Below are 56,285 nucleotides of genomic sequence, written 5' to 3'. Positions count from 1 at the left end.
CTGAAACCGTAGTCGTCCAGCGGGACCGCGGCACCGGTGGTGGTGCCGAAGCTGTCCGGGCTGTAGTAGGTGTCGTCGTAGGACGGCACCGCGTACGCCGCGGCACGAGCCTCTTCGGTCGGCTGCACCTGGATGTTGCGGTAGCGGTTGATGCCGGTACCGGCCGGGATCAGCTTGCCGATGATCACGTTCTCCTTGAGGCCGATGAGCTTGTCGGAGCGGCAGTTGATCGCCGCGTCCGTCAGGACTCGGGTGGTCTCCTGGAAGGACGCCGCCGACAGCCACGAGTCGGTGGCCAGCGACGCCTTGGTGATACCCATCAGCACCGGGCGACCCGAGGCGGGCTCGCCGCCCTCGGAGACCACGCGACGGTTGGAGGACTCGAACTCGGAACGCTCGGTGAGCGAACCGGGCAGGAACTCCGTGGCGCCGGAATCGATGATCGTCACGCGACGCAGCATCTGGCGCACGATGACCTCGATGTGCTTGTCGTGGATCGACACACCCTGCGAGCGGTAGACCTCCTGGACCTCGTGGACCAGGTGGATCTGCACCTGACGGGGGCCCATCACGCGCAGCACCTCGTGCGGATCCGCCGCGCCTTCCAGCAGCTGCTGGCCGACCTCGACGTGGTCACCGTCGGAGAGCAGACGCTCGGTGCCGTCGTCGTGCTTGAACACGCGCAGACGCTGACGCTTCGAGAGCTTGTCGTAGACAACCTCTTCACCACCGTCGTCCGGGATGATGGTGATCTTGTAGAAGCGGTCGTCGTCCTCGAGCCGCACGCGACCCGAGACCTCGGCGATCGGCGCCTTGCCCTTCGGCACGCGAGCCTCGAAGAGCTCCTGAACACGCGGCAGACCACCGGTGATGTCGTCGCCGGCGACACCACCCTGGTGGAACGTACGCATGGTCAGCTGGGTACCGGGCTCACCGATGGACTGCGCGGCGACGATGCCGACGGCCTCGCCGATGTCGACCAGCTTGCCGGTCGCCATCGAGCGGCCGTAGCAGGTCGCGCAGACGCCGGTGCCGGTGGTGCAGGTCAGCACGGAGCGGACCTTCACCTCGGTGATACCCGCGTCGAGCAGCGCCTCGATGGCCGGGTCGCCCAGGTCGGCGCCCTTGTTCACCACGACGTTGCCGGACGCGTCCAGCGCGTCGGCGGCGAGCGTGCGAGCGTACGCGGAGGTCTCCACGTGCGCGTCGCGGATGATGGTGCCGTCGAGCTGCTTCTCGGCGATCGGCACGACGATGCCGCGCTCGGTGCCACAGTCGTGCTCGCGCACGATGACGTCCTGCGAGACGTCCACCAGACGACGGGTCAGGTAACCCGAGTCAGCGGTACGAAGCGCGGTGTCGGCCAGACCCTTACGAGCGCCGTGGGTGTTGATGAAGTACTCCAGAACCGTCAGACCCTCACGGAAGGAGGACTTGATCGGCCGCGGGATGAACTCACCCTTCGGGTTCGTCACCAGGCCCTTCATACCGGCGAGGGTACGGGTCTGGGTGAAGTTACCCGTCGCGCCCGAGTCGACGATCGTGATGATCGGGTTGTCGGCCGGGTAGTGCGCGCGCAGCGCCTTACCGACCTCTTCGGTCGCCTCCTGCCAGATCTTGACCAGGGCGTTGTTGCGCTCCTGGTGATCGAGCGCACCACGCTGGTACTTCTTCTCGATCTGATCCGACTGCGCCTCGTAGCGCTCCATGATCTCGGCCTTCTCCGGCGGAACGAGAACGTCCGACATGGAGACGGTGACACCGGAACGCGTGGCCCAGTAGAAGCCCGCGTCCTTGAGCTTGTCGACGGTCTGCGCGACCACGATCATCGGGTAGCGCTCGGCGAGATCGTTGATGATCGTCGCCTGCCGCTTCTTCGGCATCTGCTCGTTGATGAACGGGTAGTCCGCGGGCAGCAGCTCGTTGAACAGCACCCGGCCCAGCGTGGTCTCGGTGGTCCACGCGTCGCCGCGCTGCCAGCCCTCCGGGAACAGCTCCGCCTCGACGTCCTTCGGCGGACGCTGGGTGGTGAGCCGCACCTTGATCAGGGAGCGCACGGTCAGCTCGCCGCGGTCGACCGCCATCTGCGCCTCGGCGGGCGAGGAGTACACGCCGAACTCCGGCGCGCCGTTCGACGCGGGCTTGTACTCGCCCTTGGCGCCGTCGACCTGACGGGTCAGGTAGTACAGGCCGGTCACCATGTCGAGACGCGGCATGGCGAGCGGACGACCCGACGCGGGCGACAGGATGTTGTTCGAGGACAGCATCAGGATGCGGGCCTCGGCCTGCGCCTCCGCCGACAGCGGCAGGTGCACGGCCATCTGGTCACCGTCGAAGTCGGCGTTGAACGCCTCACAGACCAGCGGGTGCAGCTGGATGGCCTTGCCTTCCACCAGCTGCGGCTCGAAGGCCTGGATGCCGAGGCGGTGCAGGGTGGGCGCACGGTTCAGCAGCACGGGGTGTTCGGCGATGACCTCTTCGAGGACGTCCCACACCTGCGGCCGCTGCCGCTCAACCATCCGCTTGGCGGACTTGATGTTCTGCGCGTGGTTCAAATCGACAAGGCGCTTCATCACGAACGGCTTGAACAGCTCCAGCGCCATCAGCTTCGGCAGACCGCACTGGTGCAGCTTCAGCTGCGGACCGACGACGATGACCGAACGGCCCGAGTAGTCGACGCGCTTACCGAGCAGGTTCTGCCGGAAGCGGCCCTGCTTGCCCTTGAGCAGATCGGACAGCGACTTGAGCGGACGGTTGCCCGGTCCGGTGACCGGACGGCCGCGGCGGCCGTTGTCGAACAGGGCGTCGACGGACTCCTGCAGCATCCGCTTCTCGTTGTTGACGATGATCTCGGGCGCGCCGAGGTCGATCAGTCGCTTGAGGCGGTTGTTGCGGTTGATCACGCGGCGGTACAGGTCGTTCAGGTCGGAGGTGGCGAAGCGGCCACCGTCGAGCTGAACCATCGGGCGCAGCTCCGGCGGGATCACCGGAACGGCGTCGAGCACCATGCCCATCGGCGAGTTGCCGTTGGCCTGGAAGGCCGCGACGACCTTGAGCCGCTTGAGCGCGCGCAGCTTCTTCTGGCCCTTGCCGGTGCGAATGGTCTCGCGCAGGTTCTCGGCCTCGGCCTCGATGTCGAAGTTCTCCATCAGCTTCTGGATGGACTCCGCACCCATGGCGCCGGTGAAGTACTCGCCGTAGCGGTCGGTCAGCTCGCGGTAGAGCACCTCGTCCACGATCAGCTGCTTGGGGGCCAGCTTGGTGAAGGTGTTCCAGATCTCCTCGAGCCGGTCCAGCTCGCGCTGGGCACGGTCGCGGAGCTGGCGCATCTCGCGCTCGCCGCCGTCCTTGACCTTGCGGCGCACGTCGGACTTGGCGCCCTCCGCCTCCAACTCGGCCAGGTCGGCTTCCAGCTTCTGCGCGCGGGCCTCGAGGTCGGCGTCGCGCTGATCGGCGACGGCCTTCTTCTCGACCTCCATCTCGGCTTCGAGCGTGGAGAGCTCGTTGTGACGCAGCTCCTCGTCGACGCCGACGATGACGTACGCGGCGAAGTAGATGATCTTTTCCAGATCCTTCGGCGCCAGGTCCAGCAGGTAGCCGAGGCGCGACGGCACGCCCTTGAAGTACCAGATGTGGGTGACCGGCGCGGCCAGCTCGATGTGGCCCATCCGCTCACGGCGCACCTTGGCGCGGGTGACCTCGACGCCACAGCGCTCACAGATGATGCCCTTGAAGCGGACACGCTTGTACTTACCGCAGTAGCACTCCCAGTCCCTGGTGGGACCGAAGATCTTCTCGCAGAAGAGGCCGTCCTTCTCCGGCTTCAGCGTGCGGTAGTTGATGGTCTCCGGCTTCTTCACCTCGCCGTAGGACCACTGGCGGATGTCTTCGGCGGTGGCAAGGCCGATCCGGAGTTCATCGAAGAAGTTGACGTCTAGCACGTAACTTCCTTTCCCCTGTGCGGGTCGAATTCGAGCAAAAGTTCACTAGTTGGTTGTTCGCGATGGGCGCGGACGTCGTCGGTGACCGAATACATCCGCGCCCGATCGCCTAGTTCGCCAAATCGTCGACGGTGGCCGCTTCGTTCCTGGACAGGTTGATGCCCAGGTTCGCCGCGGCGCGCTCCAGGTCCTCGTCCTCGCCTTCGCGCAGCTCGATCGCGGCGCCGTCCGAAGACAGCACCTCGACGTTGAGGCACAGCGACTGGAGTTCCTTGAGGAGCACCTTGAACGACTCCGGAATGCCCGGCTCCGGAATGTTCTCGCCCTTCACGATCGCCTCGTAGACCTTCACGCGGCCCACGACGTCGTCGGACTTGATGGTGAGCAGTTCCTGCAGCGTGTAAGCCGCACCGTAGGCCTGCATGGCCCAGCACTCCATCTCACCGAAGCGCTGACCACCGAACTGCGCCTTACCACCGAGCGGCTGCTGGGTGATCATCGAGTACGGGCCGGTCGAACGCGCGTGGATCTTGTCGTCGACCAGGTGGTGCAGCTTCAGGATGTACATGTATCCGACAGCCACCGGGTACGGGAACGGCTCGCCGGAACGGCCGTCGAACAGGGTGGCCTTGCCGTTGTCGTCGACCATGCGCTCGCCGTCGCGGTTCGGCAGGGTCGAGGACAGCAGACCGGTCAGCTCCTCCTCGCGGGCGCCGTCGAACACCGGGGTGGCGATGTTCGAGTCGGCGGGCGCGCCGAGCATCTCCTCCGGCAGGCTCTTTGCCCAGTCGGGGTTGCCCTCGACCTGCCAGCCTGCCTTGCCGATCCAGCCAAGATGCGTTTCCAGGATCTGGCCGATGTTCATACGACGCGGCACACCGTGGGTGTTGAGGATGATGTCGACCGGGGTGCCGTCCGGAAGGAACGGCATGTCCTCGGTCGGCAGGATCTTGCCGATGACACCCTTGTTGCCGTGGCGGCCTGCGAGCTTGTCGCCGTCCTGGATCTTGCGCTTCTGCGCCACGTAGACCCGGACCAGCTCGTTGACGCCGGGAGGCAGGTCGTCCTCGTCGTCGCGGGAGAACACCCGGATGCCGATGACCTTGCCGGACTCACCGTGCGGCACCTTCAGCGAGGTGTCGCGGACCTCGCGCGCCTTCTCACCGAAGATCGCGCGGAGCAGCCGCTCCTCGGGGGTCAGCTCGGTCTCGCCCTTCGGGGTGACCTTGCCGACCAGGATGTCGCCGTCACGGACCTCGGCGCCGATGCGCACGATGCCGCGCTCGTCCAGGTCGGCGAGCACCTCGTCGGAGACGTTCGGGATGTCCCTGGTGATCTCCTCGGCGCCCAGCTTGGTGTCACGGGCGTCGATCTCGTGCTCCTCGATGTGGATCGAGGTGAGAACGTCCTCTTCCACGAGGCGCTGCGACAGGATGATCGCGTCTTCGTAGTTGTGGCCTTCCCACGGCATGATCGCCACGAGCAGGTTCTTGCCGAGGGCCATCTCACCGTTCTCGGTGCACGGACCGTCGGCCAGGACCTGGCCCTTCTCCACCCGCTGGCCCTCGTCCACGATGGGCCGCTGGTTGGAGCAGGTGCCCTGGTTGGAGCGGTTGAACTTCCGCATGCGGTAGCTCTTGCGGGTGCCGTCGTCGGCCATGACCGTGACGTAGTCGGCGGAGACTTCCTCGACCACGCCGGACTTCTCGTTCACCACGACGTCACCGGCGTCGACGGCGGCGCGCAGCTCCATGCCGGTGCCGACGATCGGGGCCTCGGAACGGATCAGCGGCACGGCCTGACGCTGCATGTTCGCGCCCATGAGGGCACGGTTGGCGTCGTCGTGCTCGAGGAACGGGATCATGGCGGTCGCGACCGACACCATCTGGCGCGGCGAGACGTCCATGTAGGTCACCTCGGTCGGGGCGACGAACTCCATCTCCTCGTTGCCGCGGCGCGCGAGCACCCGCTCCTCGAGGAAGTTGCCGTCGGCGTCGACCGGCGAGTTCGCCTGGGCGCGGACCTCGCGGTCCTCCTCGTCGGCGGTGAGGTACTTGACCTCGTCGGTGACCTTGCCGTCGACGACCTTGCGGTACGGCGTCTCGATGAAGCCGAACGGGTTGACCCGCGCGTACACCGACAGCGAGCCGATCAGGCCGATGTTCGGGCCTTCCGGGGTCTCGATCGGGCACATGCGGCCGTAGTGCGACGGGTGGACGTCTCGGACTTCCAGGCCGGCGCGCTCACGGGACAGACCACCCGGGCCGAGCGCCGAGAGACGACGCTTGTGGGTCAGACCCGACAGCGGGTTGTTCTGGTCCATGAACTGCGACAGCTGGGAGGTTCCGAAGAACTCTTTGATCGCGGCGACGACCGGACGGATGTTGATCAGGGTCTGCGGCGTGATGGCCTCGACGTCCTGGGTGGTCATCCGCTCGCGGACGACGCGCTCCATGCGGGAGAGGCCGACCCGGATCTGGTTCTGGATCAGCTCGCCGACGGTGCGCAGGCGACGGTTGCCGAAGTGGTCGATGTCGTCCACCTCGACCGGCACCTCTTCGCCGCCGGGGGCGGTCATGACCTTGTCGCCCGCGTGCAGGCGCACCAGGTACTCGATGGTGGTGACGATGTCTTCCTTCGTCAGCACCGAACCGATGACCGGCTCGTTGAGGTGGATGCCCAGCTTCTTGTTGATCTTGTAGCGACCGACGCGCGCCAGGTCGTAGCGCTTCTCCTTGAAGAACAGGTTCTCCAGCAGGGTCTGCGCGGACTCCTTGGTCGGCGGCTCGCCCGGACGCAGCTTGCGGTAGATGTCCAGCAGCGCCTCGTCCTGACCGGCGGTGTTGTCCTTCTCGAGGGTGGACATCATGATCTCGGAGAAGCCGAAGCGCTCGACGATCTCCTCTGTGGTCCAGCCAAGCGCCTTGAGCAGCACGGTGACCGGCTGACGACGCTTGCGGTCGATGCGCACGCCGACGGTGTCGCGCTTGTCGACGTCGAACTCCAGCCACGCGCCGCGCGACGGGATGACGCGCACGCTGTGCAGGTCCTTCTCGGTGCCCTTGTCGATCGAGTGATCGAAGTAGACGCCCGGGGAGCGGACCAGCTGCGAGACGACGACACGCTCGGTGCCGTTGATGATGAACGTGCCCTTGTCGGTCATCATTGGGAAATCACCCATGAAGACCGTCTGGCTCTTGATCTCGCCGGTGTTGTTGTTGATGAACTCCGCGGTGACGAACAACGGCGCCGCGTAGGTCATGTCCTTTTCTTTGCACTCGTCGATCGAGGCCTTGACCTCTTCGAAGCGCGGATCCGAGAAGGACAGGGACATGGAGCCGGAGAAGTCCTCGATCGGCGACAGCTCCTCGAGCACCTCCTCGAGTCCACCGACAAGGCCGACGTCGCCGCGAGCTGCCGCGCGCTCACGCCATTCCGACGAACCGACCAACCAGGAGAACGATTCCGTTTGTAGATCGAGAAGACCCGGCACTTCCAAGGGTTCACGGATCTTCGCGAAGGAGACCCGCTTGGGGGCTCCAGGGATACCGGCAACTGCCTTGGTCTGGGTGGAGACTGCCAAGATGCGTCCTTCCAGCACCTCACGCGCGTCGCGTGGTGGTCCGCGACCGTCGCTTGCTTCTGCTACGAATTCCGCTGGTCACAACCCGAACGAAACCCGAACAGGCAACAACGGAAGTAACACCGGAAGGCGAAACTTACGTGTGCGAATCGAGGTATGGACAGGAGGCAGCCAGCGCAAAGTCCAAACCTACACTCATATACACGGAGGTGTCAAAGTACCACCCGTGTGATCCTCTACGCCGCTGGCGCGCCGTGGCCTTGGCCACCCCTGGGCCATGGGCCGGACGCGCGCTGCGTCGTAGGCAAGCGGCCGGTCGGCCGACCCCGCGCGGGCGATGCCCGGCACCCGGATCGCTGGCTGCGTCGAGGGCCACGGGGCGGCTGAAACCACTTGTGACAGCTGCCGCTGTTGTGAATAGCGTGACGGGTCGGGCGAAACTCGTCAAGTGCCCGGCCCGACCTGCCCCCGCCGGAATACGGTCGCTCGGACCAAGATCACTGGTCGACGATGCCGTCGGCCAGCCAGCGACCGTCCACCTTCTGCATCCGCAACACCACGGGACCCGCCACGCTCTGCTGGGCGACGCCGTCCTTGGTGGCGCTCACGACGAGATTCACCAGCAACTCGGCGCGATCCTCGGTGAGCATCGTCACGCCGATCGGGTCGGCCTTCGCATCGGCGCTGGTCCTGGCCTGCCGGATGGCGTCGATCGTGGTGGCGGCGAACTCGTCGAGATCGGCAAGCATCTCGCCGGTGACGACTCCGCGAACCGCGGCCTCGTAGTCGTCGATGTGTTCGATGTCGTAGCCGTAGATCGTGCGCAGCGCGTGGTCGGCGGCGGCGCGCACCTCCTCGGTCGCGCTGGTGTCGAGGAAGGCCTGGTTCTCGTCGGGGACGCCGGGACGTTGCGCGGCGACGACGGCGAATCCGGCAAGCAGCACAGCCGCGACGAGTGCGGCGGCGACGGGCGCCCACGAACGCGCGAACCGAAGGCGAGGGGGTGTGAACCGGCGCGACCGACGCTCGGCGGCGGCGGACTGCTTTTCCCTGGTCGGGACGTCGCGCGGCGCGGTCGGACGCGCCGAGGTGACCTTGGGCCTGCGCGTCGGACGCGCGGCGGGCTGGGCGGTGCGCCGTTTCGGCGTGACGCGGTTGACCGGGCGGCGGGTGTTCATCGCGGTCCCTCCTGCGCGGGCGCGCCCTCGGTCGGTGCGGGCGCGGCGGGCGGCTGCGGCCCCGGTTGGCCGAGCCCGGCGGGGCCCGGCCCTTCCAGCAGCACCGGCTGGGTGAGCGAAGCGACCTGCTCGGCCTTCCAGGCCTCGCCGTCCTTGGTCATGTCGAGGCTCCACGTGTAGCGGTAGTCGGAGACCGACTTGTCCGGCTTCGACTCCGTCACCTGGAGCACCACCAGCGCCGTTGCCTTGTCCCGTTCGCTGTTCAGCGAGGTGAGCGCGGCCCCGAGCACCTTGGACTTCATGGCGACGCCAGCCTGGGTGGCCATCTGCTCGGACTGCTGCCGATTCTTCTCCGCCGACACCAGGATCGGTCCGGTCATCGAGGACCTGGCCAGCGCGAGCGAGCCTGGCACGTCGTCGAGGTTCATCGAGGTCATGTTGAGCGCGGCCTGTCGCGCGGCGTCCAACGCGGAATCGCGCGCGTCGGCGCGCGGACCGTCGGTGAAGAACGCCGCGCGCACCCAGCCTCCGCCGAACCACAGCGCCGCGACGAGGGCGACGGCGAGCGCACCGAGCGCGAGCGCGGTCACCGCGACCGGCGGGCGGCCCGAACCGGCCGCGGGTTCGGCGGCGGCCGGGCGGTCCGCCACGGACTCGGACGCCGATTCCTTGGACAGGTCAGTGGTCACGACTCAGCACCATAACGTCATCCTTACTGGTCACCGCTTCGGCGTGACTCCCATGAGAGTGGCGAGCTGCACGGCGATCGGGTTCAGGTTCAGCTTCTCCGGGTCGACCTTCGGGTTGTCGTCCCACGGCTGCACGATGCTCGGATCGGCGAGCTCGGCCCGCTCGCCGCCCCGGACCGCGGTCGGATTGCCGAACGGCACAAGGCATTTCGCCTCCGTGTTGAACGGGAACTCGTCGCGGGTGTCGTCGAAGTCGGGGTTCTCCGCCTTCATCTGCTCGAGAATGCGCTGGGTGCCCTCGTAGCCGACGGTGCAGGCCGGCGGGTTGTTGGTCTCGAGCACCAGGCCGAAGTGGCTGGTGCCGTCGCCTGGCGCGGTCGCCGACGCGCCGAGGGACAGCTGCGGCAGCATCTGTAGCAGCGGACGCAGCGCGTAGAACTTGGGCGAGATGCCCTGCATCAGCACGCGCAGGTTGGCCAGGTCCTCGGTGAGCGCGCCACCGCTCTCGTCGAGCAGGGCGCCGATCTGTTCGCCCGCGTCGGCGCCGGTGCCGATCAGTCTGCGTATCGCGGGGTCGCTGGCACGTAGCTGCGCGGTGAGCCGATCGAGTCCGTCGCTGAAGCGCCGGATGGCGTCGGCCTGCTCGGCCTGGGTGCCGAACACCACCCTGCCGTCGCGGATCAGCTGGATCGTCTCGGGCAGCGTCTCGTGGAACGTGGTGGTGAACTCGTTGAGCGTCTGCAAGAGGACCTGGAGATCGTCGCCCTTGCCGTCGAAGGCCTTGCCGAGCTCGGTGACGGTGGTGTTCAACGCCTCCAGATCCACCGTCCTCGTGAAGTGGTCGACGCTGGAGACCAGCTGTTCCACCGGGATCGGCGTCCGCGCCCCGCTGATCACCGAGCCCTCCTTCAGGTACGGAGCGCTGTCGCTGTCCGGCCGCAGATCGACGTACTGCTCGCCGATGGCCGACCGGTTGGCCACCACCGCCTCGGCCGAGGCCGGGATCCGCGGCGAGTCCGAGTCGATGACCAGCGTCATGCTGACGCCCTCGTCGGTGAGTGCCAAGTCGCCGACCCGGCCGACCGGGACGCCGCGATAGGTCACCTCGGCGCCCTTGTAGATGCCGCCGGTCTGCTCGGCGTCGACGCGTACCTCGTAGTGGCCGAAGCCGAGCATGTGATCGAGCCGGATGTACTTGGCGCCCACGAAGATCACGCCGATCACGGCGATCACCAGGAAGACGACCAGCTGATTGCGAACGAGCCGGGTCATCGCGGCGCACCTCCTGCCTCGGCGCCGCCGGGCGGCGTCACGCCCAGCTGTTCGAGCAGCGGGCCGAGCGGGTTCGGCATGGGCACGCCAGGGGCCGGCAGCGGCGCCATGGTCGGCGGCAGCGGTATCAGCGACACCGTCGGCCAGCCGGGGCGCGGACCGTTGCCGCCGTAGTACGGGTTGGACGGGTCCACGTTGACCGGCGGGCCGTAGGGCGGCGGGATGTACACCGGATCCGGTTTGCCGACGCCGAGATTGCTCAGCGTGACGCCGATCTGCTGGTCCACCGAGAGCCAGGTGTTGACCTGGCCGCCGAAGGTGCCCTCCAACGAGGAATCGGGGAACGGGTAGGTCGGAATCAGCGGAAACGCGGTCACCAGGTCCGGCGCCGAGCGGCCGAGTTCCTGCAGCGTCGGGCGCAGCGAGTTCAGATCGCGGATCAGGTCGTCCTTGGCGGTGTCGATGACGTCGAAGCCCGCCTGCCCCAACCGGTCCAGCTGGGCGAGCAGCGAAATCAATTCGGGCCGTTGCTCTTCCAGGATCCGGATACCCTCGGGCAGCTCGTCGAGAATCTTGCCGATCGCCTCGGTCTGGGTGCTGACCCGGCTGCTGAGCGTGGCGAGACCGTCGATGGCCCGCGTGATGTCGTCCACCTGTTCGTTCAGCCCGCCGATCAGGGTGTTGGCCTGCTCGAGCAGCGAACGAACCCGGTCCTCGCGGCCGCCGAAGGTCTTGTTCAGCTCGCTGACGATCGGTTGCAGCTGCGCGACGCCGCCGCCGTTGAGCAGCAGCGACATGGCGCCGAGCACCTGCTCGATCTCGGTGGCGTGGCGGGTGTGCTCGATCGGGATCACCGCGCCATCGGTCAGCCGCGCCGGATCCGGGTCCGCGACGGGCGGCGAGAGCTCGATGAACTTCTCGCCGAGCAGATTCGACTGCCTGACCTCGGCCCTGGCATTGGCGGGCAGGTCGACCGAGGAGTCGATCAGCGCGCGGACGCTGGCGGTCCAGCCGTCCCCCGCGAGCACGATGTCCTCGACCCGGCCCACCGGCACGCCCTCGACCTTCACCGCGGACTGCGGCACCAGGTCGAGCACGTCGTCGAAGTGGATGTCGATGTGGATGGGATGCGGGCCGACGTCGGCACCGCCGGGCAGCGGAACGCTGTAGATGCCGTCGGCAGCGCACGCGCTGATCAGCGCGGCCGAGACCGCGAGCGCTCCCGCGCTCAGCCCGCGGGCGATGGTCGTTCTCATCGCTCACCTCCCTGCTCGGACGGCGGCAACTGGTTCGACGGCGTGCCAGGCACCGTGCCGGGCACCGGGTCGCGCTGCTGGTTCTCCCCGGAGAGGATGCCGAACGGCAGGATCAGCGTCGGCGTCTTGACGCCCGCGGTGATCTGGTCGGTGATCTCCTTGCAGTGGTCCAGCAGCGGACGCATCTGACGGCCGAGCGCCTCGAAGCGCGGATCGCCCGGCATCAGCTTCGACAGGTCGAGCATCCGGCAGACCGTGCCGAACGGATCCTGCAGATCGGTGAAATTGGCGCGCATGTCGAGGGTGCCGGACTCGGCGTTGTGGATGTTGATCAGGTTGCTGAGCGCGAGCGGAATCACCGGGAGCGCGGCGGCCAGGTCGTCACGCTGGTCGGCAAGCGTCTTGGTGAGGGTGGTCAGCGCGGCGGCGTTCTCCGCGACCAGCGCGCGGTTGTCGTCGATGAACCGGGCGACGTCGCCGAGCGCGATCGAGAGCAGGTGCAGCGCTTCGCCGAGGTTCTGCCGCTCGTCGGCCAGGAATCCGGCGAGATCGGCCAGCTGCGCGTTGAATTCGCGCACCTGCTGATCGTTGCGCGCCAGCATGCTCACGAAGTTCTGCAGGTGCTTCACGGTCTCGAAGATGTCGCCGCGCGCCTCGGACAGGTACCTGACCGCTCCGGAGAGCTGGCTGATGCTGTTGGCCAGCGCCTCGCCGTTGCCCGCCAGGTTGGCCGCCGAGGTGCGCACCAGCTCGTTCACCGCGCCCTCTCGGTTGGCGCCGTCCGGGCCGAGCGCGTCGCTGAGTTCTGCGATGCTCCGGTAGAGCTCGTCGACCTCGACCGGGGTGACCGTGCGTTCCCGCGGAATCGTCGCGGTGCGACCCATTTTCGGCCCGCCGCGGTAGACCGGCGTCAGCTGGATGTAGCGGTCCGCGACGACCGACGGGATGATCTGCGCGGCCTGCGCGTCGGCGGGCACGTCGTAACCGCGGTCGACGCCCAGCACGACCTTCACCTGGTCGCCCATCGGCTCCACCGACTCGACCCGACCCACCGGCACGCCGAGGATGCGCACGTCGGAGCCCTCGTAGATGCCGACCGAGCTGTCGAAGTAGGCGGTGATCCTGGTGGTGGTCAGCCGGTCGTAGCCCCACCACAGCACCCACCCGGCCACCAACGCCAGGACGACGCCGAGGACAACGCCGATCTTGGTGCCCCGCCCCGACTCGCGGAACGCGGTGAGCGGATCGCTGCGCCAGCTCGCGGCCACGTCAGTTACCTCCCATGTCGCGGACCGGATCCCGGTAACCGGGGATCTCCGGCAGTGCGGGCGGCAGCAGGTTGACGATCACCGCGTCGAACCACCGGCCGGTGCCGAGCACGTTGGCGTACAGGCCGTAGAAGGGCGCAGCCAGCTCCAGCGTCTTGGAGATGTTCTGCTGGTTGTCGTTGAGCATCTCGATCGCGGCGGCCAGGTTGGTCAGCGCCGGACCGATCTGCTCGGAGTTGTCCGCGACAAGCGCACTCAGCTCTGCCGACACCGACTTGGCGCCGACAAGAAGCTGGTGGATGGCCTGCTGCCGGATGTTCAGCTCGGCGAGCAGCTGACCGCCGGAGGCGAGCAGCCGCTCGAACTCGGCGTTGCGGTCGGCGAGCACCTCGGTGGTCCGGCGCGTCGCCTTGAACAGCCGCTTCAGTTCCTCGTCGCGTTTGGCCAGCGTCTCCGAGAGCCGCGCGACGCCGTCGATGGAGCCGCGGATCTCCGGCGGCGTCGTCTCGAACGCGTCGGCGAGCACCCGCATGCTGGTGGCCAGCTGTTCGGTGTCGATCTCCTCGATATTGGCCGCCGCGTCCGAGAACGCGTCGATCACGTCGTAGGGAGACACGGTGCGCGACAACGGGATCGGCTTCTCCGGGTCGGCCGGGCGGGAGCCGCGCGGATCGAGTGCGAGGTACTTCTGGCCGAGCAGTGTCTTGATCTGGATGGAGGCGGTGGTCTCGTTGCCGATCCAGGCGTCCTTGGTGCGGAACTCGACGACCACCCGGTCGCCCGCCAGACGAACATCGGCGACCGAGCCGACCTTCACGCCCGCGATGCGGACCTCGTTGCCTTTCTTCAGTCCCGCGGCCTCGGAGAACTCGGCGGTGTACCTGGTGCCCGCGCCGATGATCGGCAGCCGGTCCAGCGCGAACGCCGACATCGTCACGAGCACGACCATGGCAAGGCCGAGCACGCCGAGGAAGACCGGGCTGCGCTTGCCGAGGAGGATGCGATCGTCCATCAGCGGGCCTTCCCGTGGCAGCGCGGCGCGGCGTTGGTGTACAGCGGCTGGTTGATCGTCGGCAGGCTCGCGGGCAGGTTGAGCTGCGGCGCGTCCACCGCGCCCGGTCCGACCACGATGTCGATACCGCACAGGTAGAACTGGAACCAGGAGCCGTAACTGCCCACCCGACCGAGCTTCTCCATCTTCACCGGCAACGTGGCCAGCGCCTGGTTCACCTCGTCGGAGCGTTCGTTCAGCGTCCCGGTGAGCTGGTTCAGTCCGGCGATCGTGCCCTGCAGCGAAGGCCTGGTGGGGACGAGCAGCTCCGTGGTGGCCGTGGTCAGGTCGCCCAGCGAGCTGATCGAGCGGCCGACGGTGTCGCGTTCGGCGGCCAGGCCGGAGACCAGTGCCTCGGTGTTGACGATGAGCTGGTCGAACTGGTCGTCGCGCTCGTTGACCGTCTCCAGCACGGCGGTCAGATTCTCCACCAGCTCGCCGATGACCGCGTCCTTGTCGGCGATCTTGTTGGTCAGGCTCGCTGTGCTGGTCACCAGGTCGCGGATGGTGCCCTGCTCGCCCTGGAAGACCTGGATGATCTCGTAGGAGAGCTTGTTCACGTCCTCGGCGGTCAACGTGCGGAACAGCGGACGGAAACCGTTGAACAGCGTGGTCAGGTTGAGCGCGGGCCTGGTCTGCTCCAGCGGGATGGTGCCGCCCTCGTTGAGCTTGCGGCCCTGTTCGCCTGCGCCCTGCTCCAGCGCGATGTAGCGCTGACCGACCAGGTTCCGGTATCGGATGGTCGCGGTGGTGGAGGCGGGCAGCCAATCGCGGTCGGTGAGTTCGAATTTCACCTCGGCCAGCCGCTTGTCCACGATCGCGATGTCGGTGACCTTGCCGACCCGGACGCCCGCGATACGCACCTCGTCGCCCGGGTTGAGCGCGGTGACGTCGGTGAACCTGGCCTTGAACAGCGTGCCGCCGCCGGTGTAGTTGGCGATCGAGAGACCGAGCAGCGTGGTGACGAACAGTGTCACCGCGACGAAGACGATCAGTTTGGTCAGCGGCCCGCCGAGCCCGCGAAACTTCTCCCTCATCGGACCGTCACCTCGCTGCCGCGGAACGCGGGCGCCGCGATCCTGGTCACCCAACTCGGCACCGCGTCCGGCGAGACCCCTTGCGCCGCACCGTAGATCGCGCCGAGCGACTGCCGCTCCCCCGGCGAGCCCGCCAGCGTCGGCACCTGCGCGGCCGGGTAGACGCCGAACTGCGGCACGGGCAGTTTGCCGCTGTCCTGGTCGCCCGGGTAGCGGCTCGGCACCGCGTAGGAGCCGTCGTTGTTCGGTCCACCGGTGTACTGGCCGGGGTCGACGTTCACCGGATATTCGGGGAGGCACCAGGGGCCGCGGGTGTCGAGCCAGCGCGGCTCGTCCTGGTTGGGCAGGTACTTGCCGCGGGTGTTGGTGAGCTCGATCGTCACCCGGGAGCCCGGCCGGTCGGTGCCCATGCCGAAGAGCTCGTCGATGCGCGGCTTCATCTTCGCGAAGTTGGCCAGCGCGCAGGGGTAGCTCGGCGAGTACATGGCGAGCAGTTCCAGCGCGGGCCGTGAATCGGCGGAGACGTCGATGATGTTGTCGCGGTTGACGAGGAAGAAGTCGGCGGCACTCGACGAGGTCGGCGTGAGCGTGGCGTAGAGGGTGTCGATGTCCGATCGCCGCTGCACGATGGTGGCGTTGGTGGTGCGCAGGTTGTCCAGCGCGTCGATGATCTGCGGCGCGGCGTCGGAGTACACCGCGGCGGTCTCGGCGAAGGTGCGCAGACCCTCGCGCAGTTCCGGTAGCACGCCGTTGATGTCGCGGAAGATCGTGTCCAGCTTGTCCACAGTCTCGCCGAGGGCCAAGCCCTGACCGGACAACGCTTGGGAGAGCGCGCCGAGGGTGGCGGCCAGGTCCTGCGGCGGGATCGCCTGCAACAGCGGAAGCAGATCGTCGAGCAGCTTGCTGATCTCGATGGCGTTGCCGCTGGCGTCCTGGTACAGGGTGACGCCGTCGGTCAGATGCTGCGGGCTGGGGTCCTCGGGGATCACCAGGTCGACGTAGCGCTCGCCGAACAGTGTCTTCGGCAGCAGCCGCGCGGTGGCGTTCACCGGAATCTGCTGCGCCTTGGCGGGATCGATGGCCAGGTCCAGGGTGACCTTGCCGCCCTCGGACCGGCTCGACCGCACCTCCCCGACCGGAACACCGCGCACCTTCACGTCCGCGTTCTTGCTCAGCACGTTGCCCACGCTGTCGGTCACCAGATCGACGTCGACGGTTCTGACGAACTGCTTGTTGTAGATCGCGACGGTCGTCCACAGGAACAGCCCGACGATCACGAAGAACGCGATCCCCAGCAGCCGCACCCGAGTCTTCTCCGTGGACCGCCAGGCCCGCGTACTCATCCCGCCACCCGCACGGTCGTGGTCGTTCCCCAGATCGCCAGGCTGAGGAAGAAGTCGAGGATGTTCACCAGCACGATCGCGGCGCGCACCGCGCGACCGACGGCGACGCCGACGCCAGCGGGTCCGCCGGTGGCGGTGAAGCCGTAGTAGCAGTGCACAAGGATGATCACGAACGCGAAGATCAGCACCTTGAGGAACGAATAGAGCACGTCCTCCGGTGGCAGGAACAGGCTGAAATAGTGGTCGTAGGAACCGCTGGATTGGCCGTTGAACCAGATGCTGACCGAGCGCGAGGCGAAGTACGCGCCGAGCAGGCCGACGATGTAGAGCGGGATGACCGCGAGGAAACCGGCGATCACCCTGGTGGTCACCAGGAACGGCACGCCGGGCACCGCCATCACCTCGAGCGCGTCGATCTCCTCGGAGATCCGCATCGCGCCGAGTTGGGCGGTGAAGCCGCAGCCCACCGTCGCCGAGAGCGCCAATGCCGCGACCAGCGGGGCGATTTCGCGGGTGTTGATGTAGGCGGTGAGGAAGCCGGTGAGCACGGAGCTGCCCAGCGCGTCGAGCGCCTTGAAGCCCTGCAGGCCGACGACGACGCCGACCGAGCCGGACATGAAGACGATGACGCCGATGGTTCCGCCGATCACCGCGAGCGCGCCGGAGCCGAAGGTCACCTCGGCGAGCAGCCGCATGACCTCCTTGCGGTAGTGCACCGCGGTGCGCGGAATCCACGCGATGGCGCGCGAGTAGAACGACATCTGCTCGCCCGCGCGGTCGATCACGTTGAGCGGTCCGCGCGCGATCTGTCCCGCCCGGCGGGCCGATCTGGCGAGCACCGGGTTGCGGTAGGAGGTGGCCATCTGTCAGGAGCCCTTGGCCGGGACGACCTGCAGGTAGACCAGCGTGAGAATGAGATTGACGAAGAAGAGGACCAGGAATGTGATCACCACGGATTGGTTCACCGCGTCACCGACTCCTTTCGGCCCCCCTTTGGGATGCAACCCCTTGTACGCGGCGATCACCCCGGCGAGCAGACCGAAGATCGCCGCCTTGATCTCGCCGATCCACAGGTCGGGCAGCTGCGCGAGCGCGGAGAACGACGAGAGGTACGCGCCGGGCGTTCCGCCCTGCAGCAGCACGTTGAAGAAATAGCCGCCCGCGATGCCGACGACCGACACCAACCCGTTGAGCAGCACGGCGACCAGCGTCATGCCGAGCACCCTCGGCACGACCAGCCGCGCCACCGGATCGACGCCGAGCACCTCCATGGCGTCGATCTCCTCGCGGATGGTGCGCGCGCCGAGATCGGCGGCGACCGCGGACCCGGCCGCGCCCGCGATGATCAGCGCCGTCACCACCGGCGCGGCCTGCTGCACGGTGGCGAGCACGCTGGTGGCTCCGGTGAACGACTCGGCGCCGAGCTGCTTGATCAGCGAACCGGTCTGCAGCGCGACGACCGCGCCGAACGGAATGGCCACCAGCGCACTCGGCAAGATCGAGACGCTGGCGATGAACCACGACTGCTCGATGAACTCGCGCCACTGGAACGGGCGGCGGAACATCTTGCGCATGACGTCGACGAAGAGCGCGAAAACGTTGCCCGCCTGGGCAAACGCCGACTCGACTGGAGTCCGCACGCGCGCCAGAGTCGAGTTCACGGGCGGTATGTTACCCGTTGGTTGTGTTGTGGCGCACGGTCGTGTCGAAAGAGTCGCCCTGGTAGCTGGGGGCGGACGAGGCGTTGTACGACATCACTTGTGTGTCGTCGTTCTCCGCCATCGATTCGCGGATCGCCACCTGCGCGGCGTGCGGCAGGGTGTGCATGATCTCCATCACGCGCGCCTTGCGGCGGATCACCGCCTGGCGAACCGGCATACCCGGGGTGGCCTTCATCTGCGGGATGATGCCCTCGACCTCTTCGGCGCCACCGTGATGATGGCCTGCGTCCACGAGCGCCTGCTCGCGCGCCATCTGGGCCTCGTCCTTCTCCTCGGACATGCCGATCGGGCCGATCATGCGGCCGTTGAGGAACTGCTTGACCACCGGCTCCTCAGAGGTCAACAGCACCTCGCGCGGGCCGAACATGACCAGCTGGCGGCGGAACAGCATGCCGATGTTGTCCGGCACGGTGCGGGCCAGGTTGATGTTGTGCGTGACGATCAGGATCGTGGCGTCGATCTGCGCGTTGATGTCGATCAGCAGCTGCGACAGGTAGGAGGTGCGGACCGGGTCCAGGCCGGAGTCGGGCTCGTCGACCAGGATGATCTGCGGGTCGAGCACCAGGGCGCGGGCCAGACCGGCGCGCTTGCGCATACCGCCGGAGATCTCGCCGGGCAGCTTGCCCTCGGCGCCGAGCAGACCGGTGAGCTCGAGCTTCTCCATGACGATCTTCTTGATCTCGGACTCGCTCTTCTTCGTGTGCTCACGAAGCGGGAAGGCGACGTTGTCGAAGAGGTTCATCGAGCCGAACAGCGCGCCGTCCTGGAAGAGCACGCCGAAGAGCTTGCGGATCTCGTAGAGCTCCTTGTTGGAGCAGGTGGTGATGTCGGTGCCGTCGATGTAGATCGAGCCGCGCTCCGGGCGCAGCAGGCCGATCAGCGACTTCAGGAACACCGATTTACCGGTACCCGAGGGACCGAGTAGGGCGCTCACCTCGCCGGAGGGCAAGGTCAGACTGACATCCTGCCAAATTCGCTGCGAACCGAAGGACTTGGTTACACCCTCGGTCCTGACCTCGACGCCCACGCCAACCTCCACTTTTCTCAGCGAGCAGCCCACCGGCGAACCGCGCTCGGTCATCGCGGTGCGTCACGTCACAGTGGGTTCGGTCACTGTAACCCATGAGGGAGACGGGGCACACCCCAACCTGACTCTAGAGTAAGCCGATCCGGCTCGCGCATTTCGACAATCACGCGCGCATGTTCGCGAGAAATGCGAAACGGGCGGTCCCCCGAATTGGGGAACCGCCCGTTCGAAGTAATTCGTGGAATTACTTGACCGAAACCTTGGCGCCGGCCTCTTCCAGCTTCGCCTTGGCGGCCTCGGCGGCCTCCTTGGCGACCTTCTCCAGGATCGGCTTCGGGGCACCCTCGACCAGGTCCTTGGCTTCCTTCAGGCCCAGGCCGGAGACGATCTCGCGGACCACCTTGATGACCTGGATCTTCTTGTCGCCGGCACCCTCGAGGATGACGTCGAACTCGTCCTGCTCCTCGGCGGCCTCGGCCGGAGCGGCAGCGCCACCGACGGCAGCGACGGCGACCGGAGCAGCGGCGGTGACCTCGAACTTCTCCTCGAACTTCTTGACGAAGTCCGACAGCTCGAGCAGGGTCATGTTGCCGAAGGTCTCGAGCAGTTCGTCAACGTTGGCCATTGTTGTTTTCCTTTCGGTAGTTGGTGTCCGTGGGGGCGTTCCGCCCGCGCACAGGGGGAATTACTCGGCGGCTCCGCCTTCGGCGCGCTTCTTCTCCTCCAGCGCGGCGGCCAGGCGGGCCACCTGCGAAGCGGGAGCGTTGAAGAGGCCCGCGGCCTTGGCGAGGTTGCCCTTGAGGGCGCCGGCCAGCTTGGCAAGCAGGACCTCGCGGGTCTCCAGGTCGGCGATCTTCTCGACCTCGGCGACGGACAGCGCGGCGCCGTCCATGTAGCCGCCCTTGATGATGAGCGCCTTGTTGTCCTTGGCGAAGGTCTTGAGCGCCTTGGCCGCGTTGACCGGCTCACCCTGGATGAAGGTGATGGCGGTCGGTCCCACGAACAAGTCGTCGAGGCCCTCCACGCCCGCCTCGGCGGCGGCGCGTTTGACCAGGGTGTTCTTGGCGACGGAGTACGTGGCCTCCGCGCCGAGCGCACGCCGCAGTTCGGTGAGCTTGCCGACCGACAGGCCACGGTATTCCGTGACAACGGTGGCCGTCGAGTTCCGGAACTGTTCCGCGATCTCCTCGACCGCGGTGACCTTCTCAGCCTTTGCCATACTTCGCCTCCTCTCTGGATGTCGGTTCGTGTACACGAACTACCGATCCGAGAGCCCGGCGACAAAACGAACGCCCCGGACGCAAGGCGTTCCGGGGCGCGAAGGAAAGATCAACACGAGTCACAGGACTCGAATCGACTCCCAGCCTCGGTTCTCCCTGCGTGGGCCGCCGGCAATGTCGCCGGACCTTCGACCGAACCCATGCGGGATCGGCGACCAACGGTCTTCGGTAGAACGGATTGGGTAGCGATCGAACTCGTCGATAACTGACGCCCACAGTACCTGGCGTCCCCCTCATCTGCCAAAACGGCCCCCGACTCGGTGCAAATCGGGACCCTTCGGCGATCGAGTTGTTGTGCCGCACGTCACTTTTCACGGCCGATGTGTCGGATATCGCGAGCAACAAGTGTTACCAAGAGTGACAGATATCTGATTGGCTGCTGAACTATGGCAACCTCCATAGTCGATCCACCGGTGTTGCTGGAACGACGCAACCAGCGCTTTCTCGCCCTGGCAGTCATCTGCCTCGCCGAACTGCTGGTCGTCCTCGACAACACCATCGTCAACGTGGCCCTCCCCTCGATCGGTGTCGAGCTGGCCACCGGTGTCAGCGGCCTGCAATGGGTCGTCGACGCGTACACCCTGACCTTCGCCGGACTGTTGCTGGCCTTCGGCAACCTCGGCGACCGCTACGGACGCCGCAGGGTGATGGCAATCGGCCTGGTCGGCGTCGCCGTCATGTCTGTCGGTGGCGCACTGTCGGATTCGATGGGCGCGGTCATCACGGCCCGCGCGGCCATGGGCGTGTTCGCCGCGGCCGTCTTCCCCGCCACCCTCGCCCTGATCATCAACATCTTCACCGACCGGCGCGAACGCGCGCTGGCCATCGCGGCGTGGACGGCCATGGCGGGCTTCGCGATCGCCATCGGCCCGATCTCCGGCGGTTGGCTGCTCGAGCACTTCAGCTGGCACTCGGTCTTCTGGATCAACGTGCCGGTCGCGCTGGTCGCGCTGGTCGCCACGCTGCTGTGGGTGCCCGAATCGCGGTCCGCGCACGTCGGCAGGCTGGATCTGCCCGGCATCGCGCTGTCCATCGCGGGCATCACGTTGCTCGTCTGGTCCATCATCGAGGCGCCGCACTACGGCTGGCTGTCGGTCACCACGTTGACCGCCGGCGCGCTCGGCGTCGCGCTGCTCGCCGCGTTCATCGCGTGGGAATTACGCACTGCGGCACCGATTCTGGATATGCGTTTGTTCCGCAATCGGCGTTTTTCGATGCCCGCGTTGTCGATTGCCGTCGGCTATTTCTCGATGTTCGGCTTTCTGTTCCTGATCACCCAATATTTCCAAGGGGTGCGCGAGTACACGCCGCTCGAATTCGGCATCGCATCATTGCCGTTCGCGTTCTCGGTCGCCATCGGCGCGCCCGTCGCGACGTTGCTCGCGCAACGCTGGGGCACGACGCCGGTGATCGTCTTCGGCCTGCTGCTCACCGGATTGGGCCTCTACCTGGGCGGCCAGGTCACGGTGGACAGCGGCTACGTCACCGATGTGCTGCCCTCGATGGTGTCGATGGCGCTCGGCTTGGCCATCGTCCAGGGCCCGGCCACCGAATCCATCATGGGCTCACTGCCATTGAACGAGGCGGGCGCGGGTTCGGCGGTGAACGACACCACCCGCGAGATCGGCGGCACCCTCGGCGTCGCCGTCCTCGGCTCGATCGTGGCCTCCTACTACACGACCCGGGTCGAACCGCTGCTCGTCCGCGTGCCGAGCACCCTGATGAACGAGGACCAGAAGAGCCTGGTCGCGGCCAGCCCGCTCAGCGTGCTGGAACTCCGCAAACAGGAACTCCCCGCGTTCCTCGAAGCCCAGCGCGAAAACCTCATCACCGCAATGAAAACCGCCGCCCTCCAGGGTTCGCACGCGGCCTCCCTCGTCGCAGCGGGCGCCGTCGTGGTCTGCGCGCTACTCGTCGCGATCTTCCTGCCCTGGGGTGCGCAGAGCGGAGAGTCGGTCCTGCTGGGCTGGCGCAAACCCGCTGAACCGGCGGACGGCGAGCGGGAATAGGCTCGGTCCGCACAACGGCGGCCGGTTGCACTCGACGCTGCAGCCGGCCGTCACACCGATCCAGCAGGGACAACCCAGGATGTCGGCTGCCCCGTATGAGACGCGATGGTGTCGAAGTCGTTGTCGTAGTGCAGCACCGTCAGCCGATGGGTCTCCGCGGTCACCGCGACGACGAGGTCGGCGATCGAGGCGGACCGGTGTTGAGCTTTGTCCGTCAGCAGCGACTGTAAGTCCGACGCCTGCGTCCAGAGGTCCTCGGGAGTTTCCACCCATTCGAGTGATTCGTGCAGGACTCCCCGGATACGGGCTCGGTCATCAGCGTTGCGCGCCGAGTACAACATCTCCAACTCGGTGACTCCGCAGATATGCACCAGGGCACGATCCATCAAGGGGACCAACACATCTCGGACGGGGGCGAGATGCAGTCGCGCCAGTGCGCTCTTGTCGGCGAGGTACCGCGTCACCCCCACAGGCGATCCTCGGCGTCCGGCTCCAGCAGCGCCGCGAAGGCACCGTCTTCGGCGAGGCCAACCAATTTGCGGACCGAGTCGATCCGAATCACCTCGCGAAAAGCGGCATCAATGGTGTCGCGAAGTGTCTCGGTGCCGAGGATTTCCTTGGCACGATCCAACTTCGCCATATCTACGTCTACGCTGGTCTTCGCCATGAAAGGGCCTCCTCATATCCGCAATAAGCGTAGCGCGATATCAGTCCGGCAGCCAGATAGATGTCCGCATTGCTCTCAATCCGATACCCGAACAGGGGGCCCGCTACCCGCGGACAGGCCGAAGAATGCGCCGAGGGCGGGAACGCGATTGCGTTCCCGCCCTCGGCGGTGGTGAGGTCAGGAGACCTCGGTGCTGCTTACGCGTCCTCTTCGAGGAGGTTGCGGGTGCGGTTCGGGTCCACCGGGATGCCCGGTCCGGTGTTCGTCGAGACCGTCACCTTCTTGACGTAGCGGCCCTTGGCGGTCGACGGCTTGGCACGCAGGATCTCGTCCAGCGCGGCGCCGTAGTTCTCCACCAGCTTGGCCTCTTCGAAGGAGGCCTTGCCGATCACGAAGTGCAGGTTGGCCTGCTTGTCGACGCGGAAGTTGATCTTGCCGCCCTTGATGTCGTTGACGGCCTTGGTCACGTCGGTGGTGACCGTGCCCGTCTTCGGGTTCGGCATCAGACCGCGCGGGCCGAGGACACGCGCGATACGGCCGACCTTGGCCATCTGGTCCGGGGTGGCGATCGCGGCGTCGAAGTCCAGCCAGCCGCCCTGGATCCGCTCGATCAAGTCCTCGGCGCCGACGGCGTCAGCGCCGGCGGCCTCGGCCTCGGCGGCCTTCTCACCGGCCGCGAACACGATGACGCGGGCGGTCTTACCGGTGCCGTGCGGCAGGTTGACGGTGCCGCGGACCATCTGGTCGGCCTTGCGGGGGTCGACGCCGAGACGGACGGCGACCTCGACGGTCGCGTCGGTCTTGGTGGTCGCGGTCTCCTTCGCCAGGCGCGCGGCGGCCAGCGGGGAGTACAGCTTGGTGCGATCGACCTTCTCGGCCGCGGCGAGATACGCCTTGCTTCGCTTTGCCATGATTCTCTGTCCTTAAAGTTCTTGGTTCAGAAGTGGTTTCCGGGTCTGGCCGACCCTCCCACCGAGTTCCGGCTCAGGCTTCGACGGTGATACCCATCGAGCGCGCGGTGCCCGCGATGATCTTCGCCGCCTGGTCCAGGTCGTTGGCGTTGAGATCTTCCATCTTGGTCTTGGCGATCTCGCGAACCTGGTCCATGGTCACCTTGGCGACCTTGGTGCGGTGCGGCTCGGCCGAGCCCTTCTGCACGCCTGCGGCCTTGAGCAGCAGCTTGGCGGCGGGCGGGGTCTTCAGCTTGAAGTCGAAGGACCGGTCTTCGTAAACGGAGATCTCGACCGGGATGACGTTGCCACGCTGCGACTCGGTCGCCGCGTTGTACGCCTTGCAGAACTCCATGATGTTGACGCCGTGCTGACCGAGGGCGGGACCAACCGGCGGAGCCGGGTTCGCCTGGCCGGCCTGGATCTGCAGCTTGATGATCCCGGCGAGCTTCTTCTTCTTGGGGGGCATCTTTCTTCCTTGGTTTCGGGTCCTTACGGTTGCCGTAAGCCTGTCGCGGGCGCTGCCCGCAGCCGGGCACGCGGCCCGGCGCTCGCGAACGAATCCGGCTGACGCTGTTCGGATCCGCGCACGAACCCATACACCTTACCGGGGGGCGTGCCCTCGTCCTTCGAGTGGGCCGGTTGCCCGGCCCCGCGCCCAACCGGTCGGACGCACTCCGCCCTCGGTCCCGGCGGCCGGGGCGAGGGCGGAGGTGGGATTAAATCTTCGCGACCTGGGTGAACGCCAGCTCGACCGGCGTCTCGCGACCGAAGATCGAGACGAGCACCTTGAGTTTCTGCTGCTCGGCGTTGACCTCGGAGATGCTGGCGGGCAGCGTCGCGAACGGGCCGTCCATGACGGTGACCGACTCGCCGACCTCGAAGTCGACCTCGATGACCGGCTTGGGGGCCACCTCGGCGGCGCTTTCGGCGCTCGCGGCGGCGGCAGCGGCGGCCGGTGCCTTCTTCTGCTGGGCGGCCGGGACCAGGAACTTCACCACGTCGTCGATGGACAGCGGCGAGGGCCGGGAGGTGGCGCCGACGAACCCGGTGACACCGGGGGTGTTGCGCACCGCGCCCCACGACTCGTCGTTGAGCTCCATGCGAACCAGGATGTAGCCGGGCAGCACCTTGCGGTTGACGTGCTTGCGCTGGCCGTTCTTGATCTCGGTGACCTCTTCGGTCGGCACCTCGACCTGGAAGATGTACTCCTCGAGGTCCAGGTTCTGCACGCGGGTCTCGAGGTTGGCCTTCACCTTGTTCTCGTAACCGGCGTAGGAGTGGATGACGTACCAGTCGCCAGGGGCGCGCCGCAGCGCGGCCTTCATCTCGGCGACGGGATCCGCGGGCTCGGCGTCGATCGGGGTAGCGGGTGCGGATTCCTCGACCACAGCTTCTTCGACGGCCGCGGCGTCTTCCGCCTCGTTCTCGGCGGGCTCCACCACTGCGTCGTCGACCGGGAACTCGTCGTTTGTGTCGTTCTCCGGGGTGCTCACTGGGGCACTCGCTTCCTGTGTCGTCACGTATATCCTCTGCGTGCCGGGCCGGGCGCGGCGGATTGCTCCCGCCGGTCCGCCCCCGGGATCGGCTACCGGCGTCGGCGTCGTACTACTAGCCGAACAGCCAGTCGACACCCTTGACGAACGCCACATCCAACCCGCTGATGAACGCGACCATGAAGACCACGAACACCAGAACAACGCTCGTATAGGTGACCATCTGCTTCCGGTTGGGCCAGATCACCTTGCGCAGTTCCGCGATGACCTCTCGCAGGAACTTGATCAAACGCTTGAACGGATTACCCGATCCTTCGCGCTTGGCCTTTCCGGCAGTTTTGTCCTTCTTCAGCGACGTCCGGTCGATCGTGGCGATCGAGCCGGTGTCGGCCGACGTGGAGCCAGAACGGGCCCGCCGGGCGGACCGCTTTCCGCTCGGCCGGCTCACCGCGGCGGTGCCATCGCCTTCGTCGGCCGCGCCGTGGCGAGGTTCCCGCTCGTCACTCACGTCGATCCTCTCTCCGTCGCTGGCTTAAGGGCAGGGGCGACAGGACTTGAACCTGCAACCTGCGGTTTTGGAGACCGCTGCTCTGCCAATTGAGCTACGCCCCTTTGGTCGGACGGTGGAACTCGATGTCCGACCATTGTCTGTATTCAGTTGTCACTCCGGTCCACACAACACGCGCGCTGCTTCGGCGGTTGCCGGCTCCCATGGGCAGTCCTTCGGAGATCGTCCTCCGGACCGCCTGGAACCAGCCCCACAGAGCAGCGCGCAGCGGCTGGTGAACCCCAGAGAACCTGAGTGTACGTTACCGCCTAGGCCAATAGCCAATCAGGGTCGATCGACCAGGTCAGGCCAGTTGCACGGTGGCCGTCGCGCGGCCGAAGATCTTCTTGCCCGCCGACTTCGCCACGATGGCGACGACCGCGGTCCGCGTCTCCGGATCCACGGACTTCACCTTACCCGTGTACTCGATTTCGGCCGCTTCGTCGGCGCCGACGTAGACCGGGCTGGTGAAGCGGACGTTGTATTCCTTGACCGCGCCGGGATCGCCGAGCCAGGAGGTGACGAAACCGCCGCCGAGGCCCATCGTGAGCATGCCGTGCGCGACCACGTTGTCCAGGCCGACGAGCTTGACCACGTCGTCGCTCCAGTGGATGGGGTTCGCGTCGCCCGAGACGCCCGCGTAGTTGACCAGGTCGCCGCGGGTGAGGCGGACGATGCGGGTGGGCAGTTCGTCGCCGACGGAGACGTCCTCGAAATTGATCGCGTGCTTGCTCGGCGCGACCTCAGGGATGACGGTGATCGGGGCGGGCTGCTGGCTCTTGGCCGCGGTGCGTGGGTGGTGGTCCGGCGCTTCCTCGCCGATGCCGTGCATGAGCACGTTGCGGACGGCGCCGGTGAGGTTGGGGTCGATGTCGGCGCCGCTGCGGCCGACGAGCGTGGTGTAGGTGGTGAGCACCAGTTCGTCGTTCTGCGCGGTGACGATGTTCTTGGTGACGATGATGTCGCCGCCGAACGCCTGCCGGAAGGAGTGCAGGTAGACGTCGCAGGTCAGCTGGTCGCCGACCCGGATGGGCCGGTGGAATTCCAGGATCTGGTCGGTCTGCATGATCTGGCTGAGGTCGTAGCCGGTGACGATCCGCTCGAAGAGCTTGCGCTGGGCCAGAATGCCGACCAGGGAGATGAAGGTGAGGGGCGCGAGGAGGCCGTCGTAGCCGTATTCGGCGGCGACGTCCTCGTCCCAGTGCACCGGGTGGTAGTCCTGCACGGCGCGGGCATATTCGCGGACCTTCTCGCGGCCGACCTCGTAGTAGTCGTCGACGCGGTAGTGGTGACCGACCATCGCCGCGGCGTGGGCGGCGGGGTCGAGGTCCGCCTCGCTCGCCTGGACCGCTTCTTCTGTACCGGTGTTGATTGTCACGGGAGGAATGTACCTATCTGACCCCGCACCCCGGGGTCGGCGAGCGTTCACCACCGCACCCGACCCGTAGAAAGCGCTCAGGGCCGGACTGATGTCCGGCCCTGCACAGCTTCACGGTTCCGAGATCCCGGGATCAGCGTCCCGGTTGCCCTTCACGCGGCAGTTTCACGCGTGGGTGGGATCAGCGGGATTCGCGGTGCGCCCGGTGCGTGCCGCAGTTCGGGCAGAACTTCTTCAGCTCCAGCCGGTCCGGGTCGTTGCGCCGGTTCTTCTTGGTGATGTAGTTGCGGTGCTTGCACTGCTCGCAGGCCAAGGTGATCTTTGGCCGGACATCGGTGGACTTCGCGGCCACGACTTTCCTTCTTTCCGGTACCTGATGGGCGTAATCGGTTTTGGTAGCGATGGCCGGACTTGAACCGGCGACACAACGATTATGAGTCGTTTGCTCTACCGACTGAGCTACACCGCCACGGCGTCGCATTGCAGTGGTGCGAGCCCAGCCCCACGACCATGGGTGCGATGCCGAGTCGGTCACCACCGGCAATCCGGCGAGCCCCCTAACGGAATCGAACCGTTGACCTTTTCCTTACCATGGAAACGCTCTGCCGACTGAGCTAAGGGGGCATGACTACTTCCGCACCGAGACCCATCTTCTCGGCCCCGGGGCGGCGAAGTCTTGAACGAGATTACACACCCAACGCTCACACTTCCAAATTCCGAGGTCAGAGCCAGTTTTCACCGCACGCGAAAGACCCGAAAATCGCCCTCGGCGCGCCACCCCGCACCACACCGCTCGGCAAGAGCTCGAGACACCGACCGCCCTACCCTCCAGCACCACGCATCGCGCTCGCAGGAACAGGCCGCAGGGCGCCGAATCGACCTGTTGTCAGCGACCGATCGAAGGACGTCGAGAGCTGATCGAGAGAGGTAGAACTCCGCGCGGATACGCGCTCGCCGCGCGCTCGTCCGTTACGGCCGACCTGGGCGGCTCAAAGTTTGTGATCTTCACTTCCCCGGATGGACGGTTCACAGATCGCCGATCAAAGACATTCGAGGCGCGGGAATCATCGACATGTGCGTCGTGGCGGCACCAACGAAACCACCTCGAAAACCAACCAAGACCCCAACCGCACTTCCCCACAAACGCAACCACTGCAAGGGGGGGCCCGGGGGGCGAAGCCCCGCCGGGCGGGGTGTGGGGGTTGCACCCCCACAGTCAATACGAAGCGAGCCCTACATGCGCTTTCTGCATGTAGGGCTCGCTTGTGAGTGGAGTGGCAGGTGTAGGATTCGAACCTACGTAGGCTTTCACCGACAGATTTACAGTCTGCTCCCATTGGCCGCTCGGGCAACCTGCCTTACGTGCGCTTTCTCGGCGCGCAGAGCAGAATACAACGAACCCCGGTGTCGAATGCAAACCGGCTGGCCAACGGCCCTGCGACGGGACTACGGTCGGGCTTCCGGGTAGAACTGACGATGCCGGTTGCACCGGTGCAGTGAGCCCGTCGGACCGTCAGGAACAGGAGCGTAGTGTGGCCGATTCGTCTTTCGATGTCGTCAGCAAGGTCGACCGGCAGGAGGTCGACAACGCTCTGCATCAGGCGGAGAAGGAGCTGAACACCCGCTACGACTTCCGCGGCACGGGCGCGAAGATCGAGTGGTCCGGTGAGGACAAGATCGTGTTGACGGCCGAGGCCGAGGAGCGGGTGAAGGCCGCGCTCGAGGTGTTCAAGGAGAAGTTGATCCGCAGGGACATCTCGCTGAAGGCGTTCGACGCGGGCGAGCCGGTGGCTTCCGGCAAGACGTACAAGATCACCGGCAGCCTGGTGCAGGGCATCGATGCCGAGAAGGCGAAGAAGATCTCGAAGAAGATCCGGGACGAGGGCCCGAAGGGTGTGAAGGCGCAGATCCAGGGCGACGAGCTGCGGGTGAGCAGCAAGAAGCGCGACGACTTGCAGGCCGTGATCGCGCTGCTGAAGGGCGAGGATTTCGGTATCGCGCTGCAGTTCGTCAACTACCGATAGGCCACGGTCAGTAGTTGCGCGGGCCGCCCGCCATTTCCTCGAGCCGGGCGATGCGTTCGGCCATCGGCGGGTGCGTGGAGAACCAGCGTGCGGCCCGCTCGCCCGTGCGGAACGGGTTGGCGATCATCAGGTGCGACTGGGCCGTCAATTGCGGCTCAGGGGGCAGCGGGGCGGCCTGTACGCCGCGTTCCAGCTTGCGCAGTGCCGAGGCGAGCGCGAGCGGGTCGCCGGTGAGTTCGGCGCCGGATTGGTCGGCCTGGTACTCGCGGGAGCGGGAGACGGCCAGCTTGATCAGGGTGGCGGCGATCGGGCCGAGCAGGGAGACGAGCAGCACGCCGATGATGTTCGGGCCGCCGTTGCCGCGGCCGCCGAAGGCCGAGGCGAAGAACGCGAGGTTGGCGAGGCCGGAGATGACCGCGGCGAGCGCGCCCGCGATGGACGAGATGAGGATGTCGCGGTTGTAGACGTGCGAGAGTTCGTGGCCGAGCACCGCGCGCAGTTCGCGTTCGTCGAGGATTTGCAGGATGCCGCTGGTACAGCAGACCGCGGCGTGCCGCGGGTTGCGTCCGGTGGCGAAGGCGTTGGGCGCGTTGGTCGGGCTGATGTAGAGCCGCGGCATCGGCTGGCGCGCCGTCGTCGCGAGTTCCCGCACGATCCGGTAGATGACGGGCGCTTCGAGCTCGCTGACCGGCTGCGCGTGCATCGCCTTGAGCGCGAGCTTGTCGCTGTTGAAGTAGGCCCAGGCGTTCATGCCGACGGCCAGCAGGATGGAGATCACCAGGATCGTCGGGCTGCGGAACATTGCCCCGGCGAACACGATGATGGCCGAGAGCCCGACCATCAGACCGAATGTCTTCAATCCGTTCGCATACCCGTGCCCGTGCATAGGTCTCCTTGCCCACTCCCCCGTCCGTCGAGTTCGTTATGCGAGATCAACGATAGATTTCGGGGGAAAGTTCCTGCTAGCTCCCGACGATGATCGACCCCGGGTACTGCCGGGATGACCGACGACAAGCCCGCTGCGGGCTTCGGGCCGAGGCGCACCACGATCGCCGACGCACCGTCCACGCCCTACCAACCACCCCCGGAGCGAGCCCGACGAGCGACCGTTCGCGGCCGTCTCGCTGCCCAGCGGTCGAAGCGCATGCGACGAAGTCGCGAGTCTCGACCCCGTGTGGCTTCCCGACCCGCCGCACCACGACCGCCAACGCACCATCCACACCCTGCCAACCACCCCGGAGCGAGCCCGACGAGCGACCGTTCGCGGCCGTCTCGCTTCCCAACCGACGAGCAACCCTCTGCAGCCCGCCAAACCACATTCACGAACGCACCATCCGGCCGCTCCCAGCCCCGCACGGAGCGAGCCCGACGAGCGACCGTTCGCGGCCGTCTCGCTGCCCAGCGGTCGAAGCGCATGCGACGAAGTCGCGAGTCTCGACCGCTGGGCAGCGAGACATAAAGGCCGCGAACACGCGCGCGCCAGCGCGCCAAAAACTCAGCCGACGCGTTCGATGGTGTAGCGAACCAGCTGTTCGAGTGCATCGTTGGCCGGGCCCGCGGGCAGCGCGGACAGCTCGGCGTGCGCCAGGTCGGCGTAGCCCTGCAGCTTCTCCTTGGCGAGCACCATGCCGCGCGAGTGCGCGAGCAGTTCCAGCGCCTCGGCGACCTCCTCGTCGGTTTCCAGCGGACGGGCGAGCAGTTTGCGCAGCCGGTCGCCCTCGGCGCCCTCGTCGCGGAGCGCGTAGAGCACCGGCAGGGTGTGCACACCCTCGCGCAGGTCGGTGCCGGGGGTCTTGCCGGACTGTTCGGAGGCCGAGGAGATGTCGATGATGTCGTCGGAGATCTGGAAGGCGGTGCCGACCGCGTCGCCGAGGCGGGCCAGCCGCTCGATGTGCTCGGGGTGCGCGCCGGAGAAGGTGCCGCCGAAACGACCGGCCGCGGCGATCAGCGACCCGGTCTTCTCCCAGACGACGCGCAGGTAGTGCTCGACCGGGTCCTGCGAGTCGCGGGCGCCGACGGTCTCGCGCATCTGGCCGGTGACCAGTTCGGCGAAGGTCTCGGCGATGATGCGGACCGCGTCGGGGCCGAGCGTGGACGTGAGGCGCGAGGCGTGCGCGAACAGGTAGTCGCCCGCCAGGATCGCGACGTTATTGCCCCAGCGCGAGTTGACGCTCGGCGCGCCGCGGCGCATCGGGGCCTCGTCCATCACGTCGTCGTGGTACAGCGTGGCCAAGTGCACGAGTTCGACGACGGTGCCCGCGGTGATCAGAGCCGGATCGGTGGGGCGCGGACCGAGCTGGCCGGTGAGGATGGTGAACAGCGGACGGAACCGCTTGCCGCCAGCCCGCGCCAGGTGCAGTGCCGCGTCCTGCAGGAAGTCCTCGCCGTCGGAGAGTTCGGCGATCAGGAGTTTCTCGACCTCTTCCAGGCCGTTGCGGACGCTCGCCGCGAGCTCGGGGTCTCCGAGTTCGACCCCGGCGACCACCGTGCTCTCATCACTAACAGCCGATGTGCTCATCTCATCTCCCAGCGCCGCGTCCGACCCCACGGTAGAGAACCTAGCGTGTTCAGTCCGCGCGGCCCATGAACACCGTCACTATGCGGTGTATCAGACACTTTTCCACACTTGGGCGTGGCCCGATCGGCCGACCTGGCGAGCGGTCCTGCGTCGACACCGATCCGGCTGTCCTGCAAGTATTGAGCGCATGGGTGCACCGGATGTCTCAGCCGAGGACCGCGGGGGAAACCCGCTGCCCGATCGCGCCGAAGTTCTCGTCGTCGGCGCAGGTCCGGCCGGTTCCGCCGCGGCTGCCTGGGCCGCACGCGCCGGCCGCGACGTACTGCTCACCGACGCCGCGGTCTTCCCGAGGGACAAGACCTGCGGCGACGGTCTGACGCCGCGGGCGACCAAGGAGCTGGAACACCTCGGTCTCGGCGAGTGGCTGCGCGCGCACACGGTCAACCACGGCCTTCGGATGACAGGCTTCGGCAGAGAAGCCCTGCTCAACTGGCCGGGCGGCGGATTTCCGAGCTACGGAAGTGCCGTCGCGCGAACCGAACTCGACGACAAGCTGCGCGAAACGGCGGTGAAGTCCGGCGCGCGGATGGTGGACGGCACGAAGGTGGTGGATGTCACCCGCGCGGGTGACCGTGTCACGGGTGTGACGGTGCGAACGGCCGAGGGGTCGCGCGAGATCGCCTGCGACATCCTGGTCGTCGCGGACGGCGTGCGCTCACCGGTCGGCAAGCTGCTCGGCCGCGTCTGGCACCGGCGGTTCGCGTACGGCACCGCGGCGCGCGCCTACATCAAGTCCGGCCGCAGCGACGATCAGTGGATCACCTCGCACCTCGAATTGCGCGATGCCGACGGCCAATTGGTGCCCGGCTACGGCTGGGTGTTCCCGCTGGGCAACGGCGAGGTCAACATCGGCGTCGGCTCGCTGGCCACCGAGCGTCGGCCCTCGCACATCGCGCTGAAACCGCTGCTGCGCCACTACACATCGCAGCGTTACGAGGAGTGGCAGTTCGAGGGTGAGCTGCGCGCGGTGGCCTCGGCGCTGCTGCCGATGGGCGGCGCGGTGTCGAACGTGGCCGGCCGCAACTGGGTGCTGATCGGCGACGCCGCGGGCTGCGTGAACCCGCTCAACGGCGAGGGCATCGACTACGGCCTCGAGGGCGGGCACATGCTCGCCGACCTGCTGGACGCCCCCGATTTCACCGGCCTGTGGCCGGATCTGCTGCGCGCACGCTACGGTCGCACGTTCTCGGCGGCGCGCCGGATCGCGGGCCTGGCCACCCATCCCCGCATGGTCCCGACCGGCGGCCCTCCGGTGATGCGCTCGAAGTACTTGCAGCGCACCGCGGTTCGCGTGATGGGCAACCTGGTCACCGACGAGGACCTGGACATCACCGCGCGCGCATGGCGGCTCGCGGGACGGGCGTCCATGCGCTACGACGACCTGCCTCCCTTCACCTGAGGCACGCGATGGGCGAACCACGCGGATTGCCCGCGCTCTACCTCCTTCCGCACCTGCGCAAGGCGCGGGATCTCGCGGATCGGCAATACGCCGACCCGCTGAACCTGGACGAATTGGCCGCCGCCGCAGGGGTTTCCAAGTACCACTTCCTGCGTGCCTTCGCGGCGGTGTACGGCAGGACCCCGGCCGCTTACCTGGCCGAACGCCGCATCGAACGCGCGCAGGATCTGCTGCGCGCCACCAACCTGACGGTCACCGAGGTCTGCATGATGGTCGGCTACGCCAGCCTCGGCTCGTTCAGTTCCAAGTTCCGCCAGTTGATCGGCGTCACCCCGTCGGAGTACCAGGCGAAGTTCGCCGACGGCGCGCCGCGCATTCCCGGCTGCTACGTGTTCATGCACGGACTGTCCGACCGCGGACAGCCGTGAAGACACCGCAATTTCGGAGAAGCCACAGCGCGGCGGCCGCCCATAGCCTGGGCACATGACGACGATTTCGAACATCTCCCTGGTCACCGTGTACGTCACCGATCAGGACGAGGCCAAGCGGTGGTACATCGACAAGCTCGGTTTCGTGGAGACCGGCGACGTCACCATGGGCGAGAACGGCTTCCGCTGGGTGACCATCGCGCACCCGGACCACCTGGAACTGGAGGTCACGCTGATGATCCCCGGTCCGCCGCTGGACGAGAACATGGCCGAGGCGGTTCGCCGGGCGCTGGCCAACGGCACGCACGGCGCGCTGGGTCTGCGGACCGAGAATTGTCAGAAGGCCTTCGAGGAGCTCACCGCCAAGGGCGTCGAGTTCATCCAGCCGCCCGCCGAACGGCCGTACGGCACCGAGGCGATCATCCGGGACAACTCCGGCAACTGGCTGGTGCTGGTGGAACAGAAGGAATTCGATCCGAAGGACTTCGCCGCGCGGTGACGGGCCGGAACGGAATCGGGCGCCCGACGCGGGGCGCCCGATTCGACGGACCGGATCAGGCGGTCGCCTCCGCGGTGAGCCACTCCTCGAAGAATTTGCGCTCGCTGTTGAGCACCCGGTGGAACAGTTGCTCGGCCAGCGGCTCGATGGCGCCGCCGACTAGCGACACCTTGACCGTGACGGTGCCGACGACGTCGATCTCGCACCCTTCTGCGGTGGGGCGCAGTTCGAAAGAGCCCGACATCTCACTCGTGACGCCCGTGGTGCTCGCCTGGAAGACGCCCTTGGCGATCTCGCCGTCCAATGCCTGCCAGTCGTCGATGCGCGAGAGCACCAGTTCGTTCTTCAGTACCTTGCCGACGATGCTGGGAATCTTGTCCTTGCGGGCCTTTTCGGTCATATGGATGCGGATGGTGCCCGCGCCACCCGGATGCGACAGCTCGAGTGTCGCGGTCTCGGCGTTCGCGAAACGGGCGCGCCAGGCGTCGTCGGTGGTGAGTGCCCGGTGGAGATCTTCGACCGGGACGGCGTAGGGCACGGTGAAGCTGAATTTTCGGGACATGGCCGCACACGCTAGTCGAGGTGGTCGGTAGCCTGTGGCGGTGTCGGAAACCAGCCAGTCCGAAAGGCGGACCGTCCGCCTGCGGCGGGCGAGGATCGGCGTACTCACCGCCGCGACGGTCGTCAGCGTGCTCATGGTGTTGCTGGTGCTCGCCGCTTGGCGCAACGACTACCTGATCAGTTCCGACAAGGGCGTGACCACCGGCGAGGTGCTTTCCGCAGGCCGGTTGCGTTCGGCGGTCATCTACGTCACACCCGATGGTGAGACGCACAATCCGAAGGTCGGCGTGCTGTACCCGACCAACCTGACCGCCGGCGAGCGCATCAATGTCGAGTACAGCCGCAGCGATCCCGATCTGGTCCGGGTGGCGGGCCGCGACGTCCGGGTCGCCATCCAGCCCGCCCTCTCGGTGATCGTGGTGGTGTGGGCGTTGGCTTTGCCCGCGCTGTGGTTGATCGTCCGCGCGGGCAGGCGCGAGCCGAAGGTGACCGTGGCCGCGGCACGCTGAGCTGGGTCGCCGCCGCACGCCGACTTGGTCCGCCACCGCGCGCCGGAGTTCGGCGGCCGGATGGATTCACTGCGCCCACGGCGGGCTGAGCTTGCTGCCGTCGGCCATGGTGGCCTGGAATCCGGCGGCGATGGCGACGTGCGCGACGGCCGGTTCGTCGCCCGGATTACCCACCGCGATGGGCGCGCCCGCGGGCACGATCGCGACATCACCCGCGCCGAGCCGCTGACCGCTGACCTCCAGCACGCCGGAAAGCACCATGAAGACCTCGTCGCGGTCCAAGACGTGCGCCGCGTCGCCGACGTGGTGCGGCGCGACGGTGAGCCGCCAGGTACAGACGTCCGCCGAACCGCGGCTCGGGGCCGCCATGGCGCTGAATTCGACACCGGGTAGCTCGAAGCGCGGCGCTTCGGCGGCCTTGATGACGTGCATAGCCACTCCTGCGAGAAGAGATAGACAAGCCAGCTTGATCAAGTTGGCTTGTCTATCATGGCGGCATGGCATCCACTCCGCAAGACCCGGATCTCGGCATCCTGCTCGGGCTGGCCTACGAACAGTTCGTCGTCGAATTGCGAACGTCCTTGGCCGAGCAGGGTTTCGACGACATGGGCCGCTCCGACGGGTACGTGTTCCGCTGCCTGACCAAGCGGCCGATGAACGTCAGCGAGCTCGCCGAACGCCTCGGGATCAGCAAGCAGGGCGCCGCGCAGATCGTCGACGACATGCGGCAGCGCGGCTACGTGGAGCGGCGCCCCGATCCGGCCGACGGCCGCGCGAAACTGCTCTACCTCACCGAACGCGGCAACGCCGCCCTCGCCGCGGCAAGGCGATTCCACCGGAATCGGGAACAGCGCCTGGTGCGGGAATTCGGTTCGGACGCGCTGAGCACGCTGCGCGCGGTGCTCGGTGCGGTCGCGACCGAAGAGCGACTGGCGGACCCGCAACTTCGGGCGCTGTTTTGACGGATGCCGGTGTCCCGTCCACTGTCTGCGACAGCGCTAGGAGTTCGCCGGAACTTTCCACGCGCTTCACGTCCGCGTGGCTGCGGCGCGCGCTGCACGGGTCACGCTGAGGTGGTGCGCGTAGCCATCGTTTCGGAGTCCTTCTTGCCGAACATGAACGGCGTCGTCAATTCCGTCCTCCGTGTGCTCGATCACCTGGACGAACTCGGACACCAGGCGCTGGTGATCGCGCCCGATACACCCCGCGGACTGCCCGCAGCGGCAAGCGAATACGGCCGTTTCCCGGTGCATCGGGTCCCCGCGGTCATGGTGCCCAAGGTCAGCTCGCTGCCGGTCGGGCTGCCGCAGCCAGGGATCACCGCCGCGATCGCCGAATTCGACGCCGACCTGGTGCATCTGGCCTCCCCGTTCCTGCTCGGCGCCGGTGGCCTCGGCGCGGCGCTGCGCCTGGATCTGCCGACGATCGCGGTGTACCAGACCGACGTGGCGGGCTTCGCGCAAAGCTACGGGCTCGGGCTGGCCAGCCGTGCGGCCTGGGCGTGGACGCGGCGCATCCACGAGGGCGCGACCCGCACGCTGGCGCCCTCCCGCGCGGCCGCCGAAGACCTGGCCAGGCACGGCATCCCGCGGGTGCACCGGTGGGGTCGCGGCGTGGACATCGCCAGGTTCACCCCGTCGGCGCACCGCGCGGAACTGCGCGAGCGCTGGCTCGGCGGGCACGAGCGACTCGTCGTCGGGTTCGTCGGCAGGCTTGCGCCGGAGAAGCACGTCGAGCGGCTGGCGGTACTCGCGGGCGATCCCACCATTCAGCTGGTGATCGTCGGCGACGGCCCGGAACGTAACCGGCTGGCCCAGCTCATGCCGGACGCGGTGTTCACCGGCGAACTCCGCGGCGACGAACTCGCGCAGGCGTACGCGAGCCTGGACGTGATGGTGCACGCGGGCGAGCACGAGACCTTCTGCCAGGGCGTGCAGGAGGCGCTGGCCTCCGGTGTCCCGGTCATCGGGCCGGACGCGGGCGGTCCGCGCGACCTCGTCGCGCATTGCCGCAACGGCTATCTGCTCCCGGTCGACCGGTTCACCGAACTGCTGCCCAGCGCCGTGGCCGCGCTGCGCGACCCGGCGCTGCGCGCCCGATTCGCCGGCGCCGCACGCAAGTCCGTACTGCACCGGACCTGGCCCGCCGTGTGCGACGACCTGATGGGTCACTACGCCGATGTCACCGGCCGGGATTTCCGCCTTTCGAATACGGCGTAGCCCCGGGAGCGCACCGCTCGAACCCGAATGCAACGCACCGGACAGCGCGCTGTGATCGGGTACACGCGGGTCCGTAACGGACAGTCGCTTAAGGTCGTTGGCGTGGCGCAAACGCATGCAGGTCGAGCTTCCCTGGACAAGCAGCCGGGCGAGGTCGCAGCGATGTTCGACGGGGTCGCCAGGCGATACGACCTCACCAACACCGTGATCTCCGCGGGTCAGGACCGCTACTGGCGCTGGGCGACCCGCAAAGCGCTCGGGCTACGGCCGGGCGAGCGGGTACTCGACCTCGCGGCGGGAACCGGCGTCTCGACCCTGGAGTTCGGCAAGTCCGGCGCCTGGTGCGTGGCGACCGACTTCTCCAAGGGCATGCTCGCCGCGGGCCGGTTCCGCAATGTGCCGATGGTCGCGGGTGACGCCATGGCCCTGCCGTTCGCGGACGACTCCTTCGACGCGGTGACCATCTCCTATGGGCTGCGCAACGTCTCCGATCCCGATCTGGCGCTGCGCGAGATGCTGCGGGTCACCAAGCCGGGCGGACGGCTGGTGGTCGCCGAGTTCTCGACACCGATCTTTCCGGTGTTCCGCACGCTGTACATGGAGTACCTGATGAAGACGCTCCCGCGGGTGGCGCGGGCGGTCAGCAGCAATCCGGACGCCTACGTGTACCTGGCGGAGTCGATCCGGGCGTGGCCGAATCAGCGGCAGCTGGCCATGCGGATCGCCAAGGCGGGGTGGTCGACGGTCAAGTGGCGCAATCTCAGCGGCGGCGTCGTCGCGCTGCACCGGGGATACAAGCTCGGCTGAACGGCGCCGCAAGCCGCTGACCTGCGCAAAGGTGACGAAAAACACACCTCACAGCCGCGAGTGGGAGCGGTGAGGAGAATTGTCACCTGGCGATAACGTTGGGTAAATCCCGCGCAATCGACGTTCCGCATGATCGGTGACATGTCGGACGCAGCCAGCAGCCCCGCGCCGGGCACCGCCAGAACGGCGTGCTCGTACTGCGGCGTGGGGTGCGGCATCACGGTCGAGACCACGTCGGGCCCGGACGGCGCGCCGGTGATCGCGAAGGTCAGCGGCGACAAGCTGCATCCGGCGAACGCGGGCAGGCTCTGCACCAAGGGCGCCACCCACGCGGAACTGATGCGCACGCCGGGCCGGATGACCACCGCCTACCGGCGACCCGAGCGCGGTCGGGAACCGATGCCGATCGCCGTCGACGCCGCCGTGCGCGAGGCCGCCGACCGGTTGCGCGCCATCCTGGACGAGCACGGGCCGGACGCCATCGCGCTGTACGTATCCGGCCAGATGACGCTGGAGGCGCAGTACCTGGCCACCAAGCTGGCCAAGGGCTACCTGCGGACCGTGCACATCGAGGCCAACTCGCGGCTGTGCATGGCCAGCGCGGGCACCGGCTACAAGCAGTCGCTCGGCGCGGACGGGCCGCCCGGCTCCTACGACGACTTCGAGCACGCCGACCTGTTCTTCGTCACCGGCGCGAACATGGCCGACTGCCATCCCATCCTGTTCCTGCGGATGGCCGATCGGCTGAAGGCGGGCGCCAAGCTGATCGTCGCCGATCCGCGCCGCACCGACACCGCCGCGCGCGCCGACCTGTTCCTCCAGCTGCGCCCCGGCACCGACCTCGCGCTGCTCAACGGCCTGCTGCACCTGCTCGTCGCCAACGGCGACATCGACGAGGCCTTCATCGCCGAGCACACCGAGGGCTGGGACGCCATGCCCGAGTTCCTCGCCGACTATCCGCCCGAGCGGGTCGCCGAGATCACCGGCCTCGCCGAAGAGGACATCCGCACCGCGGCGCGCTGGATCGGCGAAGCGCGCGAGTGGATGACGCTGTGGACGATGGGACTCAACCAGTCCACCCACGGCACCTGGAACACCAACGCGATCTGCAACCTGCACCTGGCCACCGGCGCCATCTGCCGCCCCGGCAGCGGTCCCTTCTCGCTGACCGGTCAGCCGAACGCCATGGGCGGGCGCGAGATGGGGTACATGGGCCCCGGCCTGCCCGGCCAGCGCTCGCTGCTCTCGGCCGCGGACCGCGCCTTCGTGGAGACGGCTTGGGGCGTCGAGCCCGGCACGATTCGCACCGAGGCAGGGCCGGGCACCATCGAGATGTTCCGCGGCATGGCCGAGGGCGATATCAAGGCCGCGTGGATCATCTGCACCAATCCCGTTGCGTCCGTGTCCAATCGGAAGACGGTGATCGCGGGGCTGGAGGCCGCCGAGCTGGTGATCGCGCAGGACGCCTACACCGAATCGGCCACCAACGCCTACGCCGACCTGCTGCTTCCCGCGACGCTCTGGGCTGAGGCCGAGGGCGTGTCGGTGAACTCCGAACGCAACGTCACCCTGTTGCAGCGCTCCGTCGACCCGCTCGGCGACGCGCGGCCGGATTGGCTGCTGATCGCGCAGGTCGCCACGGCCATGGGCTTCCCAGGCTTCGAATACTCCTCCAGCGCCGAGGTTTTCGCCGAAATCCAGCGGTTCGCCAATCCCGCGACGGGTTACGACCTGCGCGGCATGAGCTACGACGCGCTGCGCGAGGGCCCGATGCAGTGGCCGTGCGCCGAGCCAGGCAAGCGCCGCAACCCGATCCGCTACCTGAACGACGGCGTCAGCCAGGAACTCTTCGTGGACCAGGCGGGGCACCGTCCGCGGCTCGCGTTCGCCACCGCGAACAGGCGGGCGGTGTTCTGGCCGCGCCCGCACATGCTTCCCGAGGAAATGCCGGACGACGACTACCCGTTCCTGCTGAACACCGGTCGCCTGCAACACCAGTGGCACACCATGACCAAGACCGGCAAGATCGGCAAGCTCACGAAGTTGAACGGGCAGCCGTTCCTCGAGGTGCATCCGCGCGACGCCGAACGGCTCGGCGTGCGTCCCGGCGATCAGCTCGAAATCGCCTCCCGCCGTGGGCGAGCCGTGCTTCCGGTGCAGATCAGCGACCGGGTCCGGCCCGGCGACTGCTTCGCGCCGTTCCACTGGAACGACGAACAGGGTGAGTACCTGACCATCAACGCCGTCACCAACGACGCCGTCGATCCGGCGTCGCTCCAGCCCGAGTTCAAGCAGTGCGCCGTCTCGCTGCGCCGTGTCGCCCCGATGAAACAGGCCGAAACGCCTGTGCCCGAGCCGGTTTCCGCACCGAACGGTGCGCATCCGCTCGCGGTGATGCTCGGCCTGGACACCGGTGTCGCGCCGACGCTCAGCGACACCGAACAGATCTACCTCAGCGGGTATCTTGCCGCGCTGCACTCGCTTCCGGTCGTCGGGCAGCCGGTGCTTCCGGAAACCGCGCCGCTGTCCACCCGCAGCAGGCTCTGGATCGACGGCCTGCTCGCGGGCATGTACTCGCGCGGCGCGCTGACCGCCGAGTCCCCCGCCCCCGCCGCCGAGGAGCGGCCCGTCACGGTGCTGTGGGCCTCGCAGACCGGCAACGCCGAAGAGTTCGCCGCCGCGGCGGCCGAGCGACTTGCCGAATCCGGTTTCGCGCCACGGCTGTTCGACATGGATTCCTGCGATATCGCGGCGCTGACCGGCGACGCGCTGTTCATCAGCAGCACCTTCGGCAACGGCGGCCCGCCCGACAACGGCGCGGATTTCTGGGCCAGGTTGACCGACAGCGCGACCCGGCTGACCGGCCTGCGCTACGCGGTCCTCGCGCTCGGCGACTCCTCCTACGACGATTTCTGCGGGCACGGCCGCAAACTGGACGAGAAGCTGGCCGAGCGCGGCGCGACCCGGCTGCTGCCGCGGGTGGACTGCGAACCCGACTACGAGGACCCCGCGAGTCGCTGGCTCGACGACGTGCTCGGCGCGTTCGGCGGCGGAAACGACGACGGGAACGACGGCGGCGGGAACGACGGCCCCGACGACGGTGACGGCCCTGCTCCCGCGGGCGGTTCGGGCGCGCGCCTATCGGTCCGCTCCGCGAGTTCGGGCGGCGGCACCATGGTGCTGACCAGGCCCGAGGCCCCTGCTCCCGCGCGCTCACCGCGGACCGCGCCCGCACCGTTCACCCGCAACGCGCCGGTGGCCGCGCCGCTCGCGCGCAACGAACTGCTCTCGCTTGCGGGATCACCGAAAGAGGTGCGCCAGTTCGGTTTCGACCTGCGCGGCGTGGACGCGGGCTACGAGGTGGGCGATTCGCTGGCTGTTTGGCCGTCGAACTGTCCGTCGCTGGTCGAGGAGTGGCTCGCCGCCACCGGCCTGGACGGGCGGCGCGTGATCGAGGTCGACGACCGGGAGATGCCGCTGGCCGAGGCGCTGCGCACCCGGTACGACATCACCAAGGTCAGCCACGATCTGTTGAGCTTCATCGGCGACCGCAATGCCAGCAACCAGCTCGCCAAACTGCTGCGCAGGGACAACCGCAACGAACTCGACGGCTACCTGTGGGACCGCCAGGCCGTCGACGTGCTGCGAGATTTCCCGGTGCGCGCCGACCTGGTGGAATGGCTCGGCGCGCTGAAAAAGCTCCAGCCGCGCCAGTATTCGATCTCGTCGAGTCCGCTGGTCAGCCCGGACGAGGTGCAGCTGACGGTCGGCGTCGTGCGCTACGGCGAACCGGCGGGCGCGACAGCCCGGCGCGGCGGGGTCTGCTCGACCTACCTCGCCGACCGGGTTGGCGATGCGACGGTGCCGATCTTCCTCCAGCGCGCACCGCATTTCCGGCCGCCGCTGGACCCGACAGCACCGATGATCATGGTGGGGCCGGGCACCGGCATCGCACCGTTCCGCGGCTTCCTCCAGGAGCGCAGGGCGCTCGGCGCGACCGGCCGCAACTGGCTGTTCTTCGGCGAACAGCATGCGGCACAGAACTTCTACTACCGCGCGGAGCTGGAGGACATGTTCCGCACCGGTTTCCTCACCCGCCTCGATCTGGCGTTCTCCCGTGATCAGCGGGAGCGAATCTACGTGCAGCACCGGATGATCGAGCACGGCGCGGAGCTGTGGTCGTGGCTCCGCGACGGCGCCCACTTCTACGTCTGCGGTGACGCGGCGCGGATGGCCAAGGACGTCGACGACACGCTGCTCGCCATCGCCCGCATCCACGGAAAGCTGGACGAGGACGGCGCGCTGGCGTTCCGCAAGCAGCTCGTCGCCGAGAAGCGTTACGTGCGCGACGTTTACTGAGCCGCCGCGCGTCGACCCAACGCGTCGCGAATCCGCCTGCGCCGCATTCTCGTTCGAGCGCATCCCGAACTACACGGCGGGCGGGTTGAGTCGGGTGAAGTCCGGCAGGCGGTAGTACGGGTAGTAGGGGTAGGGCGGCGTGGTGGCGCTCGCCTTGTCCAGGCGGGCGATCTGGTCCTGATCGAGGCGCCAGCCGACCGCGCCGAGGTTCTGGCGCAACTGTTCCTCGTTGCGCGCGCCGACAATGACCGTCGCGACGGTGGGGCGGCCGAGCAGCCAGTTGAGCGCGATCTGCGGGACGGTCTTGCCGGTCTCGGCGGCGATCTCGTCCAGCACGTCAACCACGTCGTAGAGGACGTCGTCGTCGACGGGCGGCCCCGCCTCGGCGGTCTGGTGCAGCCTGCTCCCAGCGGGCAGCGGCTGTCCGCGCCGGATCTTGCCGGTGAGCCTGCCCCAGCCGAGCGGGCTCCACACGACCGCGCCGACGCCCTGATCCTGCGCGAGCGGCATCAGTTCCCACTCGTAGTCGCGGCCGACCAGCGAGTAGTACACCTGGTGCGCGACGTACCTACTCAGGCCGTTGCGGTCCGCGGCGGCAAGGGATTTCATCAGCTGCCACCCCGCGAAGTTGGAGGCGCCGAGGTAGCGGATCTTGCCCGCCCGCACCAGATCGTCGAGCGCGGCGAGGACCTCCTCGACGGGGGTGTGCGCGTCGAAGGCGTGCAGCTGGAACAGGTCGATGTGATCGACGCCGAGGCGGCGCAGCGAGCCCTCGACCGCGCCGATCAGCCGTGCCCGGCCCGAGCCGGCGTCGTAGGGTCCGGGCCCGGTCGGGAGGCTCGCCTTGGTGGACAGCAGCAGCCGGTCCCGCCTGCCCTTGATGGCCGCGCCGAGGACTTCCTCCGAGGCGCCGTCGGAGTAGACGTCCGCGGTGTCGAACATCGTGACGCCCGCTTCCAGGCTGATGTCGACGAGCCGACGCGCCTGCTCGGCATCGGTGTCGCCCCACGCGCCGAACAGTTCGCCGCGTCCGCCGAAGGTGCCCGCTCCGAAGCTCAGGGCCGGGACGAGCAGACCCGACGCGCCGAGCCGCCGGTACTCCATGGGTGAGTTCTCTGACCGAAGGTTCATGGGACGGCCCTCCTAAAGGGTCTATAGTTCCGTTAACACTTGGAACAGTACACCCCGCTCGCCACAAATGAAACTGGAGTTCCGTTATGACATCCGAAGAGCCCGCTCCCGGCTCGGTTCGCCCAGGTGGGCGCACCGCACGCATCCGCGCGGCCGTCCTGCGCACCGCGGGTGATCTCCTCGCCGAACGCGGTTTCGCCACACTGGATCTCGCGGAGATCGCCGCCGCGTCCGGGGTCGGCAAGACCACCGTCTATCGGCGCTGGGGCACCCCGGCCGGGCTCGTGGCCGACCTGCTCGCCGACATGGCCGAGCAGTCGGTGCCGCGCGCCGACACCGGATCGCTGCGCGGCGATCTCACGGCCAACGCGCGACTGGTCGCCGAGACGCTGACCGATCCGCGCCAAGGCCGCCTGTTCCAAGCCGTGATCGCCGCCGCCACCGACGATCCCGTCACCGCGGCCGCGCTGCGCCGCTTCTACGACATCCGCCTCACCGAGTGGGCGCCGTGCGTCGAGGACGGGATCGCGCGCGGCGAGGCGCCCGAGGGCACCGATCCGCGGGCGGTCCTCTCCGCCGTCTCCGCGCCGCTCTACTACCGCCTGCTGGCCAGCGGCGATCCGATCGACGAGGCGGCCGCCGATTCCGCGGCCCAAGCGGCGTTGGATGCGGTCGCCGCAGGCACTTTCGTCACGGACCGATCGGCAAGTCCCGACCGAAGGTGACATTTGGTCTGCCCGGGCGGCTGGCGGACACCTTCAGTCGGATTGGGCCGACCAGTTCGGGTCGCGACCGGTCAGGCCGATCACACGGTCGAGGAGGGGTGCGTCGGCGGGCACATCGACCACGGGGCCGAAGAGGCCGGGGGTTCCGGACATCGGGGTTTCGCGCAGGAAGTCGAACAGGATCGCCGCGTGCGATTCGGTGCAGCTGAACGGCTGGCCGGTGGCCTTGGCCAGGTCCCAGCCGTGCACGACGACCTCGTCCAGCGCGATCACCGCCATCACGATCGCTGCTTCGCGCACGCCACCCGCCTCGGTCTCACCCTCCCATGCGTCCGGCTCCCGCCACGCGGCGACGAGGGCCTTCAGCTGGGCCGGGATACGCGTGCGCCAGTCGTCGGGCAGCTTCGAGTCGTGCTCGAGGGCGGGCGGGGTGCTGTTGCCGACGGATTCCTTGGTCGCGGACTGCCGGAACGCCTCGGTCAGTTCCAGGACGTGTTCGAGCAGCGCGGCCACGGTCGTGTCGGCGCAGGGCGTCGGTGCGGCGAGCTGGTCGTCGGCGATGCCCGCGACCACGGTTTCCAGTGCGGTGGCGGCGGGCTCGAAATCGAACGTGGGGGTCATCGGGTCTCCTGCCGGATGTGAGAGGTCTGCGTCAGTTGAGACCCGGCGAGCGCGCGGAATTCATCGGTGCCGAGGGAACGGGGCTGCGACGTCGTCCGCGACCAACTCGTAACGGCGAAAAGCCCTGGAAAAGAGGAGAATTGGTAGATGAAGGGTGATCGGGTGGAGATCGTCGTCGACGTCGGCGACGGCTCTCGAAGTTACGAAATCGCGGCGACGCGTGCGGGTCGGCGGGTCGAGGTGCGCATCGCGCGCGGGGTGGTCGAGGTCAGCGAGGTGACGCGGACCGGCGTCGCGGTCCGCACGGCGCGGTTCATGGCCGGGCGGACTCTCGCGCTCGTGGAGCATCCGGTGAACGGGGGCGCGGCCGTCGAGGGGGAATGAAGACGACGCCGGTTGCGGGAAACTCGCCGGCGGGGCAATCTCGATGCCGTCGGACTGTTGCCCGCGCCCTGAACTGGGTATACCCCGTGCGGGAGAGCACCAGCGGAGAGGAGCACACGATGATCGATCGCAGCACGCCGCGCACATTGGACGACGCGCCGGAGGCCGACCGCGTCGAGCAGTCCACGCCCGCTTACCAAACGGACGACGCCGATACCGACGACCGGGCCGTCGCGGAAACCGCCGTCGCACGCGAGGCGCCGAGCGCGGTCGATCGCGACGTGTGGTCCGCGAACGAGGCCGACCTCATCGAGCAGGCCATTCCCGTGCCGCTCGACGACGAGGATCGCGACGACACCGAATAGCCGGTAGCTCAGGGCGCGATCTTGGCCCGCACAGCCGCGTGCAGCTCGCGCAGGCTGGACCGCTCCGTGGCCACCTCCAGCACCCGCAGTCCGTGCGCGTGCTCGGCCAGCTCGGCCGCCAGCTGCTCGGTATCGACCTGCCGGTGCGGGATGCGGTAGGCGGCGCACAGCGCGGCGAGATCCATGCCGTGCGGTGTGCCGAAGACGCGCTCGAACACGCCCGCGTACTGCGGATCGCCCTGTTCGAGCAGCTCGAAGATGCCGCCGCCGTCGTCGTTGGCTACCACGATCGTGAGGTCGGCGGGCCGCGGCTCGCCCGGCCCGATCAGCAGCCCGGACGCGTCGTGCAGGAAGGTCAGGTCGCCGATCAGCGCGACGGTGCGGCCGCCGTGCGCCAAGGCCGCGCCGACCGCCGTCGACACCGTGCCGTCGATACCGGCGACGCCGCGGTTCGACAGCACCTTGATGCCGGGCCGCGGATGCGAGACCAGCGCCGCGTCGCGCACCGGATTGGACGCGCCGAGCAGCAGTTGATCGTCCTCGTGCAGCGCGTCCATCACGACCGCCGCCACGTGCAGGCCGGTCGGCTTCGGATGCTTGGCCAGCGCGTCACGCACGACCTGCTGAGCGTTGGCGTTCACCGCGCGACAGTGCGCGAGCCATTCCGCGCTCGGCGCTCCCGTGGTGATCGCACGGGTTCCGGTGCCGACCACGTTGCCGGACACATCGGGCCAGCGCGGGCCGGTGGTCAGCGCGAAGACCGTCACGGACGGGTCGGCGAGCACCTTGGACACCTGCCGGTGCAGGGTCGGCCGCCCGGTGATGATGGCCTGCTTCGGCTTCAGCAGCGGCAGCGCAAGCGGATGCAGCGCGGGGCCGTGCATGGGGGCGGTCGGCTCCGCGACGGTCGGCAGCTCGGCCAACTCGGGACGCAGGCCGGCGCCGTGCCCGGAGATCACCACGGTGTCCGGGGTCAAATCGATGTCCAGCGGCACGTCCAGCGTCGCGTACTGCGTCGCGGTCCATGGCCGATCGTCCGCGCGACCCTCCGGACCGGCGTCGGCGGTCGGATCCGGCACCAGCGGCTCGCGCAACGGAATGTCGAAGTGGACGGGACCCGCGTTGCCCGACCGCGTGCCCCGGGCCGCGGCGAGCACCCGGCACACCGCCGAGCGCCACACACTGTTCTGCTGACCGTACGGGCCGCTGCCATTGCCGCTCGGCTCGTCCTCCGCCAGCCCGAGGCTGATGGTGGCGCGCACCTGGCTACCGAACAGGCCAAGTTGTTCGACGGTCTGATTCGCGCCGGTTCCGAGCATCTCGTAGGGCCGATTGGCGCTCAACACGATCAGCGGAACCCGCGCGTAGTTGGCTTCCAGCACCGCGGGACCGAGGTTCGCGACGGCCGTGCCGGAGGTCATCACCACCGGGACCGGATTGCCGCCCGCGATCGCCAGACCGATGGCGAGAAAGCCCGCGGTCCGCTCGTCGATACGCATGTGCAGCCGCAGCCGCCCGGCCGCGTCGGCGGCTTGCAGCGCGAAAGCCAGCGGAGCGTTCCGCGAGCCGGGGCACAGCACCACATCGCGGACACCTCCGCGCACGAGTTCGTCGACGACTACTCGGGCCTGAGCGGTAGACGGGTTCACGTCACCAGCCTCTCAGACAGTGTCCCCGCCGTCTCCGTCACCCTGGTCACAGTGTTGTTGGCGCGCTGGCGCGCGCGGGTTCGCGGCCCCTTTTGTCTCGCTTCCGAGCGGTCGAGACTCGCGACTTCGTCGCATGCGCTTCGACCGCTCGGAAGCGAGACGGCCGCGAACGGGCTCGTAAGACTCGCCCTCGGGGTGGTTGGGAGGGCGGGATCGAGCGGTTGGACTTCAGCGCGCTGTGCGGACGCTGATTCGGCGTTCGGGGCGCTGCGCCGATGTGCGGCGGGGTCATGCTGTGGGCGAGGTCGCACGCCGAGTTCGATCGGTCGCAACTCGGCGTGCGCTCGCTGCGCGTGATCAGTTGGCGTGGCGCTGCACCAGGTCGCCGAGGCGCGGCAGGGCCTCGATGACGTTCTTCTTGGCCGAGGAGCGCATCGAGGAGTACACCTTCTGCAGGGCGGGGCGCGAGGAGGACTCGGCGCGGGCGTCGGTCACCTGGAGCAACGCCTCGGCGACCTCGTCCGACTTGGCGACGAGCAGGTCGGCGAACTGACCCGAACCCGAGGCCTTGTACTCCTGCCAGAACGGCTCCAGCTGCTCGACCAGCTTGGGGGCCAACGACTCCAGCGCGTCCGGGACGATGGACGGGCTGATCTTCTTCACCGCCGCGTAGCCGCCCTTGACCGCCAGGCCAGACGCGCCACCCTTATCCGACACCTCGGCGTCCAGAACCTCCTTGGCATCGGCAAGGAAGGCCGAGCGCTTCGCGTCGTCGAGCAGGGATTCAGACAGTGCTGCAACCACTTTCAGGTTCCTCCGAAATAGATGTCGATGAACGAGCGCACGCCACTATACGCACTGGTGCGCGCGGTCACACGAGCTACTTTCCGCTCACGGCTGCCACGGCAGCAACTGCACCATCAGCCCTTCACAATCGGCGAGCAAATCGCCCTGCTCATCGCGTAATTCGGCGGTGATGAAGGTCTTGCGGCCCTCGATGCGATCGACGCGTCCGCACACCGTCAGCGTCCGCTCCAGCGGAGTTACCTTGCGGTAGTTGACGTGTAGATAAGCCGTGCGGCTGATCGGCCTGCCCGCGTAGTGCACGATCATGCCGAGCAGGTCGTCGAACAGCAGCGGAAGCACGCCACCGTGCGCCGCGCCGTTGCCGCCGAGATGGAATCGGCGGAACTCGCCCGTCATGGTGATGCCGTCCGGCCCCGCCGAAACCACCTGCCAGGGCAGCAGCAACAGACTGCCGCGTCCGGGCAGCTCCACCGCGCGTCCGGCCGGACCCTGCAATTCCGGTGCGCGATAGGGCTCGAGCAGTTCGGCGAGTTCGCGCGCCTTGGCCAGCGCTTCACCGAAGACCTCGTCCGGCGCGTCGACGGAAACCGCCAGATCCTGCAACGTGCGCATGGCCTCGACGAAAGGCCCGAAATTCGAACCGATCCGCGCGCGGGACACCTTCGGGAAGCCACCGTGCTTCTCGTACCGGTCCTCGTCCACCGCGCTGCGGTCGATGCGCGGGCGGATCGCCGTCCCGTTGGAACGCTGCGCACCCGATTCGGCGGCACTATCTGGAACAGGTTTCACACGCTCGCTCATACCTGCACGGTAACGCGTAGTTTTACACCGTCAAGTCCTCGGCTCGGTGGCGCACGGAAGTCGCTGGCACCGGATCTTTCGCCGCGGGCAATAATCACAAGCGTGACGTTCAATCCCAAGCTGTGGCGACCGGTCCCCGGATTCGAGAATCTGACCGACATCACCTACCACCGCCATATCGAGCAGGGCACGGTGCGGGTGGCGTTCGATCGCCCCGAGGTGCGCAACGCGTTTCGCCCGCACACCGTCGACGAGCTCTACCGGGTGCTCGACCACGCGCGGATGACCTCCGACGTCGGCGCGGTCCTGATCACCGGCAACGGCCCGAGCCCCAAGGACGGCGGCTGGGCCTTCTGCTCCGGCGGTGACCAGCGCATTCGCGGCCGCAGCGGTTACCAGTACGCCAGCGGCGAGACCGCCGACACCGTCGACCAGGCGCGCGCGGGCAGGCTGCACATCCTGGAGGTCCAGCGCCTCATCCGCTTCATGCCCAAGGTCGTCATCGCACTGGTCAACGGCTGGGCCGCGGGCGGCGGGCACAGCCTGCACGTGGTGTGCGACCTGACCCTGGCCAGCCGCGAGCACGCCATGTTCAAGCAGACCGACGCCGACGTGGGCAGCTTCGACGGCGGCTACGGCAGCGCCTACCTGGCCAAAATGGTGGGCCAGAAGTTCGCCCGCGAGATCTTCTTCCTCGGCCGCCCCTACACCGCCGAGGAAATGCACCAGATGGGCGCGGTCAACAAGGTCGTCGACCACGCCGAGCTCGAGGACGTCGCCCTGGAGTGGACCGCCGACATCAACGGCAAGTCCCCGCAGGCCCAGCGCATGCTCAAGTACGCGTTCAACCTGCTCGACGACGGACTGGTCGGCCAGCAGTTGTTCGCGGGCGAAGCCACCCGCATGGCGTACATGACCGACGAAGCCGTCGAAGGTCGCGACGCGTTCTTGGAGAAGCGCAAGCCGGACTGGACGCCCTACCCCTGGTACTTCTGACGAAGGGACTGGCCACATGGAGATCCTCAGCAGCCGGGTGATTCTGCGGCCTGGCGACTACGCGAAAACGCTCGAGTTCTATCGCGACGGGCTCGGTCTCGCGATCGCCAGGGAGTATCCAGGTGGAACCGTTTTCTTCGCTGGACAGTCGCTGGTCGAGGTCGCTGGGCACGGTGGAACGGGAACTTCGACGGCCTTCAGCGGCGGGATCTGGTTGCAGGTGCGGGATGCCTCCGACGCCGCCGCCGAGCTCGCGCTGAAGGGAATCCCCATCGATCGGGCACCCCAGCGGGAGCCGTGGGGACTGATCGAAATGTGGATCCGGGACCCGGACGGCGTGCCGATCGTACTCGTGGAGATTCCGCCCGAACATCCGATTCGCCGGGATTCCCGCTGGTCGGACGACTGATCACGGCGTAACGAGCGGACCGGGGTCCGAATGCCGAGTTGCCAAGGGCTGTCCCGGCGAGGACGATTGCGCTCTAACGGCCGCCCAGCCGCCGATGTCCGGGCGACCACCGTCCGCGTCCCGTCCGACGAGTGAATCGCAGTCTCGATGTCTGGCCTATCCGAGCCCCATTCCTTCGGGGCGGCCGCACTCCGCGCGCGCCGCCCCAGCAAACCGACCCGTTCCGCGCGCGGCGGCGCGGGCATGACACGATCGCTGTCGTGATGGAACCGAGCGAGGTGCGGTCGTGAGCAACACTTTGCGGACGCTGCCGATGCCCACCGGATCCGGTTTGGGTGACGTGCTGCCGCATCTGCGAGAAGCGTTGGAAGGCAACGGCCCCGCGTGGCTGCCCATCCCGACCAGCGACCGCAGGGAGGCCCGTCGGCTCAGCGACGCGCTCTCCCCCGGCGAGACGATCGACGACGACGTGGCGCTGGTGGTCACCACCTCCGGCACCACCGGGGTGCCCAAGGGCGCCATGCTCAGCGCCTCGGCCCTGCGCGCGAGCGGCACCGCGACACACGACCGGCTCGGCGGCCCCGGCGCCTGGCTGCTCGCGCTGCCCACCCACCACATCGCCGGCATCCAGGTGCTCTTGCGCAGCATCCTCGCGGGCACCGAACCCACCGTGCTCGACGTCTCCGGCGGCTTCCTGCCCGAGGCGCTGGCGGGTGCGGTATCGGGCATGCGCGGCACGCGCCGCTACACCGCACTGGTGCCGACCCAGCTCATCAAGGCTCTCGACGCGCCCGGTGCGGCCGAGGCGCTCGCCGAACTCGACGCGGTGCTCGTCGGCGGCGCTGCCACCCCGCTTCCGGTCTATGAGCGCGCGAAAGCGGCCGGTATCAACGTCGTTCGCACCTACGGTATGAGCGAGACCTGCGGCGGCTGCGTCTACGAAGGCGTCCCGCTGGACGGCGCCGAGGTGCGCATCGAAGACGGTCGCGTCCTGCTCGGCGGCGCCATGATCGCCCGCGGTTACCGCGGCCAGCCCGACCACCCCGCGTTCGCCGAACCCGGTTGGTTCCGCACCGAGGACGCGGGAACGTTCGAGAACGGCGTCCTGCACATCACCGGACGGCTGGACGAGGCCATCATGACGGGCGGATTGCTGGTCATTCCGCAGGTCGTGGAGGCCGTGCTGGTCACTCACCCGTCGATCAGCGAGTGCGTGGTGCTCGGCCTACCCGACGAGCGGCTCGGTCAGCGCGTGGCGGTCGCGGTGGTGCCAACGGCCGGGGCGACTCCGACGCTCGAGGAGTTGCGCGACCACGTCGTCCGCGAGCTCGATGCCATCGCCGCGCCGCGCGAACTCGCGTTGCTGGACGAACTGCCGCTGCACGGACCTGGGAAGCCCAACCGGGCGAAGCTTCGCCAGCTGTTGCTCGCGCAATCTCCGAACTGAGGTCCGTACGGACTCTTCGCACGCCTCGCGGAGCGATCTCAGCGAGGCGTGCGAAACGGCGCGACGGATCGTCCGCATACGCCTGTCAGGTTCACCGGCAGAAGCCGAAACCCTCTGCGCGACGAAGTCGGTCAGGGCAGCGATCGGAACAGCGCCGCGCCGAGGCGGTTCGCATCCTGGCAGGGGTTGCCGACATCGGTCTGGACGCGGATGTTGCGCACCGCGAACACGATGCTGCCGTATTCGGCCGGGGTGCCGATATCGCAGGTCTGCCTGTGTGTGTCCGCCACGTATCGGTATTGGACCACCTGCCTGCCATAGAATTCCGTCCGCCGGACATCGTGAACCGCCCCTGGCTCCAGCAGATCGTCGATCGTGCGATCGGAGGCGGCGATCACCACGCTGAAGGTCTGATCGGCCGATTTCCAACGACACATCTGCCAGGACGGATAGGTCGCGTCGGTGATGCGTTCCTTCGTCGCGGTGTTCAATCCCGCTGCGGTGAGATCGGATTCGGGTAACGTGCAGGGATCCCAGAACCGGGACTCCGCCGGGGTGGGCGCCGGAGAACTGTCTTCGGGCTTGGTGGGCGTGGGAGGCGTGTCTTCGGCTTGCGTTGGCGCGGGCGGCTTGTCTTCGGCTTGCGTTGGCGCGGGCCCATTCGATTCGGTATCGCCCTTGTCGGGTGTGGCGGGGTTGGCCCCGCCTTCGTCCCGAGCGGCCGCCGATGTGGTGCTGGACGCCGCTAAGGACGTGGTACCGCTGGGGGTTTGCGAGCTGTCGACGGACGTACCGCCGCACCCGGCGAGCAGCATGACCGCGCCACAGGCCATCGCCGCGATTCCGAGCGACGTCGCTCTACTCGTCATCCGCGGAGGCCCTCGACGCCGTCATGCCTGCGACAACAACATTTCTTCATCAGGTGCCCTGTTCTGTGGTCGAGCTGTCAGCGGGTGCGCGTGACGGCGCTCATGGTCACATATTTGACCGATCGGTCGCAATAGGGCACGATTTCGAAACATGGCTCGCGCCAAGGAATTCGACTCGGAAGTCGTACTGAGGTTTGCCGAGGTTCGGTGCCGGGCTTCGAAGTGACCTCGACGACAATTGGTCGAGCCGTGATCCTCCGGGCGGACCCGCTTCGGATCAGGCGAAACCGAGTGCCAACGCCGTCAACGCCGACCAGACCAGCAGGGCGAGGCCGGAATCGCGCAGCGCAGGAATCAGTTCCAGGCCGTTGCCGCCCGAGCGCACGGGCGCGTTGGCGCGCACCGCGAGCGGGACGGCGAGCAGGCCGACGAGGGCGAACGGCGTGCGAATCACCAGCAGCAAGGTGACGACGAACGGCACCGCGAGCAGCGCGAGGTGCAGGGTGCGGGTGCGCGGATCGCCGAGTTTGACGGCGAGCGTGGTCTTTCCGGATTCGGTGTCGGTGGGGATGTCACGCAGGTTGTTGGCCACCAGCACCGCGCTGGAGAACGAGCCGACCGCGACCGCGAGCGCCGCACCCACCCAGTCGACCCGCTCGGCCTGCACGAACTCGGTGCCGAGCACGGCGACCAACCCGAAGAACACGAACACCGCGAGCTCACCGAAACCGCTGTAGCCGTACGGTTTGCTGCCGCCGGTGTAGAACCAGGCGCCCGCAAGGCAGGCCAAGCCGACCAGCAGCAGCCACCAGGCCGTCGTCGCGACGAGGACCAAGCCGAGAACGGCGCCGATGGCCAGGCTCAGGATCGCGGCGTTCTTGACCGCCGCGGGCGAGGCGAGCTTCGACCCGACCAGCCGCAGCGGGCCGACGCGCTCGTCGTCGGTTCCCCTGATGCCGTCGGAGTAGTCGTTGGCGTAGTTGACCCCGATGATCAGCGCCAGCGAGACCAGCAGCGCCAGAACGGCTTTCCACCACACCGCGGCGTCGAGCGAGGCCGCGGCCCCGGTGCCCGCGATGACCGGAGCGATAGCGTTCGGCAGGGTGCGGGGCCGTGCGCCCTCGATCCATTGCGCTGCTGTAGCCATGAAAGCAGCCTAGGCTTCGGCTGCCGCCTTCAGTCGGGTGAGTCCCTTGTCGAAGTCCTTGCCGACCAGCCGGTCCATCGAGATCACCTTGCCGAGCAGCGCCATAAGGCCGTGCTGCTGACCGCTCATCCGCCACACCACCTCGGTGGCGCCGCTCTCGGTGGGGTTCAGCTCGAAGACGACGTCGTTGGCCGCCTTGAAGGGCTTGAGGAACTCGAGCCGGATCCCGATCTCGCGTTCGTCGTCGGAGACCAGCTCCATGCTGCCCGCGCCCGCCTTGCGGTTGCCGCTCCAGGCGTAGTGCGCGCCGACGCCGGATTCCGCGCCGGAGTAGGTGCGCTGCAGCTGCGGGTCGACGTCCTCCCACGGGGACCACTTGGTCCACTCCCGGAAGTTGTCGATGAGCGCGTGGATGCGCGCGGGCGGGGCCGAGATGACGATGCGCCGGACCACTTCGAAGTCAGCCATGCGGACAGCGTAGGGGCTGACGCCGCGAGTGGCGCGTCGACAGACCGCGTGGGAAAACGGTGTCGGCCTCGGCGGGGCGCTCGCATACGATGACCGCGGCATGTTTCCAGATCGGCGCGGCCCCGACGGCCCGAATCCCACCGCTACGCCCGCCGGCGCATCGGTTGTGGTCGCCCTTCTCGGTGAGGTCGCCCTGCGCCGCGACGATGCACTCACACCGGTACCCGGCACGCGCTCCCGGCTGCTGCTCACCGCGCTAGCGCTGCGACCGGGCCGCAGCCGCAGCGCACCGGCACTGATCGAGGACGTGTGGGCCGAGCGGCCGCCGCGTTCGCCGATGAACGCGCTGCACACCCAGGTCTCCAGGCTCCGCTCGGCGCTGCCCGCCGGCGCGCTGGAGATCGGCCCCGCGGGCTACCGCCTCGCCTTCGCACCGGAACAGGTCGACCTGACGCTCGGTGGCGAATTGCTGGCCCGCGCCCGCCGTGAACTCGCGACCGCGGATTTCGCCGCCTGCCTCGATTCCGTGCGCACGGCCCGAACGCTGTGGCGCGGCGAGCCCGGGGCTGACCTGCCCGCTGGCGAACTCGCGGAGGAACTGATTCGGACCGCGAGTTCGCTGGCGACCGAACTGGACGCGGTCGGACTGACGGCACGCGAGGCCAGCGGCGACATTCACGGCGCGTTGCACCTCGCCCGCCACCGCTGCGCCGCCGACCCCCTCGACGAACCCGCCCAACTCGACCTCATGCGCCTGCTCGCCCGAGCCGATCGCCCGAACGAGGCGCTGGAATCCTTCGCGGCGTTCCGCACCCGCCTTGCCGACCACCTCGGCGCCGACCCGGGCCGCGCGCTGGTCGAGCTGAACACCGCCATCCTGCGCGGTGAGCTCATCGGCGGTCCGACCGCGAGTGAGTTGCGCGGTGCTGGCGCGAGTTGGCCGGGCGGTGCTGGCGCGAGTTGGCCGGGCGGCGCTGTCGCAACCGGACTGGGCGGAGCCGGAGTGAGCGAGCCGGGCGGTGCGGCTGCGGGTGGGTTGGCCGGTCCGCCCACGAACGGGCCCGGCGACGCCACCGCAAGTGGGGTGGCCGGTCCGGCCGCGAACGGGCCCGGCGACGCCACCGCGAGTGGGGTGGCCGGTCCGGCCGCGAACGGGCCCGGCGACGCCAACGCGAGTGGGGTGGCCGGTCCGCCCGCGAACGGGCCCGGCGATGCCGCCGCAAGTGGGGTGGCCGGTCCGCCCGCGAACGGGCCAGCCGGTGCCGCCTCGAGCGCGGGCAATGCCGCCGCGACAGGACCGCACGGTGCCGCCGCAAGTGGGATGGCCGGTCCGCCCACGAACGGACCGGCTGGTGCTGCCGCGAACGGGCCTGGCAATGCCGCCGCGATA

General features: G+C 67.9%; 52 protein-coding genes and 4 tRNA genes (1 of these 56 running past the window's edge). 17 read left to right on the top strand and 39 right to left on the bottom strand.

Annotated features, from left to right (window positions below; genetic code table 11):
- The 15 genes from NAM01S_RS29450 to rplJ form a co-directional block, all read right to left on the bottom strand.
- A protein-coding gene (locus tag NAM01S_RS29450) for a DNA-directed RNA polymerase subunit beta' (RefSeq protein WP_067791459.1) crosses the window boundary here: on the bottom strand, positions 1 to 3,941 show its 5' portion. The gene continues 13 nt to the left of window position 1, outside the view; 3,941 of the gene's 3,954 nt are visible here — the first part of the coding sequence; it begins with the start codon at positions 3,939 to 3,941; its stop codon lies beyond the left edge, outside the window.
- 109 nt (positions 3,942 to 4,050) lie between these two features.
- Positions 4,051 to 7,542, bottom strand: a complete 3,492-nt coding sequence (rpoB, locus tag NAM01S_RS29445) for a DNA-directed RNA polymerase subunit beta (RefSeq protein ID WP_067791457.1) — start codon at positions 7,540 to 7,542, stop codon at positions 4,051 to 4,053.
- Between the two features lie 479 nt (positions 7,543 to 8,021).
- A complete protein-coding gene (locus NAM01S_RS29440; RefSeq protein ID WP_067791455.1) occupies positions 8,022 to 8,702 on the bottom strand; it encodes a hypothetical protein in 681 nt (226 codons plus the stop codon).
- Positions 8,699 to 9,391: a hypothetical protein gene (locus tag NAM01S_RS29435; RefSeq protein ID WP_084483409.1), complete on the bottom strand. Its 693-nt coding sequence runs from the start codon at positions 9,389 to 9,391 to the stop codon at positions 8,699 to 8,701. Before NAM01S_RS29435 ends, NAM01S_RS29440 begins: the two co-directional genes overlap by 4 nt.
- 30 nt (positions 9,392 to 9,421) lie before the next feature.
- Positions 9,422 to 10,663 (bottom strand): MCE family protein, encoded by a 1,242-nt coding sequence (locus NAM01S_RS29430; protein ID WP_067791453.1) that lies wholly within the window; start codon positions 10,661 to 10,663, stop codon positions 9,422 to 9,424.
- Complete coding sequence (locus NAM01S_RS29425) at positions 10,660 to 11,919, bottom strand: MCE family protein (RefSeq protein ID WP_067791451.1); 1,260 nt, start codon at positions 11,917 to 11,919, stop codon at positions 10,660 to 10,662. The genes NAM01S_RS29430 and NAM01S_RS29425 overlap by 4 nt, the downstream gene beginning before the upstream one ends.
- The gene (locus tag NAM01S_RS29420; protein ID WP_067791449.1) at positions 11,916 to 13,187 is read right to left on the bottom strand and encodes an MCE family protein; all 1,272 of its coding nucleotides are present in this window, start codon (positions 13,185 to 13,187) and stop codon (positions 11,916 to 11,918) included. The genes NAM01S_RS29425 and NAM01S_RS29420 overlap by 4 nt, the downstream gene beginning before the upstream one ends.
- Before the next feature lies 1 nt (position 13,188).
- Entirely contained in the window at positions 13,189 to 14,199 is a 1,011-nt protein-coding gene (locus NAM01S_RS29415; protein ID WP_067791447.1) for an MCE family protein, read from the bottom strand.
- A complete protein-coding gene (locus NAM01S_RS29410; RefSeq protein ID WP_067791445.1) occupies positions 14,199 to 15,275 on the bottom strand; it encodes an MCE family protein in 1,077 nt (358 codons plus the stop codon). Before NAM01S_RS29410 ends, NAM01S_RS29415 begins: the two co-directional genes overlap by 1 nt.
- On the bottom strand, positions 15,272 to 16,618 hold the full coding sequence (locus NAM01S_RS29405) for an MCE family protein (RefSeq protein WP_067791443.1): 1,347 nt from the start codon (positions 16,616 to 16,618) through the stop codon (positions 15,272 to 15,274). Before NAM01S_RS29405 ends, NAM01S_RS29410 begins: the two co-directional genes overlap by 4 nt.
- Positions 16,615 to 17,379, bottom strand: a complete 765-nt coding sequence (locus NAM01S_RS29400) for an MlaE family ABC transporter permease (RefSeq protein WP_372508068.1) — start codon at positions 17,377 to 17,379, stop codon at positions 16,615 to 16,617. The genes NAM01S_RS29405 and NAM01S_RS29400 overlap by 4 nt, the downstream gene beginning before the upstream one ends.
- A 105-nt stretch (positions 17,380 to 17,484) precedes the next feature.
- Positions 17,485 to 18,192, bottom strand: a complete 708-nt coding sequence (locus NAM01S_RS29395) for an MlaE family ABC transporter permease (RefSeq protein WP_245910137.1) — start codon at positions 18,190 to 18,192, stop codon at positions 17,485 to 17,487.
- Between the two features lie 97 nt (positions 18,193 to 18,289).
- The gene (locus tag NAM01S_RS29390; protein WP_067791437.1) at positions 18,290 to 19,420 is read right to left on the bottom strand and encodes an ABC transporter ATP-binding protein; all 1,131 of its coding nucleotides are present in this window, start codon (positions 19,418 to 19,420) and stop codon (positions 18,290 to 18,292) included.
- A gap of 190 nt (positions 19,421 to 19,610) precedes the next feature.
- Complete coding sequence (rplL, locus tag NAM01S_RS29385; protein WP_067791435.1) at positions 19,611 to 19,991, bottom strand: 50S ribosomal protein L7/L12; 381 nt, start codon at positions 19,989 to 19,991, stop codon at positions 19,611 to 19,613.
- Between the two features lie 60 nt (positions 19,992 to 20,051).
- Positions 20,052 to 20,585 (bottom strand): 50S ribosomal protein L10, encoded by a 534-nt coding sequence (rplJ, locus tag NAM01S_RS29380; RefSeq protein WP_067791433.1) that lies wholly within the window; start codon positions 20,583 to 20,585, stop codon positions 20,052 to 20,054.
- 447 nt (positions 20,586 to 21,032) lie between these two features.
- Between rplJ and NAM01S_RS29375 the strand changes: the two genes are divergently transcribed.
- A complete protein-coding gene (locus tag NAM01S_RS29375) occupies positions 21,033 to 22,655 on the top strand; it encodes an MFS transporter (protein ID WP_067791431.1) in 1,623 nt (540 codons plus the stop codon).
- Between the two features lie 50 nt (positions 22,656 to 22,705).
- Here the strand turns inward: NAM01S_RS29375 and NAM01S_RS29370 are convergent, their stop codons facing one another.
- From NAM01S_RS29370 to NAM01S_RS29315, 12 genes are all read right to left on the bottom strand, one after another.
- Entirely contained in the window at positions 22,706 to 23,125 is a 420-nt protein-coding gene (locus tag NAM01S_RS29370) for a PIN domain nuclease (protein WP_067791429.1), read from the bottom strand.
- A complete protein-coding gene (locus tag NAM01S_RS29365) occupies positions 23,116 to 23,322 on the bottom strand; it encodes a DUF2191 domain-containing protein (protein ID WP_143861420.1) in 207 nt (68 codons plus the stop codon). The genes NAM01S_RS29370 and NAM01S_RS29365 overlap by 10 nt, the downstream gene beginning before the upstream one ends.
- 197 nt (positions 23,323 to 23,519) lie before the next feature.
- Entirely contained in the window at positions 23,520 to 24,233 is a 714-nt protein-coding gene (rplA, locus tag NAM01S_RS29360; RefSeq protein ID WP_067791425.1) for a 50S ribosomal protein L1, read from the bottom strand.
- A gap of 73 nt (positions 24,234 to 24,306) precedes the next feature.
- A complete protein-coding gene (gene rplK, locus NAM01S_RS29355) occupies positions 24,307 to 24,741 on the bottom strand; it encodes a 50S ribosomal protein L11 (RefSeq protein WP_067791423.1) in 435 nt (144 codons plus the stop codon).
- A 250-nt stretch (positions 24,742 to 24,991) separates the two neighbouring features.
- Positions 24,992 to 25,768: a transcription termination/antitermination protein NusG gene (gene nusG, locus NAM01S_RS29350; RefSeq protein WP_067791421.1), complete on the bottom strand. Its 777-nt coding sequence runs from the start codon at positions 25,766 to 25,768 to the stop codon at positions 24,992 to 24,994.
- Positions 25,769 to 25,883: 115 nt separating this feature from the next.
- Entirely contained in the window at positions 25,884 to 26,276 is a 393-nt protein-coding gene (secE, locus tag NAM01S_RS29345; RefSeq protein WP_067791419.1) for a preprotein translocase subunit SecE, read from the bottom strand.
- A 31-nt stretch (positions 26,277 to 26,307) separates the two neighbouring features.
- Positions 26,308 to 26,380, bottom strand: a tRNA-Trp gene (locus NAM01S_RS29340).
- 239 nt (positions 26,381 to 26,619) lie between these two features.
- Positions 26,620 to 27,687 (bottom strand): fused (3R)-hydroxyacyl-ACP dehydratase subunits HadA/HadB, encoded by a 1,068-nt coding sequence (locus NAM01S_RS29335; RefSeq protein WP_084483414.1) that lies wholly within the window; start codon positions 27,685 to 27,687, stop codon positions 26,620 to 26,622.
- 187 nt (positions 27,688 to 27,874) lie between these two features.
- Positions 27,875 to 28,045 carry a 50S ribosomal protein L33 gene (gene rpmG, locus NAM01S_RS29330; protein ID WP_011211653.1) on the bottom strand — a complete coding sequence of 57 codons (171 nt, stop codon included), beginning with the start codon at positions 28,043 to 28,045 and terminating at the stop codon, positions 27,875 to 27,877.
- Between the two features lie 41 nt (positions 28,046 to 28,086).
- Positions 28,087 to 28,162, bottom strand: a tRNA-Met gene (locus tag NAM01S_RS29325).
- 82 nt (positions 28,163 to 28,244) lie between these two features.
- Positions 28,245 to 28,317, bottom strand: a tRNA-Thr gene (locus tag NAM01S_RS29320).
- A 651-nt stretch (positions 28,318 to 28,968) separates the two neighbouring features.
- A tRNA-Tyr gene (locus NAM01S_RS29315) sits at positions 28,969 to 29,051 on the bottom strand.
- Positions 29,052 to 29,225: 174 nt separating this feature from the next.
- On the opposite strand from NAM01S_RS29315, the gene NAM01S_RS29310 reads away from it, so the two are divergent.
- Positions 29,226 to 29,717 (top strand): YajQ family cyclic di-GMP-binding protein, encoded by a 492-nt coding sequence (locus NAM01S_RS29310; RefSeq protein WP_067791415.1) that lies wholly within the window; start codon positions 29,226 to 29,228, stop codon positions 29,715 to 29,717.
- 7 nt (positions 29,718 to 29,724) lie between these two features.
- On the opposite strand, the gene htpX is transcribed toward NAM01S_RS29310, so the two are convergent.
- Positions 29,725 to 30,603, bottom strand: a complete 879-nt coding sequence (gene htpX / locus NAM01S_RS29305) for a zinc metalloprotease HtpX (protein WP_067791414.1) — start codon at positions 30,601 to 30,603, stop codon at positions 29,725 to 29,727.
- A gap of 609 nt (positions 30,604 to 31,212) precedes the next feature.
- Entirely contained in the window at positions 31,213 to 32,235 is a 1,023-nt protein-coding gene (locus NAM01S_RS29300; RefSeq protein WP_067791412.1) for a polyprenyl synthetase family protein, read from the bottom strand.
- A 187-nt stretch (positions 32,236 to 32,422) separates the two neighbouring features.
- Here NAM01S_RS29300 and NAM01S_RS29295 point away from each other — a divergent pair, with 187 nt between their 5' ends.
- Genes NAM01S_RS29295 through NAM01S_RS29285 form a run of 3 tightly spaced genes read left to right on the top strand, consistent with a single transcriptional unit; the run spans position 32,423 to position 34,621 of the window.
- On the top strand, positions 32,423 to 33,694 hold the full coding sequence (locus tag NAM01S_RS29295) for a geranylgeranyl reductase family protein (RefSeq protein WP_067791409.1): 1,272 nt from the start codon (positions 32,423 to 32,425) through the stop codon (positions 33,692 to 33,694).
- Between the two features lie 8 nt (positions 33,695 to 33,702).
- Positions 33,703 to 34,122, top strand: a complete 420-nt coding sequence (locus NAM01S_RS29290; protein WP_067791407.1) for a helix-turn-helix transcriptional regulator — start codon at positions 33,703 to 33,705, stop codon at positions 34,120 to 34,122.
- A 55-nt stretch (positions 34,123 to 34,177) separates the two neighbouring features.
- Positions 34,178 to 34,621: a VOC family protein gene (locus NAM01S_RS29285; RefSeq protein WP_067791404.1), complete on the top strand. Its 444-nt coding sequence runs from the start codon at positions 34,178 to 34,180 to the stop codon at positions 34,619 to 34,621.
- A 55-nt stretch (positions 34,622 to 34,676) separates the two neighbouring features.
- Here the strand turns inward: NAM01S_RS29285 and NAM01S_RS29280 are convergent, their stop codons facing one another.
- Positions 34,677 to 35,183, bottom strand: a complete 507-nt coding sequence (locus NAM01S_RS29280; protein ID WP_067791402.1) for a DUF2505 domain-containing protein — start codon at positions 35,181 to 35,183, stop codon at positions 34,677 to 34,679.
- 40 nt (positions 35,184 to 35,223) lie between these two features.
- Between NAM01S_RS29280 and NAM01S_RS29275 the strand changes: the two genes are divergently transcribed.
- The gene (locus tag NAM01S_RS29275; RefSeq protein WP_067791486.1) at positions 35,224 to 35,691 is read left to right on the top strand and encodes a DUF3592 domain-containing protein; all 468 of its coding nucleotides are present in this window, start codon (positions 35,224 to 35,226) and stop codon (positions 35,689 to 35,691) included.
- Positions 35,692 to 35,757: 66 nt separating this feature from the next.
- Here the strand turns inward: NAM01S_RS29275 and NAM01S_RS29270 are convergent, their stop codons facing one another.
- Positions 35,758 to 36,123, bottom strand: coding sequence for a cupin domain-containing protein (locus NAM01S_RS29270; protein ID WP_067791400.1), 366 nt, complete (start codon positions 36,121 to 36,123; stop codon positions 35,758 to 35,760).
- A 65-nt stretch (positions 36,124 to 36,188) separates the two neighbouring features.
- On the opposite strand from NAM01S_RS29270, the gene NAM01S_RS29265 reads away from it, so the two are divergent.
- The 4 genes from NAM01S_RS29265 to NAM01S_RS29250 all read left to right on the top strand — a co-directional run bounded on the left by NAM01S_RS29265 (position 36,189) and on the right by NAM01S_RS29250 (position 43,076).
- The gene (locus NAM01S_RS29265; protein ID WP_067791398.1) at positions 36,189 to 36,653 is read left to right on the top strand and encodes a MarR family winged helix-turn-helix transcriptional regulator; all 465 of its coding nucleotides are present in this window, start codon (positions 36,189 to 36,191) and stop codon (positions 36,651 to 36,653) included.
- A gap of 114 nt (positions 36,654 to 36,767) precedes the next feature.
- Positions 36,768 to 37,910, top strand: a complete 1,143-nt coding sequence (locus NAM01S_RS29260; RefSeq protein WP_218018477.1) for a glycosyltransferase family 4 protein — start codon at positions 36,768 to 36,770, stop codon at positions 37,908 to 37,910.
- A gap of 102 nt (positions 37,911 to 38,012) precedes the next feature.
- Positions 38,013 to 38,717, top strand: coding sequence for a demethylmenaquinone methyltransferase (locus NAM01S_RS29255; RefSeq protein ID WP_084483406.1), 705 nt, complete (start codon positions 38,013 to 38,015; stop codon positions 38,715 to 38,717).
- A 141-nt stretch (positions 38,718 to 38,858) separates the two neighbouring features.
- The gene (locus tag NAM01S_RS29250) at positions 38,859 to 43,076 is read left to right on the top strand and encodes a bifunctional nitrate reductase/sulfite reductase flavoprotein subunit alpha (RefSeq protein ID WP_253799403.1); all 4,218 of its coding nucleotides are present in this window, start codon (positions 38,859 to 38,861) and stop codon (positions 43,074 to 43,076) included.
- Between the two features lie 69 nt (positions 43,077 to 43,145).
- Here NAM01S_RS29250 and NAM01S_RS29245 read toward each other — a convergent pair whose 3' ends face one another.
- Entirely contained in the window at positions 43,146 to 44,180 is a 1,035-nt protein-coding gene (locus NAM01S_RS29245) for an aldo/keto reductase (RefSeq protein ID WP_067791390.1), read from the bottom strand.
- A gap of 113 nt (positions 44,181 to 44,293) precedes the next feature.
- Between NAM01S_RS29245 and NAM01S_RS29240 the strand changes: the two genes are divergently transcribed.
- Positions 44,294 to 44,932 (top strand): TetR/AcrR family transcriptional regulator, encoded by a 639-nt coding sequence (locus NAM01S_RS29240; protein WP_067791389.1) that lies wholly within the window; start codon positions 44,294 to 44,296, stop codon positions 44,930 to 44,932.
- 33 nt (positions 44,933 to 44,965) lie between these two features.
- On the opposite strand, the gene NAM01S_RS29235 is transcribed toward NAM01S_RS29240, so the two are convergent.
- Complete coding sequence (locus NAM01S_RS29235; protein ID WP_067791387.1) at positions 44,966 to 45,553, bottom strand: TIGR03086 family metal-binding protein; 588 nt, start codon at positions 45,551 to 45,553, stop codon at positions 44,966 to 44,968.
- Positions 45,554 to 45,700: 147 nt separating this feature from the next.
- Here NAM01S_RS29235 and NAM01S_RS29230 point away from each other — a divergent pair, with 147 nt between their 5' ends.
- Together NAM01S_RS29230 and NAM01S_RS29225 are read left to right on the top strand one after the other, a co-directional pair.
- On the top strand, positions 45,701 to 45,937 hold the full coding sequence (locus tag NAM01S_RS29230; protein ID WP_067791385.1) for a DUF8836 family protein: 237 nt from the start codon (positions 45,701 to 45,703) through the stop codon (positions 45,935 to 45,937).
- A 119-nt stretch (positions 45,938 to 46,056) separates the two neighbouring features.
- Positions 46,057 to 46,302, top strand: a complete 246-nt coding sequence (locus tag NAM01S_RS29225; protein WP_067791484.1) for an Rv3202a family protein — start codon at positions 46,057 to 46,059, stop codon at positions 46,300 to 46,302.
- Between the two features lie 8 nt (positions 46,303 to 46,310).
- On the opposite strand, the gene menD is transcribed toward NAM01S_RS29225, so the two are convergent.
- The 3 genes from menD to NAM01S_RS29210 all read right to left on the bottom strand — a co-directional run bounded on the left by menD (position 46,311) and on the right by NAM01S_RS29210 (position 49,559).
- Positions 46,311 to 47,951, bottom strand: coding sequence for a 2-succinyl-5-enolpyruvyl-6-hydroxy-3-cyclohexene-1-carboxylic-acid synthase (gene menD / locus NAM01S_RS29220; protein WP_067791383.1), 1,641 nt, complete (start codon positions 47,949 to 47,951; stop codon positions 46,311 to 46,313).
- Positions 47,952 to 48,308: 357 nt separating this feature from the next.
- A complete protein-coding gene (locus NAM01S_RS29215) occupies positions 48,309 to 48,755 on the bottom strand; it encodes a DUF6918 family protein (protein WP_067791381.1) in 447 nt (148 codons plus the stop codon).
- Positions 48,756 to 48,842: 87 nt separating this feature from the next.
- Entirely contained in the window at positions 48,843 to 49,559 is a 717-nt protein-coding gene (locus tag NAM01S_RS29210) for a PaaI family thioesterase (protein WP_084483405.1), read from the bottom strand.
- Positions 49,560 to 49,661: 102 nt separating this feature from the next.
- Between NAM01S_RS29210 and NAM01S_RS29205 the strand changes: the two genes are divergently transcribed.
- The 3 genes from NAM01S_RS29205 to menE all read left to right on the top strand — a co-directional run bounded on the left by NAM01S_RS29205 (position 49,662) and on the right by menE (position 52,411).
- On the top strand, positions 49,662 to 50,555 hold the full coding sequence (locus NAM01S_RS29205) for a 1,4-dihydroxy-2-naphthoyl-CoA synthase (protein WP_067791379.1): 894 nt from the start codon (positions 49,662 to 49,664) through the stop codon (positions 50,553 to 50,555).
- A 16-nt stretch (positions 50,556 to 50,571) separates the two neighbouring features.
- Positions 50,572 to 50,964, top strand: coding sequence for a VOC family protein (locus tag NAM01S_RS29200; protein WP_067791377.1), 393 nt, complete (start codon positions 50,572 to 50,574; stop codon positions 50,962 to 50,964).
- A 313-nt stretch (positions 50,965 to 51,277) separates the two neighbouring features.
- Complete coding sequence (menE, locus tag NAM01S_RS29195) at positions 51,278 to 52,411, top strand: o-succinylbenzoate--CoA ligase (RefSeq protein ID WP_067791480.1); 1,134 nt, start codon at positions 51,278 to 51,280, stop codon at positions 52,409 to 52,411.
- A gap of 131 nt (positions 52,412 to 52,542) precedes the next feature.
- Here menE and NAM01S_RS34465 read toward each other — a convergent pair whose 3' ends face one another.
- The 3 genes from NAM01S_RS34465 to NAM01S_RS29180 all read right to left on the bottom strand — a co-directional run bounded on the left by NAM01S_RS34465 (position 52,543) and on the right by NAM01S_RS29180 (position 54,895).
- On the bottom strand, positions 52,543 to 53,226 hold the full coding sequence (locus NAM01S_RS34465; RefSeq protein ID WP_169810919.1) for a DUF3558 domain-containing protein: 684 nt from the start codon (positions 53,224 to 53,226) through the stop codon (positions 52,543 to 52,545).
- Positions 53,227 to 53,557: 331 nt separating this feature from the next.
- Entirely contained in the window at positions 53,558 to 54,427 is an 870-nt protein-coding gene (locus NAM01S_RS29185; protein WP_067791374.1) for a 1,4-dihydroxy-2-naphthoate polyprenyltransferase, read from the bottom strand.
- A 9-nt stretch (positions 54,428 to 54,436) separates the two neighbouring features.
- Positions 54,437 to 54,895: an SRPBCC family protein gene (locus NAM01S_RS29180; protein WP_067791372.1), complete on the bottom strand. Its 459-nt coding sequence runs from the start codon at positions 54,893 to 54,895 to the stop codon at positions 54,437 to 54,439.
- A gap of 100 nt (positions 54,896 to 54,995) precedes the next feature.
- Between NAM01S_RS29180 and NAM01S_RS36835 the strand changes: the two genes are divergently transcribed.
- Positions 54,996 to 56,285, top strand: a 1,290-nt coding sequence (locus NAM01S_RS36835; protein WP_255284342.1) for an AfsR/SARP family transcriptional regulator, incomplete at its 3' end; no start/stop codon positions are given.

Origin of the sequence: Nocardia amikacinitolerans NBRC 108937 (genome assembly GCF_001612615.1) — a bacterium.
GTDB lineage: Bacteria > Actinomycetota > Actinomycetes > Mycobacteriales > Mycobacteriaceae > Nocardia > Nocardia amikacinitolerans.
The sequence above is the reverse complement of the archived record's forward strand: the minus strand, read 5'-3'. Positions and strand labels throughout refer to the sequence as shown.

Excerpts from the sequence above, each read along its gene's own strand:
- NAM01S_RS29395 (WP_245910137.1), bottom strand. The coding sequence starts at position 18,192 with ATGCGCAAGATGTTCCGCCGCCCGTTCCAGTGGCGCGAGTTCATCGAG.
- NAM01S_RS29415 (WP_067791447.1), bottom strand. The coding sequence starts at position 14,199 with ATGGACGATCGCATCCTCCTCGGCAAGCGCAGCCCGGTCTTCCTCGGC.
- NAM01S_RS29390 (WP_067791437.1), bottom strand. The coding sequence starts at position 19,420 with ATGACCGAGCGCGGTTCGCCGGTGGGCTGCTCGCTGAGAAAAGTGGAG.
- menE (WP_067791480.1), top strand. The coding sequence starts at position 51,278 with ATGCCCACCGGATCCGGTTTGGGTGACGTGCTGCCGCATCTGCGAGAA.
- NAM01S_RS29210 (WP_084483405.1), bottom strand. The coding sequence starts at position 49,559 with ATGAGCGAGCGTGTGAAACCTGTTCCAGATAGTGCCGCCGAATCGGGT.
- NAM01S_RS29430 (WP_067791453.1), bottom strand. The coding sequence starts at position 10,663 with ATGACCCGGCTCGTTCGCAATCAGCTGGTCGTCTTCCTGGTGATCGCC.
- NAM01S_RS29290 (WP_067791407.1), top strand. The coding sequence starts at position 33,703 with ATGGGCGAACCACGCGGATTGCCCGCGCTCTACCTCCTTCCGCACCTG.
- NAM01S_RS29400 (WP_372508068.1), bottom strand. The coding sequence starts at position 17,379 with ATGTCGTTCTACTCGCGCGCCATCGCGTGGATTCCGCGCACCGCGGTG.
- NAM01S_RS29185 (WP_067791374.1), bottom strand. The coding sequence starts at position 54,427 with ATGGCTACAGCAGCGCAATGGATCGAGGGCGCACGGCCCCGCACCCTG.
- rplL (WP_067791435.1), bottom strand. The coding sequence starts at position 19,991 with ATGGCCAACGTTGACGAACTGCTCGAGACCTTCGGCAACATGACCCTG.
- NAM01S_RS29405 (WP_067791443.1), bottom strand. The coding sequence starts at position 16,618 with ATGAGTACGCGGGCCTGGCGGTCCACGGAGAAGACTCGGGTGCGGCTG.
- NAM01S_RS29295 (WP_067791409.1), top strand. The coding sequence starts at position 32,423 with ATGGGTGCACCGGATGTCTCAGCCGAGGACCGCGGGGGAAACCCGCTG.
- NAM01S_RS29440 (WP_067791455.1), bottom strand. The coding sequence starts at position 8,702 with ATGAACACCCGCCGCCCGGTCAACCGCGTCACGCCGAAACGGCGCACC.
- NAM01S_RS29300 (WP_067791412.1), bottom strand. The coding sequence starts at position 32,235 with ATGAGCACATCGGCTGTTAGTGATGAGAGCACGGTGGTCGCCGGGGTC.
- NAM01S_RS29285 (WP_067791404.1), top strand. The coding sequence starts at position 34,178 with ATGACGACGATTTCGAACATCTCCCTGGTCACCGTGTACGTCACCGAT.
- NAM01S_RS29270 (WP_067791400.1), bottom strand. The coding sequence starts at position 36,123 with ATGCACGTCATCAAGGCCGCCGAAGCGCCGCGCTTCGAGCTACCCGGT.
- NAM01S_RS29265 (WP_067791398.1), top strand. The coding sequence starts at position 36,189 with ATGGCATCCACTCCGCAAGACCCGGATCTCGGCATCCTGCTCGGGCTG.
- rplK (WP_067791423.1), bottom strand. The coding sequence starts at position 24,741 with ATGCCCCCCAAGAAGAAGAAGCTCGCCGGGATCATCAAGCTGCAGATC.
- NAM01S_RS29365 (WP_143861420.1), bottom strand. The coding sequence starts at position 23,322 with ATGGCGAAGACCAGCGTAGACGTAGATATGGCGAAGTTGGATCGTGCC.
- NAM01S_RS29375 (WP_067791431.1), top strand. The coding sequence starts at position 21,033 with ATGGCAACCTCCATAGTCGATCCACCGGTGTTGCTGGAACGACGCAAC.
- NAM01S_RS29410 (WP_067791445.1), bottom strand. The coding sequence starts at position 15,275 with ATGAGGGAGAAGTTTCGCGGGCTCGGCGGGCCGCTGACCAAACTGATC.
- rplA (WP_067791425.1), bottom strand. The coding sequence starts at position 24,233 with ATGGCAAAGCGAAGCAAGGCGTATCTCGCCGCGGCCGAGAAGGTCGAT.
- NAM01S_RS29425 (WP_067791451.1), bottom strand. The coding sequence starts at position 11,919 with ATGAGAACGACCATCGCCCGCGGGCTGAGCGCGGGAGCGCTCGCGGTC.
- NAM01S_RS29235 (WP_067791387.1), bottom strand. The coding sequence starts at position 45,553 with ATGACCCCCACGTTCGATTTCGAGCCCGCCGCCACCGCACTGGAAACC.
- NAM01S_RS29225 (WP_067791484.1), top strand. The coding sequence starts at position 46,057 with ATGATCGATCGCAGCACGCCGCGCACATTGGACGACGCGCCGGAGGCC.
- NAM01S_RS34465 (WP_169810919.1), bottom strand. The coding sequence starts at position 53,226 with ATGCTGCTCGCCGGGTGCGGCGGTACGTCCGTCGACAGCTCGCAAACC.
- NAM01S_RS29245 (WP_067791390.1), bottom strand. The coding sequence starts at position 44,180 with ATGGAGTACCGGCGGCTCGGCGCGTCGGGTCTGCTCGTCCCGGCCCTG.
- htpX (WP_067791414.1), bottom strand. The coding sequence starts at position 30,603 with ATGCACGGGCACGGGTATGCGAACGGATTGAAGACATTCGGTCTGATG.
- NAM01S_RS29280 (WP_067791402.1), bottom strand. The coding sequence starts at position 35,183 with ATGTCCCGAAAATTCAGCTTCACCGTGCCCTACGCCGTCCCGGTCGAA.
- NAM01S_RS29240 (WP_067791389.1), top strand. The coding sequence starts at position 44,294 with ATGACATCCGAAGAGCCCGCTCCCGGCTCGGTTCGCCCAGGTGGGCGC.
- NAM01S_RS29250 (WP_253799403.1), top strand. The coding sequence starts at position 38,859 with ATGTCGGACGCAGCCAGCAGCCCCGCGCCGGGCACCGCCAGAACGGCG.
- NAM01S_RS29200 (WP_067791377.1), top strand. The coding sequence starts at position 50,572 with ATGGAGATCCTCAGCAGCCGGGTGATTCTGCGGCCTGGCGACTACGCG.
- rplJ (WP_067791433.1), bottom strand. The coding sequence starts at position 20,585 with ATGGCAAAGGCTGAGAAGGTCACCGCGGTCGAGGAGATCGCGGAACAG.
- NAM01S_RS29230 (WP_067791385.1), top strand. The coding sequence starts at position 45,701 with ATGAAGGGTGATCGGGTGGAGATCGTCGTCGACGTCGGCGACGGCTCT.
- NAM01S_RS29180 (WP_067791372.1), bottom strand. The coding sequence starts at position 54,895 with ATGGCTGACTTCGAAGTGGTCCGGCGCATCGTCATCTCGGCCCCGCCC.